Annotated in this window: 59 protein-coding genes and 1 pseudogene (2 of these 60 running past the window's edge); 17 read left to right on the top strand and 43 right to left on the bottom strand. The window is 59.4% G+C overall.

Going from position 1 to position 55,023, the window contains the following annotated elements; all coding sequences use genetic code 11:
- On the bottom strand, window positions 1-443 hold the 5' portion of the coding sequence (sulA, locus tag JFU58_RS26875; protein ID WP_017477202.1) for an SOS-induced cell division inhibitor SulA. It extends 31 nt beyond the left edge of the window; the window shows 443 of its 474 coding nt (coding positions 1-443); its start codon is at window positions 441-443; its stop codon lies off the left edge, out of view.
- Between the two features lie 10 nt (window positions 444-453).
- Entirely contained in the window at window positions 454-1,062 is a 609-nt protein-coding gene (gene lexA / locus JFU58_RS26870) for a transcriptional repressor LexA (protein ID WP_003172575.1), read from the bottom strand.
- Window positions 1,063-1,324: 262 nt separating this feature from the next.
- On the opposite strand from lexA, the gene psrA reads away from it, so the two are divergent.
- Together psrA and nagZ are read left to right on the top strand one after the other, a co-directional pair.
- Window positions 1,325-2,032, top strand: a complete 708-nt coding sequence (gene psrA, locus JFU58_RS26865) for a transcriptional regulator PsrA (RefSeq protein WP_017477203.1) — start codon at window positions 1,325-1,327, stop codon at window positions 2,030-2,032.
- A gap of 170 nt (window positions 2,033-2,202) precedes the next feature.
- Window positions 2,203-3,213, top strand: coding sequence for a beta-N-acetylhexosaminidase (gene nagZ, locus JFU58_RS26860; RefSeq protein ID WP_063032260.1), 1,011 nt, complete (start codon window positions 2,203-2,205; stop codon window positions 3,211-3,213).
- A 93-nt stretch (window positions 3,214-3,306) separates the two neighbouring features.
- Here the strand turns inward: nagZ and JFU58_RS26855 are convergent, their stop codons facing one another.
- From JFU58_RS26855 to mfd, 3 genes are read right to left on the bottom strand one after another with little or no spacing between them, the layout of a single operon-like run.
- The gene (locus JFU58_RS26855; protein WP_201142788.1) at window positions 3,307-5,997 is read right to left on the bottom strand and encodes a DEAD/DEAH box helicase; all 2,691 of its coding nucleotides are present in this window, start codon (window positions 5,995-5,997) and stop codon (window positions 3,307-3,309) included.
- Window positions 5,998-6,006: 9 nt separating this feature from the next.
- On the bottom strand, window positions 6,007-6,576 hold the full coding sequence (locus tag JFU58_RS26850; protein WP_063032256.1) for a CsiV family protein: 570 nt from the start codon (window positions 6,574-6,576) through the stop codon (window positions 6,007-6,009).
- Between the two features lie 11 nt (window positions 6,577-6,587).
- Complete coding sequence (gene mfd / locus JFU58_RS26845; RefSeq protein ID WP_017477206.1) at window positions 6,588-10,037, bottom strand: transcription-repair coupling factor; 3,450 nt, start codon at window positions 10,035-10,037, stop codon at window positions 6,588-6,590.
- 339 nt (window positions 10,038-10,376) lie between these two features.
- On the opposite strand from mfd, the gene JFU58_RS26840 reads away from it, so the two are divergent.
- On the top strand, window positions 10,377-11,840 hold the full coding sequence (locus JFU58_RS26840; RefSeq protein ID WP_023659083.1) for a glyceraldehyde-3-phosphate dehydrogenase: 1,464 nt from the start codon (window positions 10,377-10,379) through the stop codon (window positions 11,838-11,840).
- Between the two features lie 161 nt (window positions 11,841-12,001).
- On the opposite strand, the gene tcuC is transcribed toward JFU58_RS26840, so the two are convergent.
- Together tcuC and JFU58_RS26830 are read right to left on the bottom strand one after the other, a co-directional pair.
- Entirely contained in the window at window positions 12,002-13,300 is a 1,299-nt protein-coding gene (gene tcuC / locus JFU58_RS26835; RefSeq protein WP_063032252.1) for an MFS transporter, read from the bottom strand.
- A gap of 286 nt (window positions 13,301-13,586) precedes the next feature.
- A complete protein-coding gene (locus JFU58_RS26830; protein ID WP_201142787.1) occupies window positions 13,587-14,129 on the bottom strand; it encodes a chalcone isomerase family protein in 543 nt (180 codons plus the stop codon).
- 235 nt (window positions 14,130-14,364) lie between these two features.
- On the opposite strand from JFU58_RS26830, the gene sthA reads away from it, so the two are divergent.
- On the top strand, window positions 14,365-15,759 hold the full coding sequence (gene sthA / locus JFU58_RS26825) for a Si-specific NAD(P)(+) transhydrogenase (protein ID WP_063032248.1): 1,395 nt from the start codon (window positions 14,365-14,367) through the stop codon (window positions 15,757-15,759).
- Window positions 15,760-15,801: 42 nt separating this feature from the next.
- Here the strand turns inward: sthA and JFU58_RS26820 are convergent, their stop codons facing one another.
- Window positions 15,802-16,524, bottom strand: a complete 723-nt coding sequence (locus tag JFU58_RS26820; RefSeq protein ID WP_017477211.1) for a glycerophosphodiester phosphodiesterase — start codon at window positions 16,522-16,524, stop codon at window positions 15,802-15,804.
- A gap of 66 nt (window positions 16,525-16,590) precedes the next feature.
- Window positions 16,591-17,175, bottom strand: coding sequence for a PilZ domain-containing protein (locus JFU58_RS26815; protein WP_201142786.1), 585 nt, complete (start codon window positions 17,173-17,175; stop codon window positions 16,591-16,593).
- Between the two features lie 94 nt (window positions 17,176-17,269).
- Here JFU58_RS26815 and JFU58_RS26810 point away from each other — a divergent pair, with 94 nt between their 5' ends.
- From JFU58_RS26810 to JFU58_RS26800, 3 genes are read left to right on the top strand one after another with little or no spacing between them, the layout of a single operon-like run.
- On the top strand, window positions 17,270-18,520 hold the full coding sequence (locus tag JFU58_RS26810; RefSeq protein ID WP_063032243.1) for a lipoprotein-releasing ABC transporter permease subunit: 1,251 nt from the start codon (window positions 17,270-17,272) through the stop codon (window positions 18,518-18,520).
- Between the two features lie 7 nt (window positions 18,521-18,527).
- Window positions 18,528-19,211 carry a lipoprotein-releasing ABC transporter ATP-binding protein LolD gene (lolD, locus tag JFU58_RS26805; RefSeq protein ID WP_017477213.1) on the top strand — a complete coding sequence of 228 codons (684 nt, stop codon included), beginning with the start codon at window positions 18,528-18,530 and terminating at the stop codon, window positions 19,209-19,211.
- A 58-nt stretch (window positions 19,212-19,269) separates the two neighbouring features.
- Window positions 19,270-20,514, top strand: a complete 1,245-nt coding sequence (locus tag JFU58_RS26800) for a lipoprotein-releasing ABC transporter permease subunit (protein ID WP_201142785.1) — start codon at window positions 19,270-19,272, stop codon at window positions 20,512-20,514.
- Window positions 20,515-20,632: 118 nt separating this feature from the next.
- Here JFU58_RS26800 and JFU58_RS26795 read toward each other — a convergent pair whose 3' ends face one another.
- Both JFU58_RS26795 and JFU58_RS26790 read right to left on the bottom strand, forming a co-directional pair.
- Window positions 20,633-21,985, bottom strand: a complete 1,353-nt coding sequence (locus JFU58_RS26795; protein WP_274610138.1) for a heavy metal sensor histidine kinase — start codon at window positions 21,983-21,985, stop codon at window positions 20,633-20,635.
- A complete protein-coding gene (locus tag JFU58_RS26790) occupies window positions 21,985-22,665 on the bottom strand; it encodes a heavy metal response regulator transcription factor (protein ID WP_201142783.1) in 681 nt (226 codons plus the stop codon). The genes JFU58_RS26795 and JFU58_RS26790 overlap by 1 nt, the downstream gene beginning before the upstream one ends.
- 156 nt (window positions 22,666-22,821) lie before the next feature.
- Here JFU58_RS26790 and copI point away from each other — a divergent pair, with 156 nt between their 5' ends.
- Window positions 22,822-23,346 carry a copper-resistant cuproprotein CopI gene (copI, locus tag JFU58_RS26785; protein WP_201142782.1) on the top strand — a complete coding sequence of 175 codons (525 nt, stop codon included), beginning with the start codon at window positions 22,822-22,824 and terminating at the stop codon, window positions 23,344-23,346.
- A gap of 57 nt (window positions 23,347-23,403) precedes the next feature.
- Window positions 23,404-24,234, top strand: coding sequence for an NADPH-dependent 7-cyano-7-deazaguanine reductase QueF (gene queF / locus JFU58_RS26780; protein WP_093200316.1), 831 nt, complete (start codon window positions 23,404-23,406; stop codon window positions 24,232-24,234).
- A 126-nt stretch (window positions 24,235-24,360) separates the two neighbouring features.
- Here queF and JFU58_RS26775 read toward each other — a convergent pair whose 3' ends face one another.
- Window positions 24,361-24,627: a DUF4404 family protein gene (locus tag JFU58_RS26775; RefSeq protein ID WP_003218929.1), complete on the bottom strand. Its 267-nt coding sequence runs from the start codon at window positions 24,625-24,627 to the stop codon at window positions 24,361-24,363.
- Between the two features lie 110 nt (window positions 24,628-24,737).
- Complete coding sequence (locus tag JFU58_RS26770; RefSeq protein ID WP_201142781.1) at window positions 24,738-25,349, bottom strand: HAD family phosphatase; 612 nt, start codon at window positions 25,347-25,349, stop codon at window positions 24,738-24,740.
- A 195-nt stretch (window positions 25,350-25,544) separates the two neighbouring features.
- Here JFU58_RS26770 and JFU58_RS26765 point away from each other — a divergent pair, with 195 nt between their 5' ends.
- The 3 genes from JFU58_RS26765 (at window position 25,545) to rssC (ending at window position 28,244) form a co-directional block, all read left to right on the top strand.
- Entirely contained in the window at window positions 25,545-26,234 is a 690-nt protein-coding gene (locus JFU58_RS26765; RefSeq protein ID WP_026077922.1) for an MlaA family lipoprotein, read from the top strand.
- Window positions 26,235-26,580: 346 nt separating this feature from the next.
- Window positions 26,581-27,762 carry a two-component system response regulator RssB gene (rssB, locus tag JFU58_RS26760; RefSeq protein ID WP_017477221.1) on the top strand — a complete coding sequence of 394 codons (1,182 nt, stop codon included), beginning with the start codon at window positions 26,581-26,583 and terminating at the stop codon, window positions 27,760-27,762.
- Entirely contained in the window at window positions 27,762-28,244 is a 483-nt protein-coding gene (rssC, locus tag JFU58_RS26755) for an anti-sigma factor antagonist RssC (RefSeq protein WP_003218919.1), read from the top strand. Before rssB ends, rssC begins: the two co-directional genes overlap by 1 nt.
- A gap of 199 nt (window positions 28,245-28,443) precedes the next feature.
- On the opposite strand, the gene tal is transcribed toward rssC, so the two are convergent.
- Both tal and dusA read right to left on the bottom strand, forming a co-directional pair.
- Complete coding sequence (gene tal / locus JFU58_RS26750; protein WP_063032233.1) at window positions 28,444-29,370, bottom strand: transaldolase; 927 nt, start codon at window positions 29,368-29,370, stop codon at window positions 28,444-28,446.
- A gap of 314 nt (window positions 29,371-29,684) precedes the next feature.
- On the bottom strand, window positions 29,685-30,695 hold the full coding sequence (gene dusA, locus JFU58_RS26745; RefSeq protein WP_201142780.1) for a tRNA dihydrouridine(20/20a) synthase DusA: 1,011 nt from the start codon (window positions 30,693-30,695) through the stop codon (window positions 29,685-29,687).
- Between the two features lie 103 nt (window positions 30,696-30,798).
- Here dusA and JFU58_RS26740 point away from each other — a divergent pair, with 103 nt between their 5' ends.
- Window positions 30,799-31,941: a site-specific integrase gene (locus JFU58_RS26740; protein ID WP_201142779.1), complete on the top strand. Its 1,143-nt coding sequence runs from the start codon at window positions 30,799-30,801 to the stop codon at window positions 31,939-31,941.
- Here JFU58_RS26740 and JFU58_RS26735 read toward each other — a convergent pair.
- The 9 genes from JFU58_RS26735 to JFU58_RS26695 all read right to left on the bottom strand — a co-directional run bounded on the left by JFU58_RS26735 (window position 31,925) and on the right by JFU58_RS26695 (window position 37,572).
- The gene (locus tag JFU58_RS26735) at window positions 31,925-32,200 is read right to left on the bottom strand and encodes a pyocin activator PrtN family protein (RefSeq protein WP_201142778.1); all 276 of its coding nucleotides are present in this window, start codon (window positions 32,198-32,200) and stop codon (window positions 31,925-31,927) included. The genes JFU58_RS26740 and JFU58_RS26735 overlap by 17 nt on opposite strands.
- Window positions 32,201-32,487: 287 nt before the next feature.
- Window positions 32,488-32,751 (bottom strand): hypothetical protein, encoded by a 264-nt coding sequence (locus tag JFU58_RS26730; protein WP_177026866.1) that lies wholly within the window; start codon window positions 32,749-32,751, stop codon window positions 32,488-32,490.
- A gap of 58 nt (window positions 32,752-32,809) precedes the next feature.
- Window positions 32,810-33,121, bottom strand: a complete 312-nt coding sequence (locus JFU58_RS26725; RefSeq protein WP_201142777.1) for a hypothetical protein — start codon at window positions 33,119-33,121, stop codon at window positions 32,810-32,812.
- 44 nt (window positions 33,122-33,165) lie between these two features.
- Entirely contained in the window at window positions 33,166-35,883 is a 2,718-nt protein-coding gene (locus tag JFU58_RS26720) for a toprim domain-containing protein (protein WP_201142776.1), read from the bottom strand.
- A gap of 12 nt (window positions 35,884-35,895) precedes the next feature.
- On the bottom strand, window positions 35,896-36,129 hold the full coding sequence (locus JFU58_RS26715; protein ID WP_177026863.1) for a hypothetical protein: 234 nt from the start codon (window positions 36,127-36,129) through the stop codon (window positions 35,896-35,898).
- A gap of 72 nt (window positions 36,130-36,201) precedes the next feature.
- On the bottom strand, window positions 36,202-36,573 hold the full coding sequence (locus tag JFU58_RS26710) for a hypothetical protein (protein WP_201142775.1): 372 nt from the start codon (window positions 36,571-36,573) through the stop codon (window positions 36,202-36,204).
- Window positions 36,573-36,860, bottom strand: coding sequence for an ogr/Delta-like zinc finger family protein (locus JFU58_RS26705; RefSeq protein ID WP_010176319.1), 288 nt, complete (start codon window positions 36,858-36,860; stop codon window positions 36,573-36,575). The genes JFU58_RS26710 and JFU58_RS26705 overlap by 1 nt, the downstream gene beginning before the upstream one ends.
- A complete protein-coding gene (locus tag JFU58_RS26700) occupies window positions 36,857-37,330 on the bottom strand; it encodes a YmfL family putative regulatory protein (RefSeq protein WP_201142774.1) in 474 nt (157 codons plus the stop codon). Before JFU58_RS26700 ends, JFU58_RS26705 begins: the two co-directional genes overlap by 4 nt.
- Before the next feature lie 29 nt (window positions 37,331-37,359).
- Window positions 37,360-37,572, bottom strand: a complete 213-nt coding sequence (locus tag JFU58_RS26695; RefSeq protein WP_092231667.1) for a DNA-binding protein — start codon at window positions 37,570-37,572, stop codon at window positions 37,360-37,362.
- Window positions 37,573-37,656: 84 nt separating this feature from the next.
- Between JFU58_RS26695 and JFU58_RS26690 the strand changes: the two genes are divergently transcribed.
- Complete coding sequence (locus JFU58_RS26690) at window positions 37,657-38,010, top strand: helix-turn-helix domain-containing protein (protein ID WP_201142773.1); 354 nt, start codon at window positions 37,657-37,659, stop codon at window positions 38,008-38,010.
- 78 nt (window positions 38,011-38,088) lie between these two features.
- On the top strand, window positions 38,089-38,883 hold the full coding sequence (locus tag JFU58_RS26685; protein WP_201142772.1) for a zinc ribbon domain-containing protein: 795 nt from the start codon (window positions 38,089-38,091) through the stop codon (window positions 38,881-38,883).
- 332 nt (window positions 38,884-39,215) lie between these two features.
- Here JFU58_RS26685 and JFU58_RS26680 read toward each other — a convergent pair whose 3' ends face one another.
- From JFU58_RS26680 to JFU58_RS26650, 7 genes are read right to left on the bottom strand one after another with little or no spacing between them, the layout of a single operon-like run.
- Window positions 39,216-40,487 (bottom strand): contractile injection system protein, VgrG/Pvc8 family, encoded by a 1,272-nt coding sequence (locus JFU58_RS26680; RefSeq protein ID WP_201142771.1) that lies wholly within the window; start codon window positions 40,485-40,487, stop codon window positions 39,216-39,218.
- Window positions 40,484-40,924, bottom strand: a complete 441-nt coding sequence (locus JFU58_RS26675; protein WP_201142770.1) for a phage tail protein — start codon at window positions 40,922-40,924, stop codon at window positions 40,484-40,486. Before JFU58_RS26675 ends, JFU58_RS26680 begins: the two co-directional genes overlap by 4 nt.
- Window positions 40,925-40,929: 5 nt before the next feature.
- A complete protein-coding gene (locus tag JFU58_RS26670; RefSeq protein WP_201142769.1) occupies window positions 40,930-44,025 on the bottom strand; it encodes a phage tail tape measure protein in 3,096 nt (1,031 codons plus the stop codon).
- Complete coding sequence (locus JFU58_RS26665) at window positions 44,015-44,134, bottom strand: GpE family phage tail protein (protein ID WP_201142768.1); 120 nt, start codon at window positions 44,132-44,134, stop codon at window positions 44,015-44,017. The genes JFU58_RS26670 and JFU58_RS26665 overlap by 11 nt, the downstream gene beginning before the upstream one ends.
- A gap of 8 nt (window positions 44,135-44,142) precedes the next feature.
- Complete coding sequence (locus JFU58_RS26660; protein ID WP_201142767.1) at window positions 44,143-44,478, bottom strand: phage tail assembly protein; 336 nt, start codon at window positions 44,476-44,478, stop codon at window positions 44,143-44,145.
- Window positions 44,479-44,527: 49 nt separating this feature from the next.
- Window positions 44,528-45,043, bottom strand: coding sequence for a phage major tail tube protein (locus JFU58_RS26655; RefSeq protein WP_201142766.1), 516 nt, complete (start codon window positions 45,041-45,043; stop codon window positions 44,528-44,530).
- 57 nt (window positions 45,044-45,100) lie between these two features.
- Window positions 45,101-46,276, bottom strand: a complete 1,176-nt coding sequence (locus tag JFU58_RS26650; protein WP_201142765.1) for a phage tail sheath protein — start codon at window positions 46,274-46,276, stop codon at window positions 45,101-45,103.
- 147 nt (window positions 46,277-46,423) lie between these two features.
- Between JFU58_RS26650 and JFU58_RS26645 the strand changes: the two genes are divergently transcribed.
- Window positions 46,424-47,392 (top strand): acyltransferase family protein, encoded by a 969-nt coding sequence (locus JFU58_RS26645; RefSeq protein WP_201142764.1) that lies wholly within the window; start codon window positions 46,424-46,426, stop codon window positions 47,390-47,392.
- A 14-nt stretch (window positions 47,393-47,406) separates the two neighbouring features.
- On the opposite strand, the gene JFU58_RS26640 is transcribed toward JFU58_RS26645, so the two are convergent.
- Genes JFU58_RS26640 through JFU58_RS26615 form a run of 6 tightly spaced genes read right to left on the bottom strand, consistent with a single transcriptional unit; the run spans window position 47,407 to window position 51,584 of the window.
- A complete protein-coding gene (locus JFU58_RS26640; RefSeq protein ID WP_201142763.1) occupies window positions 47,407-47,799 on the bottom strand; it encodes a hypothetical protein in 393 nt (130 codons plus the stop codon).
- Window positions 47,800-47,808: 9 nt separating this feature from the next.
- Complete coding sequence (locus JFU58_RS32375) at window positions 47,809-49,143, bottom strand: phage tail protein (protein ID WP_242488334.1); 1,335 nt, start codon at window positions 49,141-49,143, stop codon at window positions 47,809-47,811.
- Window positions 49,140-49,757: a phage tail protein I gene (locus JFU58_RS26630; RefSeq protein WP_201142762.1), complete on the bottom strand. Its 618-nt coding sequence runs from the start codon at window positions 49,755-49,757 to the stop codon at window positions 49,140-49,142. The genes JFU58_RS32375 and JFU58_RS26630 overlap by 4 nt, the downstream gene beginning before the upstream one ends.
- On the bottom strand, window positions 49,757-50,668 hold the full coding sequence (locus JFU58_RS26625) for a baseplate assembly protein (RefSeq protein WP_201142761.1): 912 nt from the start codon (window positions 50,666-50,668) through the stop codon (window positions 49,757-49,759). Before JFU58_RS26625 ends, JFU58_RS26630 begins: the two co-directional genes overlap by 1 nt.
- Complete coding sequence (locus JFU58_RS26620) at window positions 50,665-51,009, bottom strand: GPW/gp25 family protein (protein WP_201142760.1); 345 nt, start codon at window positions 51,007-51,009, stop codon at window positions 50,665-50,667. The genes JFU58_RS26625 and JFU58_RS26620 overlap by 4 nt, the downstream gene beginning before the upstream one ends.
- Window positions 51,006-51,584 (bottom strand): phage baseplate assembly protein V, encoded by a 579-nt coding sequence (locus JFU58_RS26615; protein ID WP_201142881.1) that lies wholly within the window; start codon window positions 51,582-51,584, stop codon window positions 51,006-51,008. Before JFU58_RS26615 ends, JFU58_RS26620 begins: the two co-directional genes overlap by 4 nt.
- A gap of 143 nt (window positions 51,585-51,727) precedes the next feature.
- On the opposite strand from JFU58_RS26615, the gene JFU58_RS32370 reads away from it, so the two are divergent.
- Window positions 51,728-52,519, top strand: a complete 792-nt coding sequence (locus JFU58_RS32370; protein ID WP_242488333.1) for a DUF4145 domain-containing protein — start codon at window positions 51,728-51,730, stop codon at window positions 52,517-52,519.
- Window positions 52,520-52,524: 5 nt separating this feature from the next.
- On the opposite strand, the gene JFU58_RS26605 is transcribed toward JFU58_RS32370, so the two are convergent.
- The 6 genes and pseudogenes from JFU58_RS26605 to JFU58_RS26585 form a co-directional block, all read right to left on the bottom strand.
- The gene (locus tag JFU58_RS26605; RefSeq protein WP_201142759.1) at window positions 52,525-52,980 is read right to left on the bottom strand and encodes a phage virion morphogenesis protein; all 456 of its coding nucleotides are present in this window, start codon (window positions 52,978-52,980) and stop codon (window positions 52,525-52,527) included.
- The gene (locus JFU58_RS26600) at window positions 52,970-53,452 is read right to left on the bottom strand and encodes a phage tail protein (RefSeq protein ID WP_201142758.1); all 483 of its coding nucleotides are present in this window, start codon (window positions 53,450-53,452) and stop codon (window positions 52,970-52,972) included. Before JFU58_RS26600 ends, JFU58_RS26605 begins: the two co-directional genes overlap by 11 nt.
- Window positions 53,449-53,634 (bottom strand): annotated as a pseudogene (gene lysC, locus JFU58_RS32365) (Rz1-like lysis system protein LysC); the annotation flags it as partial. The pseudogene lysC and the gene JFU58_RS26600, both read right to left, overlap by 4 nt.
- Window positions 53,549-53,992, bottom strand: coding sequence for an Rz-like lysis system protein LysB (gene lysB, locus JFU58_RS26595; RefSeq protein ID WP_201142757.1), 444 nt, complete (start codon window positions 53,990-53,992; stop codon window positions 53,549-53,551). The pseudogene lysC and the gene lysB, both read right to left, overlap by 86 nt.
- Window positions 53,989-54,192 (bottom strand): hypothetical protein, encoded by a 204-nt coding sequence (locus JFU58_RS26590; protein WP_201142756.1) that lies wholly within the window; start codon window positions 54,190-54,192, stop codon window positions 53,989-53,991. The genes lysB and JFU58_RS26590 overlap by 4 nt, the downstream gene beginning before the upstream one ends.
- Window positions 54,189-55,023 carry the 3' portion of an N-acetylmuramidase domain-containing protein gene (locus JFU58_RS26585; RefSeq protein WP_201142755.1) on the bottom strand. The gene runs 11 nt beyond the window's last position, so the window shows 835 of its 846 coding nt (coding positions 12-846); its start codon lies off the right edge, out of view; the stop codon is at window positions 54,189-54,191. Before JFU58_RS26585 ends, JFU58_RS26590 begins: the two co-directional genes overlap by 4 nt.

The following is a 55,023-nucleotide window of genomic DNA, read 5'->3' as shown; positions in this document are numbered from 1 at the left end:
TCGCCCGTACGTGCGGCGCTGATCAGTTGCTGCCTGGCCGCTGTTGTCAGCGGGTTCAGCCAACTGACTACCGTGTGGCTACGGCCCAGGCGCAAGGCTTCGCAGGTCAGCTGCTGGGCACTTTGGGTGCCGCGGGGTTGCAGCAACAGGATGCGCTCGCGGTTAAGGCCGGCGTCCCGCAGCCAGGCCTGGGTCAGGCTGGACGGTGGGGCGATCAGCGTCAGCCAGCGTGCATCCTGTTCCTCGCTCAATTCGCGAAGGATCGGCGCCAGCAGGCTCAGGCAGCTCCCGGCAGCACCGCGCAACGACAGTTCACTGAACGCCTCGGGTTCGGCGCTCCAGGGCGCTTCGACCGTTTCCTTGAGGATGGGCGCAAGGGGCTGGGCCATAAAGGCCTCAAACAGCGACAGCTGAGTGTGTTGTGGGGTCTGTAGGAACTGCATGATGCCTCCGTTAGCGGCGAATAACGCCGACGCTTAAGCCTTCAATCACCAGGTCCTGATCCTTCAGGTTCACTTCAATCGGCGCAAACTCAGGGTTCTCGGCCAGTAGCCAGACCTTGCTGCCTTCGCGCTTGAAGCGTTTGACCGTCACTTCATCGCCAATACGGGCGACGACAATCTGGCCATTGCGGGCTTCACGTGTGGTATGGACGGCCAGCAGGTCGCCGTCGAAAATACCCACGTCCTTCATGCTCATGCCATGGACTCGCAGCAGGTAGTCGGCACGGGGATGGAAGAACGTTGGGTTGATGTTGCAGGATTCCTCGACGTGCTGTTGCGCCAGGATCGGCGCACCGGCTGCGACCCGCCCGATAATCGGCAGTGTCGACTCGTCGGCCTTGGCTTCGAAGCCAGGGATGCGAATGCCCCGTGAGGCACCTGGGGTCATCTCGATCGCACCTTTGCGGGCGAGGGCCTTGAGGTGTTCTTCAGCGGCGTTGGGCGACTTGAATCCCAGTTCCAGCGCAATTTCCGCTCGGGTCGGCGGGTAGCCGTTGTCATCGAGGCAGCGCTTGATAAAAGCCAGAATCTCAGCTTGGCGTGGCGTCAGTTTTAGCATGTTGATCGCTCTGTCTTTTTATACAGTGACTGGGATTATATACAGTGGACTGCGCTTGGCAATCACCGTTTTCAGTCACTCCGCTGGACGGTCGTTTGTCATACGTCCTACAGGCTGAAAACAGCGCTGCCTACAGACCTTGGCGAATGTGATTAAATGGCCATGAAATAGCTGACCGACCAGCCGCAAACCGACCTGCAGGCTTGACAAGACATAGCTTGAAACGTATGTTTCAAACAAGTGTTTGTCAGGCGGAGTAGCCATGGCCCAGTCGGAAACCGTTGAACGCATTCTCGATGCTGCCGAGCAGTTGTTCGCGGAAAAAGGATTTGCTGAAACCTCATTGCGGCTGATTACCAGCAAGGCCGGGGTCAACCTGGCAGCAGTGAACTACCATTTCGGCTCCAAGAAGGCGCTGATCCAGGCCGTGTTCTCACGTTTCCTGGGGCCTTTCTGTATCAGTCTCGACCGTGAGCTGGAACGTCGCCAGGCCAAGCCTGAAAACAAGCCAAGCCTGGAAGACCTGCTGGAAATCCTCGTCGAGCAAGCCCTGGTGGTCCAGCCTCGCAGCGGCAACGACCTGTCGATCTTCATGCGCCTGCTGGGCCTGGCGTTCAGCCAGAGCCAGGGTCACCTGCGTCGCTATCTTGAAGACATGTACGGCAAGGTGTTCCGCCGCTATATGTTGCTGGTCAACGAAGCGGCACCGCGTATTCCGCCGATCGAACTGTTCTGGCGCGTGCACTTCATGCTCGGTGCTGCTGCGTTCAGCATGTCCGGGATCAAGGCCCTGCGTGCGATTGCCGAGACCGACTTTGGCGTGAACACCTCCATCGAGCAGGTGATGCGCCTGATGGTGCCGTTTCTCGCCGCCGGCATGCGTGCCGAAACCGGCGTCACCGACCAGGCCATGGCCGCCGCCCAGTTGCGTCCCCGCAGCAAGTCGGTACCCATCCCGGCCAAGGTTTAACCCGGTCCGGGTGTGCGCGGCCGCTTGCATCCGCTAAGCTAGCCGCCCATGCCGATTTCAGCTATTTACCCACAGCCCGTTGCTCTCGCTGAGCGTCCGTCTCCAGATTCAACCCTGGCGATGCGATCTCGCGAGGGCTCCGGGCTGCGTGCGTTATTTAAGGAAGCTTTATGACCCAAGCCCTGCAAGGCTCTTTGATGGTGGACGTCGCCGGTACCTGGCTGACGGCTGAAGACCGCCACTTGTTGCGCCAGCCCGAGGTGGGCGGCCTGATCATTTTTGCGCGCAATATTGAGCATCCGCGCCAGGTGCGTGAGTTGAGCGCCTCGATTCGCGCCGTGCGCCCGGACCTGCTGCTGGCGGTCGATCAGGAAGGCGGCCGGGTGCAGCGCTTGCGCCAAGGGTTCGTCCGCCTGCCGGCGATGCGCGCCTTGGCCGACAACCCGAATGCCGAGCAACTGGCCGAGCAGTGCGGTTGGATCATGGCGACAGAAGTACTGGCGGTCGGCCTGGACCTGAGCTTCGCGCCGGTACTGGACCTCGATTACCAACGCAGCGCAGTCGTGGGCACGCGCGCATTCGAAGGCGACCCCGAGCGCGCCGCGGTGCTTGCCGGTGCCTTTATTCGCGGGATGAACAGCGCTGGCATGGCCGCTACCGGCAAACACTTCCCCGGCCACGGCTGGGCCGAAGCCGATTCCCACGTCGCGATTCCCAATGATGAGCGCAGCCTGGAACAGATTCGCGCCAATGACCTGGTGCCGTTCGCACGCCTGAGCAAGCAGTTGGCGGCCGTCATGCCGGCCCACGTGATTTATCCACAGGTCGACGCGCAACCGGCCGGCTTTTCCCGGCGCTGGCTGCAGGACATCCTGCGCGGTGAGTTGCAGTTCGATGGGGTGATCTTCAGTGATGACCTGTCGATGGCTGGCGCTCACGTGGTCGGTGATGCTGCGAGCCGTATCGAGGCGGCGCTGACTGCAGGCTGCGACATGGGCCTGGTGTGCAACGATCGCGCTGCCGCTGAATTGGCCCTGAGTGCTGCCCAGCGCATGAAGGTCACGCCATCGGCGCGTATTGCGCGGATGCGTGGACAAGCTGTGGCTTCGACCGAGTACAAGCAGGATCCGCGTTGGTTGGCAGCGTTGGGTGCGCTGCGAGATGCTCAATTGATTGATTAAGACCGCGTCGCGTCCATCGCAGGCAAGCCAGCTCCCACAGGGAAATGCATTCCAAATGTGGGAGCGGGCTTGCCCGCGATGGCGATCTTAATGTCAGCGCTTTTCCTGCTTGTGCGGCAATGGCGCAAACAGCGCCTCGATATCCTCATTCCCCAGCTTCCAATCCCCCGTCGTCCGCCCATCCAGAACGCCCGCCGCCAGATCAGACTTTTCCTTCTGCAAATGCTGGATTTTCTCTTCCACGGTGCCCCGGGCAATCATCTTGTAGACGAACACCGGTTTCTCCTGGCCAATCCGATACGCACGGTCGGTTGCCTGGTTTTCCGTGGCAGGGTTCCACCACGGGTCGTAGTGAATCACCGTGTCCGCTTCCGTCAAGTTAAGCCCGACGCCACCGGCCTTCAGGCTGATCAGAAAGATCTGCGGCTTGCCGCTCTGGAAATCCTTCACCGGCGTGCGTCGGTCCCGGGTTTGCCCGGTCAGCAGCGCATAGGCAACGCCACGCTTCTTCAGCTCAGACTCAATCAGACTCAGCATCGAGGTGAACTGGGAAAACAGCAGAATCCTGCGGCCTTCGGCAAACAGCTCGTCGAGCATTTCCATCAAGCTGTCGAGCTTGCCCGAGCTGCTGCCCTTCGCCGGCAACGTCGCATCATTGACCAGACGCAAATCACAGCACACCTGGCGCAACTTGAGCAGCGCTTCCAGGATGATGATCTGGCTACGGGCCACGCCTTTGCGGGTAATCTCGTCGCGGACTTTCTTGTCCATCGCCAGGCGCATGGTCTCGTACACGTCGCGCTGGGCTTCGTTGAGGTCGACCCAATGAATGATCTCGGTCTTGGGCGGTAATTCCGTCGCCACCTGCTCCTTGGTACGGCGCAGCAGGAACGGCTTGATCCGACCATTAAGGTGCTGCAATCGCACATCGCTGCCGCGCTTTTCGATTGGCACACGGTAATCGCGGTTGAAGCTTTTCACATCCCCCAGCCAACCCGGCAGCAGGAAGTGGAACAGCGACCACAGCTCGCCCAAGTGATTTTCCAGCGGTGTACCGCTGAGGCACAGGCGCTGGCGGGCGTTCAGCTCGCGGGCAGCCTGGGCGGCCTTGCTGTTGGGGTTCTTGATGTACTGCGCTTCGTCGAGGATCAGCACGTGCAAGGGCAGGGCAGCCAGTTGCTCGATGTCCTTGGGCAGCAGGGCGTAGGTGGTCAGCAGCAGGTCGTAGTCCTGCAACTGAGGGAAATGTTTCTTACGCCCGGCGCCGTACAACGCCAATACTTTGAGCTGCGGCGTGAAGTGCGCCGCTTCGTCGAGCCAGTTCGGGATCAGGCTGGTGGGCATCACCACCATGCACGGCCGGTCCAGGCGCCCGGCGATTTTCTCGCTGAGAATATGCGCCAAGGTCTGCAGGGTTTTACCCAGGCCCATGTCGTCCGCAAGAATCCCGCCGACGTCGAGCTGGCGCAGCGACTGCATCCAGCTCAGGCCTTCCAACTGATAAGGACGCAATGTGGCGTTCAAGCCCTCGGGCGCTTCGCAGCTGAAATCTTTGATGTCCCGCAGACGCTGGGCGAAGTTGCGGATCTTTTCGCCGCCTTCCCACTGCAGCGGCAAGTCTTCCAGCGGGTTCAGGCGAATGGCGTCGGCCTTGGCCAGGCGCAGCGCGGTGGTGCCGGGCTCTTGCAGGTAGAACTCGCCAAGCGTTGCCAGCACCGGCTTCAGCCGGCCATAAGGCAGCGCCACTTGCAGCGGGCCGTGGCCGTTGGGCAGGCCGGGAATGTTCACCAGGATCAGTTCGTCATCGCGGCGCCGCGCGAGTTTTTCCGGGTTGAGAATCTCGGTGTGGGAGCGCATCAGGTTCAACAGAATCGGCAGCAGGCTCAGGCGTTCGCCGTTGACGATGATCCCCAGTTCCAGATCAAACCAGTCGCGCTCCGGCATTTCGTCGACGCTGGCGTACCAATCGTCGACGGTGCTCAGGTCGAAGCCGAAATCTTCATCGATCTGTAGTTCCCAGCCCTGGGCGCGCAGAGTCGGCGATGCATTCAGGGTGAAGTTCAGCCAGGCGCTGTCATTGACCATCTCGAACAGCTCGCCGGCGCTTTCCGGCAGGGCCTTGCTCTGGCGCGTGGCGATCTTGAAGCCCAGCAGGCGCAGTTGTTCGCGAAACTGCTGCTCCACCTCGGGGTGGCGCTTGATCCGCAGGCTCTGTTGTTCCTGGCGCACGATGATGTCGGCGTTCTTCTGACCGCTGACGTAGTTGCCCAAATAGTTGAAGGACAATGCTGCGCGATGCTGGATATAACGCTGCATTTTGCCGTTGCGCGGCTCGAAGGCGCTGAACTCGATACTCGCCAGCCATAGGCGCGGCACCGGTTGGACGTCTTCCATTACCACTTGCGGCAATACCACGCGGTTATCCAGCACCGCCTGGAGCTTCTCCAGCAACTCGGCATCCTGGGCCGCCGCCGGGTAGGCCAGGGTTTCCTGGACCTTGAGCAGCACCGCCGCGATGTGTTTGCAGTTGGTGTGCACGGGGCAGGTGCAGCGGCTGTCCACCAGGATCAACGTGCCCTTGGCGGATTCGCGCAGCGAAATGGTCTGGCGGTAGACGTTGCCGCCCGAGCCTTCGCAGCTGGCAATGATGGTGCTGTCGCCGGACTCGACGATCCGCACGCGGTTTTCCAGGGCGTAGCGCCGGCCGCGCTCAAGGCTTTGCTCTTTAAAGCGATTGGCCCACGAAGGGGCCAGGGGTTTGGTCAACGACGACGTCAGGGGCATGGTGCTGGATCAGTCCTGGACATCGGGCGGTGGTGCGCTGGGCGGCTTGGCAGTCAGCGAAGTGATCTTGATCAGCAGGGCGAGGTGGCCGCCGTCCAAGTAGTTGAGCTGGTTGTTCTTGGTGCGCACGTCTTGCTGGCTGAGGTGTTCGCTGGCAATGACGCTGCCGTTGGCGTCGAACTGGTTGACCCAGAAGTCCGCGTCGATATCGGTGAAGCGCCCAAGCTGCAGGTTGAGGGTGCCTTCGATAGGGAACTGGCCGAACTGTTCCTGGCCGTCGCTGATGGCCAGCTTCACCGGTTGTTCACCAAGATTCTGTTCCCAGGACTTGTGCAGCAACACGGTGTAGTCGCTGCTGGCTTGGAGCTTCTCGACAATATTGCCCAGGCGCGGCGGGCTCATTTTGTCGGTCCCCAGGCGTGGCGCGCCCGCGTCCCAGTTTTCCGGCGCCGCACGGCTATTGATCGCCGGCTCGGCGTTCTGCCGCACCAGGATCATCTCCACCAGGTACGGGCTGTCGGCAAACGCCGAAGGCGCAACGACCACCAACAACAAGCTCAAAATGCGGAACAGGCGCATTGGGGCGTCCTTCAAGCAGATTTCGGGATGAGGCGCTCAAACAGCGCCTCCAGTGTATTAAAGCGTTCTTCGGCGCGTTCCATCGGCACCATGAATTTGAACAGCGTAGCCCCTTCGAACTTGTAGCGATTGGGCTGGCCCTGAATCAGCTTGATCAGCACCAGTGGGTCCACCGGCGTCTGGGCTTCGAACTCGATACGCCCGCCCTGCGGCCCGGCGTCGACCTTCTTGATACCCAGTTGCTCGGCCTGCAATTTGAGCAGGGTCAGGCGTACCAGGTTCTTGGTCGGTTCCGGCAACAGGCCGAAGCGGTCGATCATCTCCACTTGCAGGTCCTTGAGGCCGTCTTCGTCGGTGGCCGAGGCGATGCGCTTGTACAGGATCAGGCGTGCGTGCACATCCGGCAGGTAGTCTTCGGGAATCAACGCCGGCAAGCGCAGGTTAATTTCCGGGCCGCCACCCAGTGGTTGGTCGAGGTTCGGTTGTTCGCCCTTGCGGATGGCTTTTACTGCCCGTTCGAGCATTTCCATATAAAGGGTGAAACCCACGGCCTGGATTTGCCCGCTCTGGCCGTCCCCCAGCAGTTCGCCGGCACCACGGATTTCCAGGTCGTTGGTGGCCAGCACAAAGCCGGCGCCGAGGTCCTGGGTGTTGGCGATCGCTTCCAGGCGCTTCTCGGCGTCGGAGGTGATCTGTTGGCGCGGCGGCGTCAGCAGATAGGCATACGCCTGGTGGTGACTGCGCCCGACCCGGCCGCGCAGCTGGTGCAGCTGGGCCAGGCCGAACTTGTCGGCGCGCTCGATGATGATGGTGTTGGCGCTCGGCACGTCGATGCCGGTCTCGATGATCGTCGAGGCGATCAGCACGTTGAAGCGCTTGTGGTAGAAGTCGCTCATCACCTGTTCGAGTTCGCGTTCGCGCATCTGCCCGTGGCCGATGGCGATCCGTGCTTCCGGTACCAGCTCGGCGAGGTCGGCGGCGCATTTCTCGATGGTTTTCACATCGTTGTGCAGGTAGTACACCTGGCCGCCACGCAGCAGCTCACGCAGCAGGGCTTCCTTGACCGTGCTTTTGTTCTGCTCCATGACGAAGGTGCGCACCGACAACCGGCGCGCCGGCGGCGTGGCGATGATCGACAGGTCGCGCATGCCTGACACTGCCATGTTCAGCGTGCGCGGGATCGGCGTGGCGGTAAGGGTCAGGATGTCGACTTCACTGCGCAGGGCCTTGAGCTGTTCCTTCTGACGGACACCGAAGCGGTGCTCTTCGTCGATGATCACCAGGCCCAGGTTTTTGATCTTCACGTCATCCGACAGCAGCTTGTGAGTGCCGATGACAATGTCGATCTTGCCTTCCGCCAGGTCGGCGATGGCTGCGTTCACTTCCTTGGCCGACTTGAAGCGGCTCATCACTTCCACGGTCACCGGCCAGTCGGCAAAGCGGTCGCGGAAGCTGTTGTAGTGCTGCTGGGCGAGCAGGGTGGTCGGCACGAGGATCGCCACTTGCCGGCCGCCGTGCACCGCAATAAACGCCGCGCGCATCGCCACTTCGGTCTTGCCGAAGCCCACGTCGCCGCACACCAGGCGGTCCATTGGCTTGGGCGCCAGCATGTCGGCGCGCACGGCGTCGATGGTGGTTTGCTGGTCCGGGGTTTCTTCGAAGGCGAAGCCCGCGCTGAAGGTTGCGTAGTCGGCTTTCGGGTCGGCGAAGGCATAACCTTCGCGGGCGGCACGGCGGGCATAGATGTCGAGCAACTCGGCGGCCACATCGCGTACCTGTTCGGCGGCCTTGCGCTTGGCTTTCTGCCAGGTCTCGGAGCCGAGGCGGTGCAACGGCGCGAGGGCGTCGTCGCTGCCGGTGTAGCGGGCGATCAGGTGCAGGTTGGCCACGGGCACGTAGAGCTTGGCGCCCTCGGCGTATTCCATGGTGAGGAATTCAGCCACCTGGTTATCGATCTCCAGGGTTTGCAGGCCCAGGTAACGGCCCACACCGTGGTCGATATGCACCACTGGCGCGCCTTCGCGCAGTTCGGTGAGGTTCTTGATCACCGCGTCGTTGTTGGCGTCGGCGCGTTTTTCGCGGCGGCGACGCTGCATCACCCGTTGGCCGAACAGCGGGCTCTCGGCAATCAGTGCCAGGGCCGGGTCGTCCAGCAGCAGGCCTTCGTCCAGCGGTGCGATGGTGATCGCCAGGCGATCCTTGCTCGCGACAAAGTCCGGCCAGCTGTCGACGGTTTTCGGCCGTAGCTTCAGGCGTTCCAGCAACTCCAGCAGCACCTCGCGGCGCCCGGCGGACTCGGCGGTAAACAGCACGCGGCCGGGAAAGTCACCGAGGAAATTCGACAGCGCTTCCAGCGGCTGGTTGGCCTTGGCTTCAATCGCCAGGTTCGGCAGTGCTTGCGCCGGGAAGCGCTCGCGGCCGGCACCAGCGTCCACGTCCTGTTGGCTGGCGACTACGCGCGGCCAGTTTTTCAGGCGGGCGAAGCAGTCTTCCACCGGCAGGAACAGTTCGGCCGGTGGCAATAAAGGACGGGACGGGTCGACGCGGCGTTCTTCATAACGGTTGCGTACGTCATTCCAGAAGTTCTCCGCCGCCTGTTCGATGCCCGGCAGCGAGAACACTTGGGTGTCCTGGGGCAGGTAATCGAAGAGGGTGGAGGTTTCGTCGAAGAACAGCGGCAGGTAGTACTCGATACCGGCGGGCGTAATCCCGCTGCTCAAGTCCTGGAAGATCGGGCAGCGGCGGAAGTCCACGTCAAAGCGCTCGCGGAAACGCGCCTTGAAGCGCGTGACCGCGTCTTTTTGCAGCGGGAATTCCCGGGCCGGCAGCAGCTTGACCGAGTCGACCTTGTCGATGGAACGCTGGTTTTCCGGATCGAAGGTACGCAGGGTTTCGATTTCGTCGTCGAACAGGTCGATCCGGTAGGGCAGTTTGCTGCCCATCGGGAACAGGTCGATCAGCGCGCCACGCACAGCGAACTCACCGTGCTCATACACCGTGTCGACGCAGCGATAACCACTGGCCTCAAGCCGGGTGCGCATCTGTTCCACGTCGAGCTTCTGGCCGATATCCAGCACCAGGCTGCTGCCCAGCAGGAACTTGGTCGGCGCCAGGCGATGCAGGGCCGTGGTGATCGGCACCACCAGCACGCCGTGGGCCAGTTCCGGCAGGCGGTACAGGCTGGCGATGCGCTGGGAAATGATGTCCTGGTGCGGCGAGAACAGGTCGTAGGGCAGGGTTTCCCAGTCCGGGAAATGCAGTACCGGCAAATCGGGGGCGAAGAAACTCAGCTCCTGTTCCAGCCGCTCGGCACTTTGGCTGTCGGCGGTGAGCAGCAGGGTAAAGCGCTTGGCAGCGCTGGCAGCCTCGGCAATGGCCAGGCTCAGGGCGGCACCGGGCAGATTGCCCCAGTGCTGTTTACCTGCCGCGGCAGGGAGAAGCGGTAGACGCAGAACGGGCACGGAAGGTTGAGCTCCAAGCGTTGCGACAAAGTCGGTAATTGTAACGGCCCGGAGTGCCGCCTGTCAGTTGCTGACTGAGCCTATTACGGTTTGTAGGAAATGTAGTGGCTAAGACAAACAAAGGCGCCTTTTGACTCATTATGTAGTGCCGAAATCGGTGTATGTTTCGGAGGGTTACGGACACTTTGTCACAATGGCTCAGAAGGGGGTGCGCTGGAAGCCACGTATTTACTGGGCTCCAGCGGGGCGATATTTTTTTGCAAGGAGTTTTGTTGCGGGTCGCGCATTGCTCCGAGGGCAGTCGGGCGGCATAATGTAGCCCCTTTTTTCTGCCCCTACATGTGGAAGGTTCCCGTGACTCAGAAGCCCGACCAGTGTCTTGGTGAATGGATCGACCGTGAAGCACTCGCTGAAGCGATGATTCCGCTTATCGGTCAGCTCTACCGCAATAACAACGTGGTGAGCTCGATCTATGGCCGCAGCCTGATCAACCAATCAGTCATCGCGATTCTCAAGGCTCATCGCTTTGCTCGCCATCGTTCCGCCGACGACAGCGAACTCTCCGTCCACGAAACATTCCCCCTGCTTAAAGCCATGAGCGAGCTCAAGCTCGGCGCGGCCTCGGTAGACCTGGGCAAGCTGGCCTATAAATTCCGCAAGGAAGGCGCTGGCCGTACCGCCGAGCAGTTCGTGCGTGAAGAAATGGCCGACGTGGTTGGCCAGCAAAACGCTGCTGCCCGCAAAGGCACCGACGTTGTGCTTTACGGTTTCGGTCGTATCGGCCGTCTGCTGGCGCGCATCCTGATCGAAAAAACCGGTGGCGGCGACGGCCTGCGCCTGCGTGCCATCGTTGTTCGTAAAGGTGCAGAAAACGACCTGACCAAGCGTGCGAGCCTGCTGCGTCGTGACTCGGTACACGGTCCGTTCAACGGCACCATCGTCATCGACGAAGAAAACAACACCATCACCGCCAACGGTAACCTGATCCAGGTGATCTACGCGAAGAACCCGTCTGAGGTGGATTACACCCAGTACGGCATCAAGGACGCACTGCTGGTGGACAACACCGGTGTGTGGCGTGATGCCGAGGGCCTGGGCCAGCACCTGGCGTGCCCGGGTATCGACCGCGTTGTCCTGACGGCGCCTGGCAAGGGCAAGCTGAAGAACATCGTGCACGGCATCAACCACGGTGAAATCACCGCTGACGACAAGATCGTGTCCGCCGCTTCCTGCACCACCAACGCCATCGTGCCGGTGCTGAAAGCCGTGAACGACAAGTTCGGCATCGTTAACGGTCACGTTGAAACGGTTCACTCGTACACCAACGACCAGAACCTGATCGACAACTTCCACAAGGGCGATCGCCGTGGCCGTAGCGCCGCGCTGAACATGGTGATCACCGAGACCGGTGCTGCCACTGCTGCTGCCAAGGCCCTGCCTGAGCTGGCCGGCAAGCTGACCGGTAACGCGATCCGTGTTCCGACGCCGAACGTGTCGATGGCCATTCTCAACCTGAACCTTGAGAAAGCCGCCACCCGTGAAGAGATGAACGAGTACCTGCGCTACATGGCGCTGCACTCCGATCTGCATAAGCAAATCGACTTCGTCAACTCGCAGGAAGTGGTGTCCACCGACTTCGTTGGCTCGCGTCACGCCGGTGTGGTGGACGCTGAAGCGACCATTACCCAGGATAACCGCGTTGTTCTGTACGTTTGGTACGACAACGAGTTCGGTTACAGCTGCCAGGTGGTTCGTGTGATGGAAGACATGGCCGGGGTTAACCCGCCAGCATTCCCGCGCTAAGCATCAGCGGTAAATGAAAAAGCCCCGACGAGTCGGGGCTTTTTTATGTCTGTGGGTTTTGTATTGTTTGTACCGGCCTCATCGCAGGCAAGCCAGCTCCCACATGTTGATGTGTGAATACATTCAAATGTGGGAGCTGGCTTGCCTGCGATAGCGACCTATCAAGCGCCGCCGACTATCGAAGCCTGCGCGGTCCGCAGTTCATGCCGGTTGCCCTTGAACAGGATCAGTGTGGCGATCAGGCCCAGCACCGCTGCGCCGCTCAGCCAGATGCCCGGTGCCGCCTTGTTGTCCAGCACGTGGATCAGGTAGGTGCAGGCCGCTGGTGTGAAACCACCAAAGGTCGCCGTTGCCAGGCTATAGGCCAGGGAGAAGCCGGTGGTGCGCACTTCTACCGGCATGATCTCGGTCAGCGCTACAACCATCGCACCGTTGTACGAGCCATACAGGAACGACAGCCAGAGCAGCACGATCAACAGATGGCTGAAGCTCGGGTTGGCCACCAGCCAGGACAGCGCCGGATACGCGGTGAGGATCGCCAGAATCGTCGCCCCCAGCAGCAGGGGTTTACGCCCGATCTTGTCGGACACAGCCCCCATCACCGGCAGCCAGATGAAGTTGGAGATGCCGACGCACACGGTTACCAGCAACGCGTCGAAGTCCGACAGGTGCAATTCGGCCTTGCCGAAGGTCGGGGTGTAGGCGGTGATCAGGTAGAACGACACGGTGGTCATCACCACCAGCGCCATGCCAGCGATCACGATGCCGAAGTTCTGGCCGATCGAACGGACGATTTCCTGCAGGGTAGGGCGGTGTTTACGCGCCTGGAATTCCGGGGTTTCTTCCAGGGAGCGACGAATAACGAAGATCACCGGCACGATCAGGCAGCCGATCAGGAACGGCACGCGCCAGCCCCAGTCACCCATTTCTTCCGGGCTGAGCCAGTGGTTCAGGCCCACACCCAGCAGGCCGGCGAATACCACGGCGGCTTGCTGGCTGGCGGACTGCCAGCTGACGAAGAAGCCTTTGCGGCCTGGAGTGGCGATTTCCGCCAGGTACACCGACACGCCCCCCAGCTCGACACCGGCGGAGAAGCCTTGCAGCAGGCGACCGAACAGCACGATCAGTGGCGCCGCGACACCCAGGGTGGCGTACCCGGGAACGCAGGCAATCAGGACGGTACCGGCAGCCATCAGTGCCAGGGTGATCACCAGGCCCTTTTTACGGCCGTGACGGTCGATGTAGGCACCGAGGAAAATCGCGCCCAGCGGACGCATCAGGAACCCGGCGCCAAAGGTCGCCAGGGACAGCATCAGGGACGCGAACGCGCTGTCGGTGGGGAAAAATGTCTTGGCAATGGCCGTGGCGTAGAAGCCATAGACCATGAAGTCGAACATCTCGAGGAAGTTACCGCTGACAACGCGAAAGATCGCCTTGCCCTTGCCCGTTGTAGTGGACATGTCATGCACTCATTTTGGCTATCTTATTAGTAATCCCTGGTCGCAACCGTCCTTGCTGTTAAAGCTTTGGCACGAGGCTGGCGCTGAACAGTTTTGTAACGATATGTGTATAAGCCACCACAGGCAACAAAAAACCGATGGCAAGCTGGCAAATTGCCGCAGGCCCCCGGGTGATGAAAATCCAATGTGGGAGTGGGCTTGCTCGCGAAAACGGTGTGTCAGTCAGCTAATGAGTCACTGATACACCGCATTCGCGAGCAAGCCTGCTCCCATAGGGTTTTTGCGATCAGTTGAGGAGGGTATTACGCAGGCTGTCGGACAAGCCTTTTGGTGCCAGCCAGATTCCCAGGTAAGCCTTGGCCAATTCGTCATTGCGACTGCTGAACACCACCGTGCCGTTGATTTCCAGGTTCAGGCCGCGCTGAGGCTGGAAGTCCAGCGCATAGCGGTCGCCGCTGCGGATGTCGCGAAAGCTTTTGTGCAATTGCTCCAGTTCAGGTATCAGGCGGGCGAGGGCGGCGGGTGTTTGCTGGCGTTCAAGGGTGGCGGTGGCGGCCTTGATGACATCGTTGCGATCGATATCGCGAAAGTAATACAGCTCCAGGCGCAGATCTTTTTGCCGGTCCAGCGCCTGTTTGGCGCTCAAGTCAGCTTGGGCGAAAAGTGCGGCTGCATACACATCTGCCCACAGATAGGTCAGGACGGCCTGGTTTTTCAGCACCAGTTGATGAGATTGCGCCGGAAAATCGGCTTGTTTGAGGCGATCAGCCTCATTCGCCAGCACCGGGACCGACAACATCAGCAATAAACAAACAATCACATGTCGCATAATGGCCCGTCCTGAAAGGTGCTTGCCTAGAGGTTAATTCAATTACGAACACCCTGTAGTAAAGGCAAAACTGGCCTACGACGCGACCAAGGGTTAATGTGCGCGACGTTGAGCGTTCTATAGACTGTGCCCCGGCTCACACACTTGAGCCACATTGATCCTTCATGACCGCTGGCCGCGGCATGATTTAGCCAGGCGTCCAACCGTGCGCCCTGGCCTGTTCTGAGGAGTACGCATGGCTGTCTACAACTACGACGTAGTGGTACTGGGTTCCGGCCCAGCTGGAGAAGGTGCGGCGATGAACGCCGCCAAAGCAGGGCGCAAGGTGGCGATGGTCGATAGCCGTCGCCAGGTCGGCGGTAACTGCACCCACCTGGGAACCATCCCGTCCAAGGCCTTGCGTCACTCGGTGCGCCAGATCATGCAGTTCAACACCAACCCGATGTTCCGGGCCATTGGTGAGCCGCGCTGGTTCTCGTTCCCGGACGTGCTCAAGAGCGCTGAAAAAGTCATTTCCAAGCAGGTGGCCTCGCGTACCGGCTTCTATGCCCGTAACCGCGTCGACCTGTTCTTCGGCACCGGCAGCTTCGCCGACGAGCAAACCGTCGAAGTGGTCTGCGCCAACGGCGTGGTCGAGAAGCTGGTAGCCAAGCACATCATCATTGCCACCGGCTCGCGTCCGTATCGCCCGGCGGATATCGATTTCCACCACCCGCGTATCTACGATAGCGACACCATCCTCAGCCTGGGTCACACCCCGCGCAAACTGATCATCTATGGCGCCGGCGTGATCGGCTGTGAATACGCCTCGATCTTCAGTGGCCTGGGTGTATTGGTCGAGCTGGTGGATAACCGCGACCAGTTGCTGAGTTTCCTCGACTCGGAAATTTCCCAGGCGTTGAGTTACCACTTCAGCAACAACAACATCACCGTGCGCCACAACGAAGAGTACGAGCGGGTCGAAGGCCTGGACAACGGTGTGATTCTGCACCTCAAGTCCGGCAAGAAGATCAAGGCCGACGCCTTGCTGTGGTGCAACGGCCGTACAGGCAACACCGACAAGCTGGGCATGGAAAACATCGGGGTCAAGGTCAACAGCCGTGGCCAGATCGAGGTGGACGAGAACTACCGCACCTGCGTGCCGAACATCTACGGTGCCGGTGACGTGATCGGCTGGCCGAGCCTGGCCAGTGCCGCCCACGACCAGGGCCGCTCGGCCGCTGGCAGCATTGTCGACAACGGCAGCTGGCGCTACGTCAACGATGTGCCGACCGGGATCTACACGATTCCCGAGATCAGCTCGATCGGCAAGAACGAGCACGAACTGACCAAGGCCAAGGTGCCTTATGAAGTCGGCAAGGCCTTCTTCAAGAGCATGGCGCGTGCGCAGATCGCCGGTGAGCCCCAGGGCATGCTGAAGATTCTGTTCCACCGCGAGACGCTGGAAGTGCTCGGCGTGCATTGCTTCGGCTATCAGGCGTCGGAGATCGTGCACATCGGCCAGGCGATCATGAACCAGCCGGGTGAGCAAAATACCCTCAAGTATTTCGTCAACACCACGTTCAACTACCCGACCATGGCTGAAGCCTATCGGGTAGCGGCCTACGACGGCCTCAACCGGCTTTTTTGAGCGGCTCCGGCCGGTGGCCTGAGCCGGCCGGGGAGACCGATTTCAGTAATTCCCGAGGGTGGCAGTGGCCAAACCGGGAAAGTCTGTAATCAGGCTATCTACGCCGAAGTCGGCGAGCCTGCGCATCAGCGCGGGTTCGTTGACCGTCCACACGGACACGTGCAAACCCTGGCGCTGGGCTTTTTCCAGACGCTCAGGGGTGCACAGCGTCCAGTTCAACGCCAGAATCTCACAGCCATAGTTGGCCGCGACCTTCAACGGGTCGAGCCAGGCGTATTCGGCTACCAGTCCGCGGGACAGGTCCGGGGTGAGGTCCAGCGCTGCTTTCAACACTTCTCGCGAGCTTGAGGTCACGGTGACCTTGTCCATCAGCCCGAAACGCTGAGCCATTTCCCGGATCGCCAGCACGGTGGTTGCCGCGCGGGTGCGCGATGCGCTTTTGACTTCCAGTTGCCAGTGGTCGAAATCGCATTTTTCGAACAACTCTTCCAGGCGTGGGATCGGGCAGGGATTGACCCAGCCCGGGCCGCCTTTGCGCGCGTCCATCTTCACCAGGTCGGCGGCGGAATACTCGACGACCTTGCCGCGCCGGTCGGTGGTGCGCTTGAGCGTCGGGTCGTGAATGACCATCAGCTCGCCGTCCATGGACAGGTGCAAATCCAGTTCGCAGCGGCGTACGCCGTGCTTGAGGCATTCCTGGAAGCTGGTCAGGGTGTTTTCCGGTGCTTCGCCTTTGGCACCGCGGTGGCCATAAATCAGGGTCACAGTTGCTCCTTTACGCCAGGATTGCTGGCTGGATGGATGACGCGACGCGCCATTCAGTGTTCGTATTCAGGTGTCGGATTCGTCGCTTTTTTCCCGCGCCAGACGCCGTTCCTGGGCCTGTTTCTGCAGGATATAGCGCGCCAGCAACTGGCGTTGGGCATCGGTCATGGCTTCGAATTCGGTGCCGATTTCATAGCCGCCGGTCTTGGCGTCGCAATGGGTCACCTTGGCCCTCAGCAACAGGCCTAAGGCTTGTGGCATCAGCACCAGCTTGACCGCCAGGTGGCTGTCGGGCTGGATTGCCGTGGGGTTCAGGAGCTCGATGCCGCCTTCGGAGATGACCACGGGTTGCGGCGTACCGATCTCGCCCAGTAGGCTTTGCGCCATGATCTGGCTGAGCAAATCCATGCGTTTGTTCTGCACTTTGAGGAAGGCGGCCAGGGTTCGGTCCCGCTCGCCGATCTGGCGCAGCAGGTGCTGGGATTCGAATTCACTCAGGTGTAACTCGCTGAGCAGATTGAACAGCGGCGAATCATCCAGCAACACTTCCTTGCTCAGCGCTTCCGGGCCCGACAGCGGGGTAATTTCCAGTGCGATCATGTCCTCGATACGGTAGTATTCGCGGCGATCTTCTTCATCTAATGTCGACATGGCGAACCCAAGGCAGCGGTGATGGTCTGAGTGTAAAGCTGCTTACCTGACCCCGCCACAAGGACGTCTTCTTTTCCTCCGAACAAGCCCCGACATGTTCAGACCTCTCTTCGTATTTATTGGCACGCGTTATACCCGTGCAAAACGTCGCAATCATTTTGTGTCGTTCATTTCCTTGACCTCGATGATCGGGCTCGCCCTTGGCGTTGTCGTGATGATTGTGGTGCTGTCGGTGATGAACGGCTTCGATCATGAGATGCGCACCCGCGTGCTGGGCATGGTGCCCCACGCGACCATCGAGTCGGGTGAGCCCATCAGCGACTGGCAAAGCCTGGCCGCCAAGGTCAAGCAGAACCCCAAAGTGCTGGCGGTTGCGCCCTTCACCCAGATGCAGGGTCTGTTGACCAACGACGGCAAGGTGCAGAAAGTCCTGCTCAATGCCATCGACCCGGCGCAGGAACGCAACGTCTCGATCATCGATAACTTCATGCAACAGGGCAAACTGGACGATTTGTCGCCCGGCAGCTTTGGCATCGCTATCGGCGACAAGGCCGCGGCCAAGCTCGGCGTGGGCATCGGCGACAAGCTGACCTTCGTTGCGCCGGAAGTCACCGTGACCCCGGCCGGCATGTTCCCGCGCATGAAGCGCTTCACTGTGGTCGGCATCTTCCATGTTGGCGCCGGTGAGATCGACGGCTACCTGGGCCTCACCAACCTGACCGACCTGGCCCGCCTGCATCGCTGGAAGCCGGATCAAGTGCAGGGCCTGCGCCTCAAGTTCAACGACCTGTTCGACGCGCCGCGCACCTCGTGGGAAATCGCCCAGCACCTGGGTGAAAACCAGTACTACGCCCGCGACTGGACACGCACCCACGGCAACCTGTACCAGGCCATCCGCATGGAAAAAGCCATGATCGGCCTGCTGTTGCTGCTGATCGTCGCCGTCGCCGCCTTCAACATCATTTCCACGTTGGTGATGGTGGTAAATGACAAGAAGGGCGATATCGCCATCCTGCGCACCCTTGGCGCCACGCCGGGGCAGATCATGGCGATCTTCATGGTCCAGGGCACGGTGATCGGCGTGGTCGGCACCTTGATCGGCACCGCGGTGGGGATTCTCGCCGCGCTGAACGTGAGTGCCGCCATCGCCGGGCTGGAAGTGTTGATCGGCCACAAATTCTTGAACTCCGACGTCTACTTCATCGACTACTTGCCGTCCCAGGTGCAGAGCCAGGACGTGTTGATGGTCGGCGCCGCCGCGTTGGTCCTGAGTTTCCTTGCCACCCTGTATCCAGCCTGGCGCGCGGCACGTACCCAGCCGGCGCAGGCTTTACGTTATGAGTGAATCGGGCATGAGTGAAAAAGCAATCCTGAGCTGCCGCAACCTGGGCAAATCCTACGAGGAAGGCCCGGAATCCGTGGTGGTGCTGTCCAACCTGCAACTGGAACTGCACCCGGGCGAGCGCGTGGCGATCGTCGGCAGTTCCGGTTCCGGTAAAAGTACCTTGCTGAACCTGTTGGGCGGCCTTGATACGCCATCCCAGGGCAGCGTCTGGCTGGCCGGCGAAGAACTGTCGGCCCTGGGCGAGAAGGCCCGTGGCCAGTTGCGTAACCGTTCGCTGGGCTTCGTGTACCAGTTCCACCACTTGCTGCCTGAGTTCACCGCCCTGGAAAACGTCTGCATGCCGCTGTTGATCGGCAAGACCGCGATTCCCGAGGCGCGTCAGCGTGCCAAGGCGCTGCTGGAGCGGGTCGGCCTGGGCCATCGCCTGGAGCACAAACCGGCCGAATTGTCCGGCGGCGAGCGCCAGCGTGTGGCAATTGCCCGTGCCCTGGTCAACAACCCGGGCCTGGTGATGCTCGACGAGCCCACCGGCAACCTCGACTCCCACACCGCCCAGGGCATCAAGGACTTGATGCTGGAACTGAGCACCCAGATGCGCACCGCGTTCCTGGTGGTGACCCATGACATGAGCATGGCCCGCCAGATGGACCGTGTGCTGCACCTGCAGGAAGGTCATCTGGTCGCCATCTGACCTGTTTCAAGCCCGGCGCCCGGCGCCGGGTTTTCTATTTTTTCAACGGTGCCCGCGAATGTTCAGACCGTTATCGATTTTCATCGGCACGCGCTATACCCGCGCCAAGCGCCGCAACCGTTTTGTTTCGTTTATCTCGATGACCTCGATGATTGGCCTCGCCCTGGGCGTGCTGGCGATGATTGTGGTGTTGTCGGTAATGAACGGTTTCCAGCGAGAAATGAGCTCACGCATTCTTGGCATGGTGCCCCACGCGACCATCGTTGGCGTGAAGCCCATCAGCGACTGGCAGCCGGTGGCGGCTGCGGCGATGAAGAATCCGGAAGTCACCGCTGCCGTACCGTTCACACAGATGGACGGCATGCTCTCCTACAAGGGCGCGATGCAGCCGATCGAGATCAGTGGTGTTGATCCGGCCCAGGAAGGCAAGGTGTCGATCGTGGCCCAGCACATTGTCCAGGGCCACCTTGAAGACCTGAAACCGGGCGAGTTCGGTGTGGTGATCGGTGAGATTACGGCCCGGCGTTTCCGCCTGAACGTTGGCGACAAGCTGACCCTGATCGTGCCGGAAATCAGCAGCGCACCGGGTGGCATCACCCCGCGCATGCAGCGCTTGAACGTGGTCGGTGTGTTCAAGGTAGGCGCTGAGCTGGATGGCTCCATGGCCTTGATCCACATGGCCGACGCCGCCGAGATTCAGCATTGGGAACCGAACCAGGTACAAAGCGTGCGCCTGGCGGTGAAAGACTTGTATGCCGCACCCAAGGTCTCGGCGGATATCGCCGCCAGCCTCGGCGCCGACTACAAGGCTGACGACTGGACTCACACCCAGGGCAGCCTGTTCAGCGCAATGAAGATGGAAAAGACCATGATCGGCCTGCTGTTGCTGATGATCGTCGCGGTGGCCGCGTTCAACATCATCGCGACCTTGATCATGGTGGTGAACGACAAGGGCGCCGACATTGCGATCCTGCGCACTATCGGCGCCACGCCACGGCAGATCATGGCGATCTTTATGGTGCAGGGTACGGTGATCGGGATCGTCGGTACCTTGATCGGCGGCATCCTGGGCGTGATTGCGGCGCTGAACGTCAGTGAACTGGTGGGTTGGCTGGAGCGGGTGACCGGGCAGCATATCTTCAGTTCGGACGTGTATTTCGTCAGCAACCTGCCTTCGGAACTGCAGGGCGGGGATGTGTTGCTGATTTGCTCGGCGGGGTTTGTGTTGAGCTTTTTGGCGACGATCTATCCGGCGTATCGGGCGGCGAAGATTGAGCCGGCGCATGCCCTCAGGTATTCGTAATTCTTAAGACCGCCTTCGCGAGCAAGCCCGCTCCCACATTTAGATCGCGTTCCTCCTGAATGCACTCGGTCAAAATGTGGGAGCGGGCTTGCTCGCGAAAGGGCCGGTACAGCTTGCATCAATACCCCCGCGGCAACTCCATCACAAACCGCGTCCACCCCGCCCCCGACTCACAGAAAATCCGCCCTCCATGGGCCCGCACAATCGACTGGGTAATCGCCAACCCCAGCCCCGCATGCTCGCTGCTCCCTTCATGACGCGCCGGATCTGCCCGGTAAAACCGGTCAAACAACCTTGGCAACAACGCCTCCGGAATACCTTCCCCGGTGTTTTCCACACTCAACGTCACGCCTTGTATACCTTCGATAATCCTCACGCTGACGTCACCACCGGGTGGCGTGAACCGCAGCGCGTTATCCAGCAGATTGGAAATCGCCCGGCGCAACATGCTGCGGTCACCTGAAGTGTTGGCGCCACCTTCCCGAACCAACCGCACCTGGACGTCCTCCGCCAGCGGCGCGAAAAATTCCAGCAATGCATCCACTTCGTTCGCCAGCAACAGGGTTTCGCGCTTGGGCGCCAGCAGTCCGTGGTCGGCCTTGGCCAGGTACAACATGTCGTTGACCAACTGTGCCATCCATTGCAGTTCTTCCAGGTTGCTGTGCAGGGCTTCGCGGTAGTCCTCCAGCGCCCGTGGTTGCGTGAGGATGACTTGGGTCTGTGTCAGCAAATTCGACAGTGGCGTGCGCAGTTCATGGGCGATGTCGGCAGAAAATGCCGAGAGCCGCTGGAAGGCATCGTCCAGGCGACCAAGCATCGCGTTGAAGGACTGGGCCAGTTCCGCCAGTTCGACGGGCATTTGTTCCTGGGGCAGGCGCTGGGTCAGGGAGTGGGCAGACACGCCACTGGCGACTTCGCTCATGCGCCGCAGTGGCCGCAACCCGCTACGGGCGGCCCAGGCGCCGAGCAGGGCAGTGGCTAGGGCGGAAAGGCCGACGGTCAACCAGATCAGATGCTGCATGCGTTGCAGGAAATGTTGGTGGTGGGTGATGTCGAGCATCAGCGTCAGTCGTGGCGAGTCAGCGTTACCAGGAATCAGTGGCGCGTTGTACACGCGGTAATCGGTGCCGGCGTTCTGCACGCTGTGCAGGCCAGGTCCCTGGGGCAAGGCGACGCCGGGGGCGCCGTCGAACCAACGCTGATCGCCGGCGGTGATGCGCAGGGCCAGGTCGGGCTGGCGATTGAGTTCCTCTCGCAGCGTTGTTTCTCGTAAGGCAAATCGTTCGGGCGTGTCGGCACCTTGCAATGTGCTGCGCAGCGCTATCAGCTTGCCGTCGAGCAGTTGCTGGTCCAACTCGATAAAGTGCGCCTCGCTGGCATGATTGAACAGCACGCCAGCCAGCAATGAAACCACGGCGGTACAGCCAGCAAACAGCAGCGCCAGGCGGCTGGTCAGGGAAATCCGTTTCATCAAGCGAACCGCTCCTCAAGCACGTAGCCCATGCCGCGTACGGTATGGATCAACTTGTTGGGGAAGTTATCGTCGACCTTCAGGCGCAGGCGGCGGATCGCGACTTCGATGATGTTGGTGTCGCTGTCGAAGTTCATGTCCCACACCTGAGAGGCAATCAGCGACTTGGGCAGTACTTCGCCCTGACGGCGCAGCAGCAGTTCCAGCAGGGAAAACTCTTTGGCCGTGAGGTCGATGCGCTGGCCGTCGCGCTCTACCCGGCGGCGGATCAGGTCCATGCGCAGGTCGGCCAGTTGCAGGCTGGTTTCCTGGGGCGGGCTGCTGCCACGGCGCAACAGGCTGCGCACCCGGGCCAGCAGTTCGGAGAAGGCGAAGGGCTTGACCAGGTAATCGTCGGCGCCCAGTTCCAGGCCATGCACCCGGTCTTCCACGGCGTCCCGCGCGGTGAGGAACAGCACCGGCATGTCGAGCCCGGCATTGCGTACGGCCTGGAGGATCTGCCAGCCATCGCGACCCGGCAGCATCACATCGAGGATCAACAGGTCGTAGTCACCGGTCAGCGCCAGGTGCTGGCCGGTGGTGCCGTCGGCCACCAGTTCGGTGCTGAACCCGGCCTCGGCCAGGCCCTGGCGCAGGTAGTGGCCGGTTTTCGGTTGGTCTTCGACGATCAGCAGTTTCATGGGCGGCTCATGGTTTTACGTAAACACAGACTTTATACAGCGCAGGTCCTACGGCAGGCTCAAGCTGACAAAGTTGTAATCTGGCCGTCAGCTGGCTGGCAGCGGCGCGTTCGTAAAGTGTCCCACAGACTGATTCCGAACCTTTGGAGTGTGACCATGTTTTTGCGTAAATCCTGGCTGTTGACGGGCTGCCTTATGGCGCTGAGTTTTCCGGTACTGGCATCTCCGGCTGAAACCTTCGCTTTCGGTGAGGCTGCACCCGCTGCCAAGGCCACGCGCACCGTGGAAGTGGTACTGCAGGACATTTCCTTTTCGCCCAAGGCCATCGATGTAAAAGCCGGTGAGACTGTGCGCTTCGTATTGATCAATAAAGGCCAGTTGCTCCACGAGTTCAATCTTGGTGACGCTGCGATGCACGCCGCGCATCAGCAAGAAATGCTCAAGATGCAGGCCAGCGGCATGCTCACGGCTACCGGCATGGGCAAAATGGACCACGGTGCGATGGGCCACGGCGACATGGGCGGCATGAAGCACGACGACCCCAACAGTGTGCTGGTAGAGCCGGGCAAGACTGCCGAACTGACCTGGACCTTCAGCAAGGCGACCGGCCTGGAGTTTGCCTGCAACATTCCCGGCCACTACCAGGCGGGCATGGTGGGCAAGCTGACGGTCAGCCAGTAAGCAACTGGGATGCAAAGGCGGGTAGAATAGCCGCGTTTATTTAGCCAGGTTTCCGCCATGCATCCCGCAGCCGAACATTCGCCGCTGGGCAAGTCCAGTGAATACATCTCCACCTACACCCCGTCGTTGCTGTTCCCCATTCCCCGCGCCGCCAAGTGGGCCGAGTTGGGCCTGAGTGCCGAGACCCTGCCGTATAAAGGCGTGGACTTCTGGAACTGCTTCGAACTGTCCTGGCTGCTGCCCTCCGGCAAGCCCGTGGTGGCCATCGGTGAATTCAGCATCCCGGCCGACTCGCCGAACATCATCGAGTCGAAGTCGTTCAAGCTGTACCTCAATTCGCTGAACCAGACCGCGTTTGTCGATGTGCAAAGCCTTGAGGCCACCTTGCGTACCGATCTGAGTGCTGCTGCCGGCAAGCCGGTTGGCGTGCGTATCCGCAGCCTGGGCGAGGTTGAAGCCGAAGGCGTGGTCGCGTTGCCGGGTGTGTGCATTGATGACCTGGACATTACCGTCAGCAACTATGAGCACCCGCGTCCGGAGCTGCTGCGTTGCGACGATTCGCGCGTGGTGGAGGAGAGCGTCCACAGCCATCTGCTCAAGTCCAACTGCCCGGTGACCAGCCAGCCTGACTGGGGCAGTGTGGCGGTGGAGTACCGCGGTGCGGCGCTGGATCATGCCAGCTTGCTGGAATACCTGGTGAGCTTCCGCCAGCACTCGGACTTCCATGAACAGTGCGTGGAGCGGATCTTTCTCGATCTGCAACGCTTGCTCAAGCCGGAAAAGCTGACGGTGTATGCGCGGTATGTGCGTCGCGGCGGGCTGGATATCAACCCGTATCGCAGTACTGAAGAGCAGCAGTTCCAGAACCTGCGTCTGGCTCGTCAGTAGCCTTCACACAAAACAAATGTGGGAGCGGGCTTGCTCGCGAAAGCGGTGTATCAGCCAGCTTATGTATCAGCTGACGGACCGCATTCGCGAGCAAGCCCGCTCCCACATTTGATAGGTGTCCGGCTATTAAATCCCGATGTTACCCAGGGTCACCACAATATTGCGCAAGGTCCCGGCAATGCCCGGGTGGTCCAGTTCGAAGCGTTCTACCGCCAGGTTCACACCGTCGGCGATACTTGGGTCCTGAATAGCACCTTCCAGCGGCTCCTGAACTTCCAGTTCAGCGATCAATGTTTGCAGCTCTTCGCGCTTTTCGAGGGGCATTTCTGGATTCTGATCCAATTGCTCGCGCAAAATTTTGACCTGTTCTTGCAGTTGTTCGCGGGCAGGCATGGCGTTCTTCCTTTTATCGATAGGCACTGGCATAGACCGCGGCACGCCGGGAAAGGTCTATGGGCTGACCTGTAGATTAATCCACTGGCGCCGACTGTGCATGATCTCGATCAGGGCTTCTCGCCCTTGAGCTGGCGCAGACTGATGTCGGCCAGGCAGGTGTGCAGTTCGCCAAGGTGGTCAATCACCGAATGCACGCCCAGGCCATAGAGCGCGACGGTGGCTTTAGCACGTTTATGCTCGCGCTCCTTCTCGGTAAGTGCTTGCCATTGCTCCGGGGACAGCCCGCACAGTGAGCCGCAAGACGCCAGGCCGATGGTCCACAACCCGGCGTTGAGCCCCGATTGCAGCAGGCGGGGTTCGCCGCTGACCAGGACGCAGCCTTCCAAGCGTTCGATATTCAGTTCCATCAAGGCCTGCCAGCAGGCGTGGGGTGCCGGCCAGCGGTTGGAGGAGGGCTTGGTGGCCTTGATCCAGCGGGGTAGCCCGGCGGCCAGGGGCTTGGAAACGGACGCCGGCAGCTCATCCAGCCATGCACAAGGCACGCCCTGCTCTTCGAGGCTGCGCAGGATTTTCAGGGCGCCGACAGTGGCATGGGTATCGCTTGAAGGCGCGGAATCGGCGCGGGCCTTGGAACCAAAGTCCACCAGGCAGCCACTAAGCCCGAACAGTACGGCCGTCAGGGACGGGGCGCTGGCAGTAACAATTTCGGCGTGTGGCATTTCGACGTCCCTGAAATAGCAGTGACGCTATCGAACGCGGATGACAAGCAAGTTACATCTGCGGCATTTGTAGGAATTTTGTGCATTTGCTGAATGACATTTCTGCAAGGCTGCCTAATCTGGCACTTCCGGCATATACTGACGGCCTCATTCAGGGCATAGCGCCCATGACAGACCATTCAAGGAGTTCAAGCTATGCGCTGGAGCCAATGTCTAGCTCAGCTATCGGTATGTGCGAGTATTTTGCTGGTGCCTTTCGTGGCCCAGGCGGCCTCGGAAGACGATCCATGGGAAAGCGTCAACCGTCCTATCTTCACCTTCAACGATACCGTTGACACCTACGCCCTCAAGCCATTGGCCCAAGGCTATCAGTTCGTGACCCCGCAGTTCGTGCAGGACGGGATCCACAACTTCTTCCGCAACATCGGTGACGTCGGCAACTTCGCCAACGACGTGTTGCAGCTCAAGCCTCATGCCGCCGGCGTCGACACTGCCCGCTTGCTGATGAACACCACGTTTGGCGTGCTGGGCTTCGTTGATGTGGGCACCAAAATGGGGCTGCAACGCAACGACGAAGACTTCGGCCAGACTCTCGGCCACTGGGGCGTCGGCAGCGGCCCTTACGTGATGCTGCCACTGCTGGGCCCAAGCACCCTGCGTGACGCACCGTCCAAGTATGTGGACAGCTACACCCAGCCGTACCGCTACATGAACGATATCGGCTGGCGCAACAGCACGTTCGGCCTGAATATCGTCGACACACGTGCCAGCTTGCTGTCCTCCGAGAAGCTGATCAGCGGCGACAAATACACCTTCATCCGTAACGCTTACCTGCAGAACCGCGAGTTCAAGGTCAAGGATGGCAAGGTTGTAGACGATTTTTAAGCGTCAGGCTTGAATCAAGAAGGCGGCTCTCGGGTCGCCTTTTTCGTGGGCGGAATTTGAGGTTTCCCCGCAGGTTACGTCCTTACTTTAAGTTGCAGTTTTATGCGTTCTTATAACCGCCGGTGATTTGCGATGTAAAGACGCCCGGCGACCATCGCCATGAGCTTGAAACCCCTGGCGGATGGGAGTACCGTCTGCGCCTTAGAAGGGCACCTCTGCTTTACCTTTGTGCATGGGCAAAATCCCGGCGCTTTGTAGGACAGAGAGGCTAGAAAGCGAATCCAGTAGTACGCCCGGCCATTGTCGAGCTGCCTACGCCAACCTAATTCTGGCGCCGTTTGCCCACATGCAGAAAACCAGTGCCACGCTGCTGATAATCGATGACGACGAAGTAGTACGCGCGAGTCTCGCGGCCTATTTGGAAGACAGTGGCTTCAGCGTCCTGCAGGCCAGCAACGGCCTCCAGGGTCTCCAGGTATTCGAGCGCGACAAGCCCGACCTTGTGATCTGCGACCTGCGCATGCCCCAGGTGGGCGGCCTCGAGCTGATCCGCCAGGTGACTGACCTTTCCCCGCAGACGCCGGTGATTGTCGTGTCCGGTGCCGGTGTGATGAATGATGCGGTCGAGGCCTTGCGCCTGGGCGCCGCCGACTACCTGATCAAGCCCCTGGAAGATTTGGCCGTACTGGAGCACTCGGTGCGCCGTGCCCTGGATCGTGCACGGTTGCTGCTGGAAAACCAGCGTTACCGTGAAAAGCTCGAAACCGCCAACCGCGAACTCGAAGCCAGCCTGAACCTGCTCCAGGAAGACCAGAACGCCGGTCGCCAGGTACAGATGAACATGCTGCCGGTGAGCCCGTGGAGCATCGACGAGTTCAAGTTTGCCCACCAGATCATCCCGTCGCTGTACCTGTCGGGTGATTTCGTCGACTACTTCCGCGTTGATGAGCGGCGTGTCGCGTTCTACCTGGCCGACGTTTCCGGCCACGGCGCCTCCTCGGCATTCGTAACCGTGTTGTTGAAGTTCATGACCACACGGCTGTTGTTCGAATCCAAGCGCAATGGCACCTTGCCGGAGTTCACCCCTTCGCAAGTGCTGGGCCACATCAACCGGGGCCTGATCAGCTGCAAGCTGGGCAAGCACGTGACGATGGTCGGCGGCGTGATTGATGAAGAAACAGGTCTGTTGACCTACAGCATTGGCGGTCACCTGCCATTGCCGGTTTTATACACTCCAGACAGTGTGCGCTACCTGGAAGGGCGTGGTTTGCCAGTGGGCTTGTTCAATGAAGCCACCTACGAAGACCACATCCTGGAGCTGCCGCCGACCTTCAGCCTGACGCTGATGTCCGACGGTATCCTGGACCTTTTGCCAGAGCCTACACTCAAAGAGAAAGAAGCCGCCTTACCCCAACGGGTCAGGTCGGCGGGCGGCAGCCTGGATGGCCTGCGGCAGGTTTTTGGATTGGCCACGCTAGGGGAGATGCCGGATGATATCGCCCTATTGGTGTTGAGCAGGAATCTTTGATGAGTACCGGAAGAATCCAATTCGCCGAGCAAGACGGGACGTTTGTCCTGAAGTTTGTCGGTGAAGTGCGCCTGACCTTGTGTTCGGCGCTGGATGCGACGATTGAGCGGATCTTCACAGCCTTGAATTTCTCGGCGATCGTGATTGATCTGACCGAAACCCGCAGCATCGATAGCACCACCCTTGGGCTGTTGGCCAAGTTGTCCATTCTGTCTCGGCAGAAGGTCGGACTGCTGCCGACCGTCGTCACCACCCACGAAGACATCACCCGTCTGTTGCAGTCCATGGGCTTCGATCAAGTGTTCAACATCGTTGACCGCCCGATCCCGTGCCCGGAATGCCTGACCGACCTGCCATCCCAGGACCAGTCCGAGGAAGTGGTACGGGTCAAGGTGCTGGAAGCCCACAAGATCCTGATGGGCTTGAACGACTCCAACCGCGAGGCGTTCCACGACCTGGTGAATGCGCTGGAGCGGCACTAATTTCCAGATGAAACACTGTCAAAGTGTGGGAGGGGGCTTGCTCCCGAAAGCGGCGGGTCAGTAGTGAATGTAGCGACTGACGGCCTGTATTCGGGAGCAAGCCCCCTCCCACATTTTTAACTGAGTTCGGCTCGAAATCGGCTAATACAAAAAAAGGGCGGCACCCTCACAGGTGCCGCCCTTTTTGTCGCCGCCGTTTTTAGAGCTTGGCGGCCAACAGCGCTTCGAGTTTTTCCTGGTCGCGGGCGAACTGACGAATGCCCTCGGCCAGTTTCTCGGTAGCCATCGCATCTTCGTTGGATTCCCAACGGAACTGCGCTTCGGTCAGGTGCACACGCGCCTCACCGGCATGGCCTGGCGCCAACTTGCGCTCGAGCTTGCCATTGTCGGCAGCCAGTTTTTCCAGCAAGTCCGGGCTGATGGTCAGGCGGTCGCAACCGGCCAGCTCTTCGATCTGGCTCAGGTTACGGAAGCTCGCACCCATTACCACAGTCTTGTAGCCATTGGCCTTGTAGTAGTTGTAGATGCGCGTCACCGACTGCACGCCCGGATCGTCGGAACCGGTGTAGTCGTTGCCGTTGGCCTTCTTGTACCAGTCGTAGATCCGGCCCACGAATGGCGAAATCAGGAACACACCGGCTTCAGCGCAAGCCACGGCCTGGGCGAAGGAGAACAGCAGCGTCAGGTTGGTCTGGATGCCTTCCTTTTCCAGCTGCTCGGCAGCGCGGATGCCTTCCCAGGTGGAAGCGATCTTGATCAGCACGCGGTCGCGGCCAACGCCGGCCTTGTCGTACAGGTCGATCAGACGATGCGCGCGCTTGAGTACGGCGTCAGTGTCGAACGACAGGCGGGCATCCACCTCGGTGGAAATGCGGCCGGGTACCACTTTCAGGATTTCCTGGCCGACGGCTACCGCAAAACGGTCGCTCGCCAGGCCTACGTCGCCGTTGCAGTCGGCAACAGCCTCGTCCAGCAGCTTGGCATAGCCTGGGATCGACGCGGCCTTGAGCAGCAGGGAAGGGTTAGTAGTGGCATCTTGCGGCTTGAGCTTGGCGAGGGTAGAAAAATCGCCGGTATCGGCTACTACAGTGGTGAATTGCTTGAGTTGTTCCAGCTTGGAAGTCATGGGCGTGCTCTGTCCTGTGGGTCTGATGACATTACCCGAGCGCTGACAGCCGCTCAAGGGCGCAAATGCATTCGATCGTTTGCGAGGGCAACAACCTGAAAACAGCCGTTTGAATCACCGGCCAATGCTGAATAGGAGGCCAAAACAGCCGGCAGGTTCAACCCAACTGCCCGATGACCACCCGATCAAACGGTGAGAGCAGCCTTCCCTCGGCAGCCACCCCCATCTTCCTGACATCCCCCCTCCAAATGTGGGAGCGGGCTTGCTCGCGAAGGCGTCGTGTCAGCCGCCAAATAAACCCACTGACACCCAAATCACCGCCCCTCCAACAACTCCCCAGCCTTATCCAGCAACGCCAGCGGATCACTGGCCTTATGAATATCCACCGACAACAGCTGCCGAAACTTCCGCGCCCCCGGGAAACCCGTCCCCAGCCCCAGCACGTGGCGCGTGATGTGATGCATCGAGCCGCCTGTTGCCAGGTGTTCGGCTATATAAGGACGCAACTGCGCCAACGCCTCGGCGCGGGTGATCACAGGTGCCGTGCTGCCAAACAGCTGCTGATCCACCTCGGCCAACAGATACGGATTGTGATAAGCCTCGCGGCCCAGCATCACACCGTCGAACGTCTGTAGATGTTCCTGGCACTGTTCGAGGGTCTTGATGCCGCCGTTGAGAATGATCTCCAGTTCAGGGAAATCCTGCTTCAACTGGGCGGCAACGTCGTAGCGCAAGGGCGGGATATCCCGATTTTCCTTGGGTGACAGCCCTTCCAGAATGGCGATTCGCGCATGCACGGTAAAACTGGTGCAGCCCGCGTCCTTCACCTGGCCAACGAAATCGCACAGCTCGGCGTAACTGTCCCGGCCGTTGATGCCGATGCGGTGCTTAACCGTTACCGGGATCGAGACGGCGTCCTGCATCGCCTTTACACAATCCGCCACCAACGCAGGGTGGGCCATCAGGATCGCGCCGATCATGTTGTTTTGCACCCGGTCGCTTGGGCAGCCGACATTGAGGTTCACTTCGTCGTAACCGGCGTCCTGGGCCATGCGCGCGCAGGCGGCCAGGTCGGCGGGGACGCTACCGCCCAACTGCAGGGCGAGTGGGTGCTCGGCCTCGTTATGTCGCAGGAAGCGTTCGTGGTCGCCGTGGAGGATTGCGCCGGTGGTGACCATCTCGGTGTAGAGGAGGGCGTTTTTGGAGAGAAGGCGCAGGAAGTACCTGCAGTGCCTGTCAGTCCAATCCATCATAGGTGCAACGCTAAAGCGCCGAGACAGTGCGGGGCTTGATTCTGCTGGGCTAAAGCTTTGTTTATCTAGCATTTTACTCAACGTGTTCTTGGCGTGTTTTAGGGCGTTTTCAGGCGTTTTTGAGGGCTCGGTGGTACGATGTACCACTTCAAAACTGACGCGTACCACTTTCGATATGGCGACTATCAGGGCAAGAAAACTGGCGGACGGGACTGTGAGCTACACGGCTCAAATCCGCATCAAACGCGACGGAGTGCAAGTCTACCAAGAGAGTCAGACCTTCGCCCGAAAACAGGCTGCCCAGGCATGGACGCGCAAGCGTGAATCGGAGCTGGACCAGCCTGGAGCGATCGAGCGTGCGAGCCGGCAGGGCGTCACCGTCAAAGAAATGATCGGCCAGTACCTGCTGGAAGTGGAAAAGGCCCGGCCGTTGGGTAAAACCAAGAAGGCCACGCTTGAGGCCATTGGCAAGATGGATATCGGCAAGCTCAACGATACCGATGTCACAACCCAATGCCTCGTCGACTTCGCCCTCTGGCGAATGAGCGGAGAGGGTGGCGGGGTTCAGCCACAAACCGCTGGCAACGACCTAGCGCACCTCGGCGCTGTCTTGGCGATCGCCAAAGATGCCTGGGGCTACCAGGTCGACCCTCTAGCCATGGGTGGCGCCCGTCGGGTGCTGCGCAAGTTGGGCTATAACCTCAAAAGCCGTGAGCGTGACCGCCGGCCGACTTTGGACGAGTTGGGAAAGGTGCTGGCGCACTTCCAGGCCATGCAGGGGCGGCGCCCAACCGTCATCAATATGCTCAAAGTCGCGGGCTTTGCCCTGTTCTCCACACGCCGATTGGATGAAATAACCCGTATCCAGTGGGCGGACGTCGACGAACCAGGTCAGCGAGTGTTGGTGCGTGACATGAAAAACCCCGGGCAGAAGATCGGCAATGATGTTTGGTGTTATCTGCCGGACGAAGCGTGGCAGATCCTCCAGTCAATGCCGAAGGCTGGCGACTACATATTCCCCTACAGCCCAGAGTCAATCTCCACATCCTGGGCGAGAGCCTGCAAGTTCCTAGAAATCGCGGATCTGCACTTTCATGACCTTCGCCATGAAGGCGTCAGCCGACTGTTTGAAATGGATTGGGATATCCCGCGTGTGGCGAGTGTCTCCGGCCACCGAGATTGGAATTCAATGAGGCGCTACACACACCTACGTGGCAAGGGTGATCGCTATGTGGGCTGGGAATGGCACGAAAGGATACTGAGGGCGCCCGTCCAACTGGGCGCCGCATCAGAGAAGCGGCTCAAACGGAGTGTTTAATCCCGTTGAGCTGGTTGTGCTCTTTAACAGCGGCCGCGCGTTGTAGATCGAGGTAGGCTGCCAGGTCGGTGAGGTGGATGCCCTTGGCCGACTTCTGGCTAGGTTCCAGGCGAGTGATCGGCAACTTGATCTGACCACTCATCACCTTGCGCTGGAACGTGTCTGGCGTCAGGTGCGTGAAGTAATCCCGGCAAACCAGCTCCAGCGAGATAATCGCTTGGCCCTCGTATTGGGCCATCAGGATAAACGCTGTGTTCATGATGTTCCCCTTACATCCGAAACGATTGATGAGTGAACCTCGGCTGGACCGTGAGTTCTGCAGGTTGTGCTCCGTCATCCTGGACCTCGCAAACAAACCGGTGTCGTTCCCGATTGGGCGCACTCAGGGCTGCGGTGAGGCCCGGTACAACATTGGTGCATCGTTCGTAGGCGTGAGGCCCGCTCCAGCTTTCAGCCCTCACCACCTGGCAATTCGTTCGTGTCGCATCCGCGCACATGTAAAGCAGAAGAAATACGGTCATACGCCAACCTCTTGCTGAGCCATGATCACTGCCCTCCCATGAGCATGCGTGTGAGCGCATTGGGCTGGCCTTCGGGCGTCAGCTTGTCGAGAGGTTGGGTGATGCTGCGACCGTTTGCAGCGCGCAAGGTGGCGACGTTGCCATCGATCCCTACCAGTACGCCTTTGCGAGCGGTGAGACGGTATTCCCGGCCACCGCCGCTCATTTCGACATAGGTGACCGTGTCGCCGATTGCCAGCGGGGTTGTGGTAGCCTCATCGGTGCCGCCTTTAGGTTGATTCACTTGCATGGTGCTTCTCCTTTTGGTGGTCGGTGTCGAGGGGTTGCAGCCCCTCGACACCACCTTCTTACTGGCTTTCGCCGGTTGGGTTTTGCTTCCGCACCAGGTGCAGCAGCAGGTTTTCAAACTCGACAACTTCATCTGTTGCTGACTGCCATTCCAGGACTGCCTGGATTTGCTCTCGGCTGCACTCCAGCACGAGAAGCTCCTGTTCCGTGGCACTACGGACTTCCAGAATCTCGACCAGGCCAGCGGCGCTGTATGCCTCGGCATGTACCAATTGGGTTGCTTCGCCGATCCACTCATGCAGTTCCTTCAAATGCTTAATCTGTTTCGTGGCACCGTTCGGTCCCTCGCCGGTGATGACTTGTATATGCATGGTGCTTCTCCTTTTGGGTGATTGGTATCGAGGGGTTGCAGCCCCTACGCGTCCTGGAATACCCAGCAGCGAATGGTTTTAGGTTTGTCGAAGGCGTCGAGCGACCGCGCCGAGTTGACGGGCCTGTTCGACTCCAGAAACTTGGGTGACTTGCTGGTTTTGAGCAGGCGCTTCAGATCGCTCAGCGGGGGAACCTGCTGCCGCTTGTTGGCAGCCATCTCCACGAACTCGTTGAGATTCACGGCGATAAGGCCATCGCGCCGCGCATGGTTGAGCGCGCCTTTCTCGTCCATGCCATTGAGGAAGTCGTACAGGTCCCAAAACTCACGCACGGTCGGGTGGTCGGCGTTGATTGCCTGCTGCCGCTCCAAGGCCATACGGCTGATTTCGGCGTGTGCGAGGGCTTTGCGACGCTCGCCGAGGGGAACGACCCCGGCGAGTGCATCCACCAGGCTGCGCAGTTGGGCGTGGTTTTTGGCTATACGCACGGTGCGCACGCCAGGCTGGGCCAGCAGCTCCTGCTCGTAGCCGGAGGTGTTTTCCTCCATCAGCCGCATGGTTTCGGCTTCACGTTGCAGCGCCTTGACCAGGAAGCCGCTGATGCTGTCCATCGGCATGCGCTCCAGTTGCTCGGCGTACTGCTTGGTTTCCGGGGTGTGGTGCTCGCGTGTCAGATGCACATGGCAGATACGCTGCAGGATCGGTTCCGAAGCGTTCACCGGGTTGTTCTGAGCGATCAGCAAGGCGGCGCGGAAGGGCGGTTCGTGGGTGTCGTTGCCGTTGTTTTTCACGCCGGTGGAGCGAACGCTGCGGCCGTTGTAGGCGGTTTTCAGTTCGTCCCAGTCGAAGTGCTTAACCGGCTGGCCTTCCTTCTGCTCGCGCTCGGACTCGATCAGCACCACCGGCAAGTTGCTGACCTGCGAGAAGTTACGCGCACGGCTTGCGGCAGTCGCTTTGGACGGGTCGAAGCCTTCGTAATCAGTACGCCCGACCGACTTCCACAGCAGTTCCACCAAGGTGGTCTTGCCTGAGCCGGCTTCACCCACCAGCTCCAAAAACATCAGTGACTTGTGAATCTGTCGGATTTGCTCCGCGTGCAATGCGCCCAGCCACCAGGCCAGCACCACCAGGCCCTGTACGCCAAAGCAGCGCCAGTAGATGTCGAACCAACCCTCGTTGTAGGCATTGAGGTCAGTATTGATGTGCAACACAGGCGACTGGCTCTGCGACTTGATGCTCAGCTTGCCGAGGTCAAAAAAGTCTTCCTTGTTGCGCACCTGAACCTTGCCGCCGTGAAAGGCCAGGTCGTTGAAGACATAGGCACCATGGTCGCGGCTGTAGCCGATCCATTCGATGGTGTTGACGGTTTTCAGGCAGTCCAGCTGGGGCGCCAGAATTCGTTTCAGTTGTTGCGCACTGCCCTCAAACATCGCGCCGTTGGAGACGTTCAGCAGACGATTCGCGAACTCAGGTGCTGACGTGAGTTGCTTGGCCGTGAACGTGCTTTTGATGGCCGGCCCCTGCGGGCGCTCGATACGGAAGTAATACCAGGCTTCATCTGTCAGGTCGTTGCGCATGTAATACAGCGCCTGGAAATTGCAGTTGGCGATGCTGGTCACTGATCCGGATTGGCGCAGGGCCTTGTAGCGCTTTTGTTCGTCGTTGAGCAGCTGGTCCTCATGCCGTTCTGAACTCTCCAGATCGGTCATCGCGCGGTCGTACCGCTCAAGGTCCAATCGAAACCAGTACAGACGCTTGCGGAAGGTGAAGTCGAATTCCTTGCGCTCGTCACGCAGGTACATGAGAAAACCCTTTTCCTCTGCCGAGTCAGCCAGCAGCAAATCTCCGTGGTGACGGGCTTCGTCCAGATCCTGCTCAATCCGCTCGGCGCGCTGGTCATCGCCCTCGATCGGCTTCCACCGTAGGTGCAGGTCGTTCCAATCAACCTTTTTGCCATTTGGCTGCGGAATAACCGCCGCCTTGCAGGTGAAGCCCAGGTCGCGTGCTTCCTTCGCCCAGCGGCGCATGTTGGCCTTGGCGACGGGTTCGTTATCCAATGCCCACACCAGTACCGGCAGGCGCCTGTCGGCGTCGTGGCGCAGCTTGGCCAGAGCCTTGAGTGAGTCGATGGGGCAGGGCGCGCTGGACATCATCGACACGGCTGGCACGTCGTTGTGCACCAGTGCAATGGAGTCGAAAATTCCCTCGACTATGAACAGCTCGTCGACTTCCAGCAGGTCGACGCTCGGCGGGCACCACCAGACGCCTTTGTAACCGGGCGATCCTTCGCCAGTAGGGCGGAAGCGCGCTTTCATCTTGCCGAAGCGATCTGGCCGATCGATCAGCCGTTCCCAGTACCCACCTTTTTCCAGGGCGAAACGTACCGTGGCGCTGCCGAAGTTCTGCCGGCCATCCCAATAGTTGTCCTGGGTGAACCAACCGGCGATCAATTCAAATTTGAAGCCCCGCGCAAACTCCAAATAGGCGCGCGCCGTGGCAAGCGGGTTGTCAGGTGTCGACGGGGCGGTCTTGCTCCAGTCGTTGAATAAGTCGTCGTAAATGTCCTTCACGTGGACGCGGTGGTCGCACTTTTCCGGCCGTCCGCAGATCAGTGTCCAGGGCGAGTCGTAGAAGGTGTATAGGGTCTTCTGGCCGCAGGCAGGGCAAACGCCCTTACGCATATAGTCGGTGCCGCGCATGTGCTTGAGCTGGTAATCCCGCTCAATGCGTTGGATGACGTCGGCGCGCAGCCTTTCTTTCATTTCCATCGTGGCTTACTTCGCTTCGTCGAGACTGTGTTTAAGGGCGCCCATCAGGCTTTTTCTTGCTGCCAACCCGGGGAAGGCCACCAGCAATGAGCCGTGCCGCAAACCCTCGGGGATCATGCGAAACCGATCGTCATACCAGTGCTCGTTGAGCAGTGCCGAGTACTGCACGCGCAGGTCCTGGAGCAGGGCCTCTGCCTGGTCACGGGGCAGTTTTGCGGTGATGGCGATGTCGATTTCCATGGTCCACCTCGGATTGCGGGCAAAGCTCACCCAAACCCATTGGAAACGGGGGCGGGCGGGGTTAGTCGGGGGTTACGGTGTTACGAGGCGCAGTCGGCGGTTTTCCGGTGCGTTGATGATGCGTTGGTAGATCAGGCTGACCGGCACGGCCCAGGTCATACCGCTGGCCGGGTCCGTGATGACAGCCACGGCACCGGAGCTTGCATCGACGTCCAACTGGTGGCGGTCGTTGTTGGATTTGAGTTCACCGTAGGCGCGGCTGATCAGTTTTTCAGCCATGTGTAAAGGCACTTCCAGGCTGCCCACCAAGTGCTGCACCGCGCGGCAGAAAAGCAATTGGTCGTTGCCGAGGTACTCGGCCTGGTGACGTTGCAAGAAGGACAGGCCAGCGGTTTGCATGGTCGCCTGGTATTCCTGGTAATCGGTATCGGTAGCAGTATTCATCACGCACCCTCCATTTCCATTTGGTCCAGCAGATCGGGTTGATCATTAGCGGTCTTCATTGCCTGGCGACGAATGACCACATCTGCAACCGGGAGGCGCACAGCCGGGTTAGGCATGCCGCTGGGGCTAAGCTCGTGGGTCATTTGAAATTCAGCACGCACCGCCCAGCCGCACGCTTCGTTGGTGCATTGCATATAGGTGATGCGCAGGAAAATGTGTTGGCCTTCGCTGGTGCGGATGCGCATGCGGCTATGGCAATGGGGGCAAACCAGCTTGTAAGTGCTCACTGTACGGTTCCTTTCGTGTGCAACAGGATCGTGGCAAGTACTTCCGAGTGGCGGGCCGACATGTACCGGTTATGAGCAGCAAGGATCGCCTCGGCTTCATCCGGTTCAATGACACCATCGTCAAGCGCCTTGGCTATGATCTGGTCGACCACGCCGCGCTTGGCAGCAGCGTTTACCGAGCGGTTGTAGAGATCGATGTTGTCCAGAGTCTCTGGCTTGGCCAGGGGGACAAACATACCGCCGTACAGTGCGGCGATGTATTCCGGGAGGTGTGTGGTGCCCGCGTCCTGCTCCAGGCAGTGAATCTGCTCGTCGGTCAAAGGCCGGCTGCCGGCATTTTCGTAGATGTGGTTGTCGAACTTCTTGAGTTCGTACCCCAGGCGCGCAGCTGCGCACTCGCGGCCACCTTTGTAATCGTTGATCACCGCGCTCATTACCTGGCGCTTTGTTGCTAGAACTGGGCGTTTCATCTTCTGGTTTCCCCTTGGAGCCAGAGGCCCTAGTTTGTAATCACGCCGTCTTTGATTCCGAGCAGAACGGCCGCGCGGTGAGCCTCACCACGCAAACACTTCTTCTGTCCGTTCAAAACCGCGTAGACCGTCGAAGGGTTGAATTCATTTTTTTCAGCCCAGTCTTTGGCGGAGATCCCGAGACGTGCGAGACGATCACGGGCCTCTTGGCATGCTTGCTCGATGGGGGATGCGTTCGGCATAGTCTCGTTTCGTGTGGTTTCGTGTGATGACAGGCGAAGTATTTCCCATGTTTGTGGGATCGTCAAGCCTTGATGGAGACAAATGTGGGTATTGGTGACCGTCTCAAAGAGGAACGGGAGCGCCTGGGGTTCAGTCAGACTGAATTTGCGGCAGTTGCTGGGGCTTCGAAAAACAGTCAGTACAACTACGAAAAAGGTGATCGAAGCCCTGACGCGGACTACCTTGCGGCTGTTGCAGAAAGAGGCGTCGATATTCTTTACGTGGTAACTGGCGAGCGTAAGCGTCAAGCAGCCGAGAGCATTAGCGACGGTGCATCGGAATTTCTCCAGGTCTACGAGCAAGTGGATCCTGGTGACCGGCAGGTACTCCTGCGCATGGCTTCGGCATTCGCCAATGCAGCGGACTCAACCGGAAAAAAACCAGCATCTGAGAAGTAGCAGTAGATACCCGGTAATCGGGTGCAGTACGCCGACCAAGAAGGTCGGCTTTTTCATGGAAGTTCAAAGGAGAAAGGAATGGCTTTGAAGCCTTGTAAATCCTGTAGGCACACAGTGGACGCCACAGCAAAAGTCTGCCCCAGCTGTGGCGTTAAAAAACCCGGCGTAACGTTAGGGCGCGAGGTATTTGGGGTTGTAATCATGCTCGCTGTCATTGCTGGCGCGTTTTTATTGTTTTCGGGCGGAAGCGATACCAAGCCCGCGGAAAAGGCCACACAGCAGGCTGCACCAATTGCCGCTGTGTCGCAGTCCTACTCAATCACAGAGGACGATTTCCGAGAAGGTAGGCCTCGCAAAGTAGAAGTCATTTTGCCTAAGCGGTTAAACGACGCAGATTTGGCGGAAGTGGCAAAAACCATTCGTGCCGATTCCAAATTCACGGCCGACAAAACCTTCATAGGATTTCGTGTCGAAGGGCAAACCGACAGCGCTTTCTGGGCCATCGCCAACTTTGACCCCGACTACAGGGCCTCGCTGATCGGCCTGAGCGTAAAGGATTATCAAGCTCTGAAAGCGCTGGACCTCAAGGCATACCCGAACAGGATCGGTAGCTGGTTGCAGGACGGCGTGTTGGGTCATGTGATGGTGTTGTACAAGCAAAACGACAAGTATTTGCTCGACTCTGTTTTTGCCAGCGGTGGGAAAAATACCGAGCATTACGAAGTAAAAAAACTACCTGATGGCGGGCTGCGTCTGGACGATCCCGAGGCCGGTTTTAATGAGCATTACGTTGTTGATGTCAAGGGCAATTTGCAAGGCTGGGGGGAGAACGGCGTGTACATGACGCTGCCCCCGTTTGAGCCAGCACAGTGACGTAATAACACACATAATTTTTTGCTTGCCGTCCGATGACACAGCAGAACGTGATGGAAATTGGCTGTTCCCCGGGAGACTTTAACGGCGCCATGTAGGTGCCGAGTTCCCGTTGCGTGTGAAAGGAGTATTCGCATGATGGAGAACAGTGGTGTGTCGGAAAGCCAAGTGTCAGTCGTAGATGCGAACTGCCTTAGCGATCAGGAAGTGAAGTTGCTAGCAATGTTTCGGGCCATCAGTGCCCAGCGGCAACAAGATGTGCTGCGACTGTTGGAGGTTTTTACGGTCGCACCTGAGTAGTAATCGTGCTGACCCCGGACATGTTCCGGGGTTTATGCTGTCTTCTCGGCCTGAGCTTTTTTCCACTCGCGATCTACCGCTCGTTTAGCCGTCGCCTCAGTGGCGTACAGCCACCGTAACCGCCTTGGCTTCGATTGCTCACCCGCAGTAATCGTTTTTTCTTCCCCTGTTTTCTGGTCGCGGTAGTACGCGATGATCCCCGTGAAATCACCCTTGTCCTCTTCCGCCAGATCCTCAACGTTATCTTCCGGCAGCTTGCTTTCCAGCTCCAGGCTCACCGTGTATCCACCGTCTGCGCTCAGGCTGTGCTGCACGTTGCCGCCATGCCAGATGATCTCGTCTATTTCCTCCTTTACGCCCTGGAGCGTGTACGTCAACTCGGGGATCAGGTCGGGCCGGCCCACGGCCAAGTTGTAGCTGAGCGTGGCGCTGCCTCGTTGCAGTCGCCGGAATTCCGCCCGGGCAGCACGCAGGGCCGACTGCTGGTCGCTGTACGTGTGTCGCAGATCCTTGAGATTTTCACCGCCGCCGGCAATAGCCTCCTGTTTTTTGGCACTGTTCACGTCGTAGTAATAGGCGCGCACGCCGTCGTAGCTGTCGCGGTCGGCTTGTAGGTAGCGGTGTTGGTCACCGTCGGCGCGGGTGAGGGTGATGTGCGGCAGGTCCAGGCCGCTGGCCGTCTTGCCGCCACCCGCCGGCAGGCACAGTAGGCAACCTGCTTTCACGCTGGCCACCGCGTCGAACTCCTCGCCCAGGCGGCTGATCAGGTTGGCGTCGGACTCGTTGGCCTGGTCGAGCTGCAGGATGGGCAACCCGTCGAGGGCGCCTGCGATGGTCGCGGTCAGACCGTTGCCGATGGCGATATCGCCCAAGACGTCGCCGAGGGTGGTGTTGCTCCAGCTGCGTTCGCGTTTGGTTTTCAGGCCTTTGCGCAGATCTGCCGATCGAGCTCGGATGCTGAGTACGTCGGGCGCTCCGCTGTGTTCGGTTTCGTCGACGGTGTAGGTGCCTTTGTCCACCAGGCCTGTGTCGCTCCAGCCCAGCCACAAGCGCAACACTGCGCCCTTGGGTGGGATCGCCAGCAGGCCGTCGTGGTCGCTGAGGGTGATGCTGAGTTGGTCGGCCTCGACGCCGCGATTGTCAGTCAGCTCCAGGCCCATCAGGCGAGGGCTGATCAGTTGGGCGATATCCAGACCGTCGACGGTGAGCCGGAATGCGGGCACGGGATACGCCGCGTCACGGACGTAACGCTCGGCGGTACTGCGCACGTAGCCGGTGACCTTGGAGATTACCGACTCGATCACAGCAGACCTCGCAGGATGTTGACGCCAATGCTGGTACCGGCGCCGAGAAGATCAATGCGGTCATCGTCGGTGCGCTTGAGGCTCAAGGTAAATTCAATACGCCGAGGCTCGCCATTGCTGAAAAAGATGGTCTTGGTCTCGCTCATATTTTCGATCACCCATAGGCCGTATATCCGGCCGCTGCCTTCGACCATGGGCCATGCCTTGCCAGTGTTCGCCATCAAGCGCAGGGCGTCGAGGCTGAGGGCGCTGCCGGCCAACTCCGGGAGGATTATGCCGGGGAGAGTGATTGCATCATCGCCACGGCCAACAAATTGCCGTGCGGGAGCTGCACCGACCCGGTTGTTGCTGGCATGGCGCCAATCGGTTTGGCGTTGCAGCTCTTGGTAGGCGGCGGTTCTAAGGCTGAACACGAACATGCCGAGGGCGAGCATCATGGTGGTTATTCCAGGTCAGAAAGTTTGCTGCGCTGACGCGCCTTCTTTTCGTTTTCGATGCGGGCCAACATAGCGCGCACGCTCTTTTCCAGGCTTTGCAGGTCTGTACCAGGCCCAGCGGTGATGGAGAATTCGTATGTGTCGTGGCTATCGTAAACGGCTGCTGCTGGCGCACTGCTGATGGGCGCAGCGTTGTCCACCGCAAACGCTGGAATGGCTGTGGCGCCCAAGGCCAGTGTTCCGACGGTGGTCAGCTGTTTGCTCATGCTGGTCACTGCATCAAGCGGGCCTTTCTGTCCACTCTCCATGCCCTTCGTGAGGCGGGGAATGGTGAAACCGCTAAGGTCGAAGGGCCCGGCGGCGATCAGTTGTTTGCTCATGCTGGTCAGGGCGTCCATCGGGCCCTTCTGTCCGCCTTCTAGGCCCTGGGTCAGCCCCGCCATGGTGAACCCGCCCAGCTCCGCAAACACCCGGGAAGGGCTGTGGATGCCGAGCTTTTCCTTGAACCAACCGATGCTGGCATCGCCGATCGATCCGATGGCGTCTTTGACGGCGCCGATTCCAGAGGTCAGGCCATTGATCAATCCGTTGATGATCATGCCGCCGAACTCAGTGAATTTCCCCGGCAGCTCCACGCCGAAGTAACTCATAACCCCGGAGAAGGCCTGGTAGAACAAGCCGAGCGGGCTGAAGTTAGCAATCATTTGAAGGATGCCAGACAGGCCTTGATCAAAGCTGGTCTTAATACTTGCCCACAGATTGGTGGCGCCCGTAGCGAGTGAAACGATGCTCTGCACAAGCGTGGCGATCATGTTGCCGATGGCCGCCCCGAACCGTTGCCCCATTGACTGAGCGGCGCCGCCTACGTCCTCGACTGGCTTCAGCAGGTCACTGAACCACCCAATCAACCCGCTGATGCCGTTGGATATCATGTTGAACAGAGGCTGTGCGATGCTGCCGAGCAGCCTTAACGCAGTGCCTACACCCGGTATTGCATAGGCGGCTTTCGCCAAATTGCCCAGTAGTTCGCCGAACTTACTGAAACCGGTGAGCACTGGTTGCAGTGCAGCGGAAAGCCCCTGCCAAAAGCCCATGAAGAAACCCTTTATCGGTTTCCAGTATTTGTAAACAAGGAACCCGGCAGCGACTAGTCCTGCAATTGCTGCCATCAACCAGCCTATGGGTGTGGCCAGGATCGCTGTGCCGACTGAGCTGATAGCACTGATCAGTGTGGTGGCGAATAACCTGGCTGCTTGCACCAGCATTGGGAACGCGTTACGAGCCAAGCCCGTCAGCGTTGGTAGCAGTTTGCCGAGCATCTTGGTGACGACGCCACCCTGTAGACCGAACATTGTCATACCGTAGCGGAGCACGGCGAACGGTCCCAGCATGCTTGCCATGGTCAATGCTAGAGCACCGAACACGAACGCAAGTGCGGTAATCGCGCCGACCACCTTGACCAAACCACCGGCCAATTTTGGATTCTCTCTGGCCCATGTGCCTACGCTGTTTGCGACTTCTCCCAGGGTGTTGATCAGGCTCTTGAGTTCTGGCGCTACGGCCGCGCCAAACTCTGCCATGGCGTTGGTAAAGCTGCCCTCGGCAGCCTCCATGACGTTGGTTAGCGTGCTGAGTTGCTCGTTGACGCGGGTTCGCAGGTCGGCCTGGGTTTGCAGCTTCTGCTGGACTTCCTGATAGCCGGCCAACCCCTTGTTCATCATTGTGTTCAGGGTTGTCATAGTTTCCGCGTCATCACCAAAAAGCTTGCTGATGACGGCGGTGCGGTCGGTATCGTTCAGCACTTTCAGCTTTTCGACCTGTGCGTACAGATTTTCAAGCCCCGCAAAGTTTCCTTGGTCATCAGTGAACTTAAGCGACACGCCTTTGTTTGAAGCGGCTGCGAGCTTATTAGCGCTGTCGACTTTGCTTTGATTTAGCCCTGCCTGGAAAATTTTCCGGAAGGCGTTGCCTGCTGAACCACCTTCCATCCCTGCCTGGTCCATCATGATTAACAGCGGCGCCAGTTCCTTGGCTGCGTCGATCCCAGATTTCTTGATGGTATCCATGACCGGAGCGATCTTGCTGAACCCCTGGAGCATGTTGTCTGGATCAACGCCGGCATAAAACCCACGCTGAATGGTGTCCATCAGCCCCATCATGTCCTTTTCTGAGGTGCGGGTAGCATCCTGCATTTTGGCAGCGAATTCGGCCGCAGCGGTGACTGGCATCTTCAGTTGAACGCCCAAGTACGCTGCCGCTTCGCCGGTACCTCCGAGTATGCTTTGCGCGCTCAGACCTTGGCGTCTGAGCATGGTCATCATGTTCTGGAAGTCGGCTGTCGTACCTGGCAAACGGTCGCCCAATTTAGTGGCCAGGTCGGTGATTTTCTGGAAGTCCTCCGAGACCTTCCCAGTGTCATCCATCATCGACACCTTGAGCTGCGTAGCGGAATCCTCGTTGGGTGCGAATGAATTAACTACTGCAGCAAGGGGCCGGCTCGCTGCATAGCCCACGCCCAGGCCAGCGGCCCCACCCATGGCGAGTCGTCCTGCAGTTTGCTGACTACGGCGAAGACGTTCGCTCGCCTGCGCGCTAGCGCGTTGACGTCGTGTCAGTTCTTGAAGCCGTCGCTGTTGCTCTGCAATCTCAGCATTCGCCCGAGCCATATCAGCGCGTAACTGTGCGCTGTGCTGCCCAAGATTACGCGTGCTGATCCCGGCGGCCTGAAGGCTCTGACGCATTGTTTGAAGTTGACGGGTCTGGGCGGTCTCCTGGTCTTTCAGTCGTTGAAGAGCAGCGCGTGCACGGTCAAAGTCCCTCTGCATGGCGCGGGTTGGATTTTGCGTTTGGGACAGTGCGCGCCCCAGTTCCTGGGTGCGCTGTTGAGCCGCTTGCAGTTCGGTTCGGGTCGAACTCAGCCCCTGCTTCAGTTCGCGGAAACCGTTGATTTGTTTCTGCGACTCGTTGAGACCTTTCAGCCGGTCCCTGGCTGCCTTGAGCGCCTGCGCAGCTACGGTGGATTGCCGTTGAATGCTGCGCAGTGGGGCTGTGACGCGATCAATGGCGTTCAGAATCAGCTGTAGCCGCAGATCATTTGCCATCGGTGGAACTCCGCACCCTGGCGCGCTCGCGCCAGTCCATCAGTTCTTGCAGACCCAACTGATCCATGTCAACTGGTGCCCAGTGAAAAACCACGGCCAGGTCGGCCATGGCGTCCTCTACGCAACGAGGGATGCGTCCGTCTTCATCGATTTCTGTAGCAAAAAACCGGACACCTTGGTGCCGAGCGCGAAAAGGTCGGCGGGGTCCATCGAGTTGACTTCAATGGGGGTTAGGGTTGGGCTGCTGATGCGCGGCACTACCTTGACCAAGCTGTTGACGTCCATTTGCAGCAGCTCTGCCAGGCTCACACCGCGCAGCTCGCCCGAGTTGGGCTTGCGCAGGGTGATGCTGTCGATGACGGTGGCGCCACGGCGAATTGGGGTATCGAGCACGACGGTGTTGTCGTCGGCCAAAGGTTGAACGTCAGGTTGTTCGGTAGCTGCGGTTTTCATGGGTAAAGCTCCTTGTGATGGGCAAGCGTTTTATGTCGTGGGTGGGCTATCAGAAGCCCAGGGCTTTGCGCTGTTTCTCTAGCATGTCGACCCCATCGACCTTCTCGATGAAGTTGAGCAGATCAATTTCGATGATCTCTTCGTTGTCGACGGTCAACTTGTAATAGGTGCAGGTGGTGGTCATCGAATGCTCGGTGTCTTCGCCAGGCTGGGCGTCACCCATTTCGATGGTCTCGTGGCGGCCGCGGACAACGACTTCGACGGCGCTCACTTCGCCCGTGTCGTCCTGCTCAAAGGCGCCGGTAAAACGCAGGGCCACGCCCGATGCGTTGACCATGGCGAACTGTTTCAGGCTGATCAAATCCAGGCCGCCAGTCTTCCATTCGAACTGGATACCGTCGTCGGAGAAACCCAGGTCAGCCTTGACCGGGCCGTTCATGCCGCCGCCGCGATAGGCTTCCATCTTGCGGCCGAGGGCGGGCAGGGTGACGGACTTGACCACACCCCTATAGATGTTGGCGTCGTTGAACAACATGAGGTTCTTGAGTTTGCGTGGCATAGCCATGGCAGTGTTCTCCGGGTGTTTGGCTGGGGGTTAACTCCCCTTGCGGGGAGACCCGGTTTAGCTGTTGATCTGGCTGGCAAACTGCATCAGGTAGCTGTCGGTGATGCGCTGGCGAAGGGTGAGGTCTTCCAGGGGAGGCACTGGCGTGTAGTCGTAATCGATCGTCAACTTGCCGGCCTTGAGGGTGTCTTTGTCGTTGATGTCTTCCGGGTACCAGCAGCTGCCGCCGATCAGGTAGCCCTGGGCAACCATCTCGCGGAACTTGGCGTTGATGCCTTCGATGATGTCCCGCACCAGGGACGCGTGCATGGGCTTGTCCACGGCCCACATGTGCGCCTCGGCCATGGTGTCGGCGAGGATCTGCGCGGTACGGGTGTAGTTTTCGAAGGCGAACAGCGGATCGTCGCTGCACGTACGGCTACCCCAGAAGCGGAAGCCTCCCTCGTTTATGAGGGTGGTGACCTCGTTGCTGTTGAGGTAGTTGGCGTCAGTGGCCGGGTTTTGCAGATCCCAGAACACGTCGGCGCTGATGCCGGTCACGCCGTTGACGGCAACGTTGGAGAGGGTCTTGTGCCAGCCGGTTTCCTGATCGATCTTCGCGCGCAGCCCCAGGGCGCGCGCCGTGGCGGCGGCGGTGACAGTCTTGCTGGTGACGGTGTTCCAACTGAGGAAGTCCGGCCAAATCACCATGACTTCACGGGCGCCGAAGTTCTCGCGGTAGGCGACCACCTCTTCCTTGGTTTTGCAGTTCCAGGCGCTGACATATGCGAAGGCGCGTAGGTCTTGGGCAACCGATACCAGGGTGGTGGCCACCGGCAAACTGTCGAGGCCCGGTACACCGAGGATACGCGGCGTCATGCCCACGCGCGCCTTGGCGGCGAGCAGGGCTTTCATGCCGGTGTACTGGCCGTTGGCGTTGGTGGTGCCGATCAACGCGCTGGTGGTTGTGGCTTCGTCTGCGCCTTCCTTGACCCGCACTACGATGACATAGGGCTTGGTCTGGTCGCTGATGGCTTGCAGGCTGGTCGCCAGGGTGCCTTTGACGCCAGCTTTGCCGATGGCGGCTTGAACACTGGTCAGCAGTACTGGGGTGTCCAGCGGAAAAGCGAGCGGGTCTGCATCTTCAGCCGTGCAAACCAGGCCGATGACCGCAGTGGGGATAGTACGAATGGGGCGGGTGCCGTCGTTGAGTTCGATGACCCGCACGCCGTGGAGATAGTCTGAACCGGCCATGGGTGGTTGCCTGCGCTGTGATGGAATGACAGTGCACAGGCTGCCGCGCGCGCGCCGGTTGGGCGAGCATGTGAGCTTGTAACGGTGAGGGCTACAGGACGTGAAGGCTATCGGATAGGATGGCGGTCTACTTAAGAAGGCCGTGACATGTCCAACCCCGTCTTGAACACATCTATCCGCTACCCAAGCTTTGATTTGATCCGGTTATTACTGGCAGTTGAGGTAGTGGTGGTTCACACCTGGGCCTCATTAGACCCTAACTTCAACTGGCCGGGTTTTATCCGTGCAGTTCCAGCATTTCTCGCGGTCAGCGGCTTTTTGGTGCTCAAGAGCTTTGCCAACACTGGGTCGTGGACAGTATTTGCTCGCAAACGGGCACTGCGGATATTTCCAGCGCTGATCATTTCGCTGCTTCTGGGGTACGTGTTGCTCGACTACACGTTCCTGATCAACTCGCTTACCGTCTGGGTCACTGGCGGCTTGATGATGCCACCCCATACCAACGCGGCGTTGTGGTCCTTGGCCTGGGAGGAGCTTGCCTATGCCGTTTTGGCAATACTCTGGGCATTGGGGGCATACAAGCGGCCGGTGTATATCTGGTTGCTGCTGGCGGCGGCAAGTGTGATTTCCTGGAAAATCACCACGATGCCGATCAGTCCCTACTATCACGTCCTCTCGTACCTGGCGCCTGCGTTCTTCACCGGAAACCTGATGTTCCTGCATCAAGAGCGACTGATGCGGCTTGGCCCAGTGCTGCCGTGGGTGTGCTTCGTGGTCGTGTGCCTGTGGACATACATCCCGATTCCAGGCATCGGCGGCGACATGGCCCCCTCTGTGGTGCAGGCATTCGCGGTCGTATGGGCGGGTATGGCCGGTGCGAAGCTGATCCCGTCTAAAATCCCCGACTTGAGTTACGGGATGTACGTCTACCACATTCCGATGATTCTGTTCCTCAACGCGACGTACAAGCCGGAGAATCCATTTTTGACTGGCTTGATACTGACGGCCGCGTTGGTGACGTTTTCCACGGCAAGCTGGTATCTCGTCGAGAAGCCAGCGCTGAGGCTCAAGAACCGGGCAAGTGCTGCCCTCGTTGACGGTATTCGCGCCTCGTAAGGAAGGGCGCGTTGTCAGGGCTGTTGTGCAGTTTCTTCTGGCCATGGGAAAAGCGCCTGTATCTCGTTGAAACGCACAATCCCCGCATCCCGAACCTTTTCCCAGCCGGGTTCATTCATCACTTGCATACGGTTCGCCTCAGAGAAATAGCGATCTGAACCTAGGACCGGCTCTGCGTAGGCTGCAAGGCGCAGGCGTTCGATGTCTTCCCGCGTGGGTGGTAGGTTCGGCAAAGGTTGCTTGACGATTTCGCCGGATACATTACGCACCCAGACCCCGTCCGATTCCTTGATTAGTCGGCTCCATAAAGCGTCATCCACCTCTATGGCGCCTGAAGGGATTGGATGAACGCCCTTGATCAGTCGTTGAGCGAGCGTTCCATCAGAGTTAAACGTTGCATATTTCATAAAGTCTCCTCAGGTACCGACCGCGATGTAGCTCAGGCCCGCCTGGCCGGTTACCCCAGTGTTGTAGGTCTTGAACCAAGATTTATTTACCGCACCATTCACACCTCCCGCGCCGTCACTTAGACGAACCGAGTATTCGCCACCGCCCGTGTTATTGAAGGCGCCGACGACGACAGTGCCGATGTCGTTGGGAAAGGGGATATGAAAGTTGGTCTGATTGACTGCCGAACCTGTCAGTGAAACTGCAAGACTCCATTGAACGATCCAGCCGCCGAGGTAGGTGGGGAAAACTATATAGCCCGTTTGGCCGATCAGAATCTGAAAGCCCCAGCGCAACTTCTTGGGCGTGACGATGGTGCTGTCATCCGCTCCGGCATTGACCACTGTTTGACTCGCAATTCGTGCTGTACCCAATGCACTTTCAGTGGCCTGTATGACCTTTGCCGCGATTGCTTGGAACACTCGCAAGGCGCTCATGGGCTTGTTGGTATCGGCGCCGGTCTCGGCTTCGGTCTGGGTGGCAATCGGTATGCCGTATCCCGCCAGGGAATTGGGCAGCCCAGTCAGCGCGGAGAATTTAAGCCCTGTAAGGCCGGCGCCATTGCCTGTAATGGGACCGGCAATTTCGACACCATTGACGGTGACGCGGACGCCGTTACCGCTGACCCATGGAGTAGCGCCTAGCCCCAGAAACGCTACGTTCAGCGTGTTATAGCTGCCGAGGAAGCCTACCCCGGCCTTTTCTCCACCGAAGGTGCCGGCAATCAAACCCGCCGCCCAGGTCGGGGCATTGTCGGGTTGAATGTAGACGCTCTTGGATTCGATCAGATTGAGCGAGCCGGTCAACGTCCCACCTTTCAATGGAAGAAAGCCGGTATCGACATACTCTCGTGTTGCCAGGACAACGGAGGGATCGATCTTCAACTCGATGTTCGACGTGTTGCTGACGATAAGGTTGATCCGAATAACCTGTGTGCGACCAGAACCCTGGGTAAGCAGGGGTTTAAACGTCGGTGCACAGTTGGCAATGGCGACCAGGTCGCCGGCGGCATCGTAAAGGCCGATTTCACGAATCCACCAGCCACCGATGCTTTCGGGGATGATCTGCTCGGCGATGATGACGCTCGCGTTCTTCGGATCGACCTTCACCTGGTTGAGTGGTGCACGTCGGCGCTCATTGATCAGCTTCGTTTGCGTGCGGCTTGGAATCGGGTCTGTACCGTTGGCGTCACCGACACCCATCTGGGCAAAAGTCCACGGCACACCCAACGCATCGGCGTTGGCTTGCTTGGCCTCTCCGACTGCGGTCAGGATCGCGAAGAATTGGCTGTTTTGGTCGGTCATGGGTAGATGTCCATTGTGTCGATGTGATGTTCGCGGCCACCGACGGCAAGGTAGCCGCTGACATCGATGTCGCGCTGAGTCGGTGGGTAAACACTGAGTTCGTCGCCTTCGTAAACGCTGACCCCGATAAACACTGTGCCGGTACTTTCCAGGCTGATGGCCAGGCCGGTCAGGTGGCGGGTGAGGGGCTTGGCGTCGTCGATCAACCAGGTGAGTTCCTGGTACATCTCTTCGGTGATACCGGTTTCCAGCACCCCAACTTTCAAGGCGAATGTTCCGGGTACGCCTTCCGGTACCGTCTGCCACCACTCCAGCACCTCGATCAGGTAGCCCAGCGGCTCGACCACTCGCCGCAGTGCGCCGATGGTGCCTTTACGAGAGTGGATGTAATGGGATGAGCGAATGGCTGCTCGCTTCGTAGCTTCGGTCCAGTTGCTGTCCCAGCGGTCGACCGAGAAGGCCCAGGCCAGGTATGGCAATACATTCAGGGGGCATGTGGTGGGGTTACACAGCTGCCGGAGCGGGATCGGCACACGTTGGATTTGCTCAAGCGCCTGGGTAGCCTGACGCTCCAGCGGCGTGGCGTTCCCTGGCAGCAACTGCTGGGCACCCATTACTCGACACCTCGGGTCACCGTGACATTGGTGCAGTACGGGGCCTGGGCCTTTGTGGCGACAATATCCACCCACCCTTCCAGCTCGACCTTGCGCACACCCTCAACGTGCAGCGCGGCATGCAGGGCTGACTCTGAAACCTCCATGCCCAGGCGGCGCCGTTGGTTGACGTAGGCTCGCAAGCGACTCTCAGCTGCAGCGAGAATGGGTTCGGACTCAGGTCCACTGGACAGCAGGTAGAGTTTGGCTTTGACCTGGTACTGGACAATTTCGGCACCTTGGACAGTTAAGCGATCGGCCACTGGCCGGCGATCATCATCACTGAGGTAGGTTTTGACCGTGGCGAGCAAGTCGGCCGGGGCGGTGCCATCGCCGAGAAATGATTGCACGGTGACGACTGCCACTGCGGGGGATGGGCTTTCAGCTGTCGCATCAGCCACCCGGCCATCAGCAGCCCGTGCGTGAAAGATGTAGCTGTTTCTTGGGCCCGCGGTGCTCAGGCCCTCCCAGGCCATCTGTGCCCGCTCGCGCAGACTGTCGTCGCTCTCCATCAACTTTGGAACAGGTGGCACCGCCGTTGGCCTGCCTTCCTGAATGACCAAGCGCTTCACGTTGAAGTTAGCGGCCAACTGCTCCAAGTCTGTGCCACGCGCGGTGGCGAGCAGGTTGGCCAGAGAGGCTTCGTTGACCCGCTGCCGCCATACCGTTTCGCGGTAGGCGTTCTCTTGCAGCAGCTTGGTCAGCGGCTCAGATTCCATGTCGAGGCGGGTAGCTATTTCCGCTTGTTCATCGACTGGCCAGAGGCTGATCATGTAGGTCCGGCGTTCTGCCAATATCACTTCGAAGTCGATCTGCTCGACGATCTGCGGCGCCGGGAGCTGGCTGAGGTCGATGGGGGCGAAGCTGTTCATACGCTACCTCCCAGTTGCAGCGGTACGCTGAGACTCAGCGGCTGGTTGGTGTCGACCACGCTGCCTTCCAGATCCAGCGACGCTTGGCCCAGCAGGTTCGCGCCAGTGAATTGCACGCGGCTAAGGCTGATCCGTGTTTCCCAACGCATCAGCGCCATGACGGTGGCCGCGTATACGCGAAGCCGGGTGACGTCGTTGAAGGGATGGTCCACCAACTCGGGTAACAGGCTGCCGTATTCGCGGCGCATCACGCGTGTACCGATGCGAGTGCTGAGGATGTCGGTTACGCATTGGCTGATATGGGCGAGGTTGTCGATCGCGCCGCCAGTTTCTCGGTTCATGACGGAACAGGCCCCTCGGATTGATCGCCGCCGGATTTGACGCCGTTGTGCGGGTGTTTGACCAAACTGACCCCGGCCGCAACCACGTCAATCGAGACGGTGACTTTGCCGGTTATGTTTTGATTGCCGGTCTGGGTGTAATCGCCCTCGTGCGTGATGTCGCCGACAAGGTTGATGCCGCCCTTGCTGATCAGGTTGGTGGTGCCGCCGTCGGCCAGGGTGGCATTGAGGTGATGAGCGACACTGTCGTACTCGATCACTGTGCCGTCGGCGTAGGTTCGGCGGTGTAGGCCAGCGCGGTTGCCGTTGGCGGGAATGTGATCGCTGGGCAGGCCGGTGATGACGACGCCATTGGCGAGTTGGCCGGAGGGGCTGAACAGGATCACCTGTTCGTCGACGGTCGGCGGGTCCCACTCGCGGTCAGATCCGGCGCGCAGGGCGAGCCACGGCAGCCAGGCGGTAGTTAGTGTTCCGGTTTTAACCTGCACGCGCGGGGGCTCCATCTGCACGGCGGCGATGACGCCGAAGCGGATGAGGTTTTCGAGCATGCGGGAGAGGGCGGCGAAGTCGTTCATGGCGACGATGGTGGCGTTGCATGCGCGCGAGTGCAGCATTGTTACGTTGTAGCTGGGCTGCATACAGTCCAGTAGAGTAGGTTCTCGAAGATTGCAGGAGGTCACTGCTTCTGACACCCGTCCATATCATCAAGGGAATGTCTATGAAATACGTATCGCCATCAGTTAAGGAAACCGCATTCAATTGTCCCCACTGTGCGGCACTAGCAAAGCAGTTCTGGAGTGCGGTTTTTATTAGTCGACACGATGGAGAGCAAGTTCTGCCAACGATTCTTGGTCAAAAGGATTATGACGAATTAAATTTTCCCGATACTGACAATTCAGAGGAACGGAAAAAGATTGAAAGCTGGGTATTGAGGATGGTGTCGGGTATCCCATTTATAGACAAAAGAGATAAGACTTTTTATGTTAGTGAGCAACTAAGAAATTGCACCGTAAGTCAATGTTTTAATTGTGATCGCGCATCTGTTTGGATACATAATAGGTTAATTTATCCAGTTGTTGGAAATGTGGTTTCTGCCAATCAAGACATGTCTGAAGATGTTAGACGTGATTACGAAGAGGCCAGCTCAATACTGAACCAATCACCAAGAGGTGCTGCTGCTCTTTTGCGTTTGGCGATTCAAAAGCTCTGCAAGGAACTTGGTCAATCCGGGGAAAATATAAATACCGACATCAAAGCATTGGTCGCGGCAGGTTTGGATCCACGTGTTCAGCAGGCGCTAGATGCGGTTCGTGTGATTGGTAACTCAGCTGTTCATCCTGGAATAATCGATATTCGAGATGATCGGGCTACTGCCGAGGCGTTGTTTAAATTACTAAATCTGATAGTTGATAAAACCATTTCTGAGCCAAAGCATGTTCAGGAAATATATGACTCTTTGCCTGAAAATTTACTAGAGGCAATTGCAAAGCGTGACGCTCCAAAAAGTTAGTGGAGTCATGTTAGGTGATTTAAAAGGCTGTCGCGGATCAAGTCCAGGTTCGCTTCATTAAGGCCTAATAGTTCTCGTTGCTCGTAACGCACATCGGGCGCCCCACGTTCCGCCCGATCGTTTAAACCGTACTGGTGAACCCTGGCAATCCGGGCGATACGCCCGGTGAACCCCACCGTCACGGCATTGCTATCACCACGGACTTTTAGGTATGACGCTGTCCGTAGCTTCTTGAACATCGCCAGCTTGCGACGAATACGACCTTGCTTACCGCGCAGGTTCCGCTGCTTACGCGGTGCAAACTTGCTCCCGTCCGGATTTTGTTGAGCCACCACGCGCTTCTGCTGACTACGACGCAACTCCTGCCCGATGGTCCGGGCCAGTTTGCTTCGCTCTCCTGGCTCCAACCGAGCCAGCAGCACTCCCGCCCAGTCCTCCAGTGCTTCCAAGTTACTTGCCATCAGGCACTATCCATTCGCTGGTGTTGCCTTGGGCACCGGGGTTCCAGTTCGGATCGAGGTAGCCGGTCACATATTGCGGTTCGTTTGGGTGTTTTATGGTGGTGTTGCCCTGCTCGTCATTGCCCACGACGACGCGCTCTGTCAGCTGTAGGGTAATGCTGAGGTCCACTTTGTCCTTGTCGAGGATGTCGGCCTCGAACTGGATGCCGTCTTTGACCTTGTCGAGGTTTTCCAGCAACTCGGACTGGTTGACGCTGAGCCAGCCAAGGATCGGTAGGATCACGCTGTCGGGGTGGCCGGCGAACTCGGTAAGGATTATCTGCAGGTCAAAGCTGTATTCAAACGACAGGGTATGAGCAGCGGTGCAACGAACCCTGCCGTTGTCGATGAAGATCAGCAGGCGGTCGGGGTTGTGCTTGAACTCGGCAACGGTGGCCAGCAGGTGGGCGCGCAGGCTTTCGGGCTTGTTCATTGTTGGGCCTGCTGGTGTTTGTAAACCATGTCTACCTGGGCGGCGCAATCGGCCCAGGCGGCTTCGGCGCGGTCTTGGTCGGTGAGTTGGTCGCCGTTACTGAGTGGGCTGGTCGCCGGCAGGACGCACGGTACTACGGCCGGACAGCCAGTCACGATAAGCGGCGGCGCCGGTGATGGCGGGGCGCTCGCGCAGCCGGCGAGCAGCGTCAGGCAAAGGCTGATCAGCCCAGTTGCGTAGTTCGTCGTTTTCACGTTTCAGCTCCTCTATGGTTCGCTCGCGTCTCGCCAGGCTCAAGCGCAGTTGGTCCTGCTGAATGCGCAGGTTGCTCTGTGCATCGCGCTCCTGCTTCAGGGTGGTGCTGAGCGTGTTGGCGGTGGAGAGGTTGCGGTCGGCGTCATCGCGGGCCGTCTTGGCCGCATCTTTCGCCAATTGGGTTTGGCCCTCGGCGACGTCGATCCGTTTTTCCTGACCCCAGATCAGCAGCGCCAGGGCGCCGAGCAGGGCGATGCCGTACAGCGCCTGGCGCAGGGTGCTCACGCGCGGTACCAGCCGAGTTTGTTCATGGCGGCGGTGTCGAACTGCTTGATAGGGCCGCGCACGATCACGGCCCGGGCGCCGTTCATTATCTGGATGGACTCGGCCAGGAGCTGCATGTCGTCATGTTCGGACGACGCCGGCACCACCAGCACGTCACCGTCCTGCACCCGTAGCTTTTCTATCGCGTCGAAGTCGATCATGCCGCCACCCCTTGCCCACATTCGCAACCGGCGTGCCGTTCGTAGGCGCGTTGGAGCTTGGTGTCGTAGAGATTTCGCAGGTAATCCGGCCCGTTGTAGAGCTTGGCGAACTCGGCCCATTTGCGGGCTTTGAGGGCCTTGTGTAGCACCGGGTCGGTCTCGATGAAACGGGTGAAGGCGTCGAACTGTTGTGATTCGCTGGCACTCATTGCCGCCACAAAGTCCTGCGCGCTCGCGTAGCCGAGGCGTTTCCAGTGAAAGCCCATGATCTGAAAGGCGCCCCAGGAAGCCGACTCCAAGGCGGAGGTGTCATCGATCAAGCGGGCCATGGCCAGGCGTTGGTGCTCGGCGGTACCGCCGATGTATCCGCCTGGCTTCGGGTTGACCAGGGCGGGGTTGGCGGTGGCGAGCTGGTTGGCGTGACGTTTGAGTTCGGCTGGGTCATCGCCCGCGTTTCGAGCCGTGGCGAGCTGGCGGTACATGATGTGGCGTTCGAACAGGATCACCGGCTTGCCGTTGTCGAGAAAGCCCTTGCCCTTGGATTCCACTTCGTTGACCGCGTAGATGCTCGCCAGCGGTACGCCGAGACGTTCGGCAGCGACCACCAGGTCGTTGTTGCGTAGCAGTTGGGTACAGTCGCCACCGGCAAGACTGGCTTGAGTCTTGGTGCCGGCGACGCCATCGGCGACCAGGCCCATTTTGACCTGATACGCGCGGACGGCGGCTTCTGTGGCGTCGCCGTAGTCACCGTCCGGCACGACGTTGGCACCGTTCTTGTTGAGACTCTTTTGCAGCATCAGCACCGCTTGTGAACGGTCGCCGTGGCGGAGG

This window comes from Pseudomonas sp. TH34, from assembly GCF_016650865.1.
GTDB lineage: Bacteria > Pseudomonadota > Gammaproteobacteria > Pseudomonadales > Pseudomonadaceae > Aquipseudomonas > Aquipseudomonas yamanorum.
This window is presented reverse-complemented; position numbering and strand designations above follow the sequence as displayed.

Coding starts and splice junctions, on each gene's coding strand:
- lexA (WP_003172575.1), bottom strand. CDS start 1,062: ATGCTAAAACTGACGCCACGCCAAGCTGAGATTCTGGCTTTTATCAAG.
- psrA (WP_017477203.1), top strand. CDS start 1,325: ATGGCCCAGTCGGAAACCGTTGAACGCATTCTCGATGCTGCCGAGCAG.
- nagZ (WP_063032260.1), top strand. CDS start 2,203: ATGACCCAAGCCCTGCAAGGCTCTTTGATGGTGGACGTCGCCGGTACC.
- JFU58_RS26855 (WP_201142788.1), bottom strand. CDS start 5,997: ATGCCCCTGACGTCGTCGTTGACCAAACCCCTGGCCCCTTCGTGGGCC.
- JFU58_RS26850 (WP_063032256.1), bottom strand. CDS start 6,576: ATGCGCCTGTTCCGCATTTTGAGCTTGTTGTTGGTGGTCGTTGCGCCT.
- JFU58_RS26840 (WP_023659083.1), top strand. CDS start 10,377: ATGTGGAAGGTTCCCGTGACTCAGAAGCCCGACCAGTGTCTTGGTGAA.
- tcuC (WP_063032252.1), bottom strand. CDS start 13,300: ATGTCCACTACAACGGGCAAGGGCAAGGCGATCTTTCGCGTTGTCAGC.
- JFU58_RS26830 (WP_201142787.1), bottom strand. CDS start 14,129: ATGCGACATGTGATTGTTTGTTTATTGCTGATGTTGTCGGTCCCGGTG.
- sthA (WP_063032248.1), top strand. CDS start 14,365: ATGGCTGTCTACAACTACGACGTAGTGGTACTGGGTTCCGGCCCAGCT.
- JFU58_RS26815 (WP_201142786.1), bottom strand. CDS start 17,175: ATGTCGACATTAGATGAAGAAGATCGCCGCGAATACTACCGTATCGAG.
- JFU58_RS26810 (WP_063032243.1), top strand. CDS start 17,270: ATGTTCAGACCTCTCTTCGTATTTATTGGCACGCGTTATACCCGTGCA.
- lolD (WP_017477213.1), top strand. CDS start 18,528: ATGAGTGAAAAAGCAATCCTGAGCTGCCGCAACCTGGGCAAATCCTAC.
- JFU58_RS26800 (WP_201142785.1), top strand. CDS start 19,270: ATGTTCAGACCGTTATCGATTTTCATCGGCACGCGCTATACCCGCGCC.
- JFU58_RS26795 (WP_274610138.1), bottom strand. CDS start 21,985: ATGAAACGGATTTCCCTGACCAGCCGCCTGGCGCTGCTGTTTGCTGGC.
- JFU58_RS26790 (WP_201142783.1), bottom strand. CDS start 22,665: ATGAAACTGCTGATCGTCGAAGACCAACCGAAAACCGGCCACTACCTG.
- copI (WP_201142782.1), top strand. CDS start 22,822: ATGTTTTTGCGTAAATCCTGGCTGTTGACGGGCTGCCTTATGGCGCTG.
- queF (WP_093200316.1), top strand. CDS start 23,404: ATGCATCCCGCAGCCGAACATTCGCCGCTGGGCAAGTCCAGTGAATAC.
- JFU58_RS26775 (WP_003218929.1), bottom strand. CDS start 24,627: ATGCCTGCCCGCGAACAACTGCAAGAACAGGTCAAAATTTTGCGCGAG.
- JFU58_RS26770 (WP_201142781.1), bottom strand. CDS start 25,349: ATGCCACACGCCGAAATTGTTACTGCCAGCGCCCCGTCCCTGACGGCC.
- JFU58_RS26765 (WP_026077922.1), top strand. CDS start 25,545: ATGCGCTGGAGCCAATGTCTAGCTCAGCTATCGGTATGTGCGAGTATT.
- rssB (WP_017477221.1), top strand. CDS start 26,581: ATGCAGAAAACCAGTGCCACGCTGCTGATAATCGATGACGACGAAGTA.
- rssC (WP_003218919.1), top strand. CDS start 27,762: ATGAGTACCGGAAGAATCCAATTCGCCGAGCAAGACGGGACGTTTGTC.
- tal (WP_063032233.1), bottom strand. CDS start 29,370: ATGACTTCCAAGCTGGAACAACTCAAGCAATTCACCACTGTAGTAGCC.
- dusA (WP_201142780.1), bottom strand. CDS start 30,695: ATGCTAGATAAACAAAGCTTTAGCCCAGCAGAATCAAGCCCCGCACTG.
- JFU58_RS26740 (WP_201142779.1), top strand. CDS start 30,799: ATGGCGACTATCAGGGCAAGAAAACTGGCGGACGGGACTGTGAGCTAC.
- JFU58_RS26735 (WP_201142778.1), bottom strand. CDS start 32,200: ATGAACACAGCGTTTATCCTGATGGCCCAATACGAGGGCCAAGCGATT.
- JFU58_RS26730 (WP_177026866.1), bottom strand. CDS start 32,751: ATGCAAGTGAATCAACCTAAAGGCGGCACCGATGAGGCTACCACAACC.
- JFU58_RS26725 (WP_201142777.1), bottom strand. CDS start 33,121: ATGCATATACAAGTCATCACCGGCGAGGGACCGAACGGTGCCACGAAA.
- JFU58_RS26720 (WP_201142776.1), bottom strand. CDS start 35,883: ATGAAAGAAAGGCTGCGCGCCGACGTCATCCAACGCATTGAGCGGGAT.
- JFU58_RS26715 (WP_177026863.1), bottom strand. CDS start 36,129: ATGGAAATCGACATCGCCATCACCGCAAAACTGCCCCGTGACCAGGCA.
- JFU58_RS26710 (WP_201142775.1), bottom strand. CDS start 36,573: ATGAATACTGCTACCGATACCGATTACCAGGAATACCAGGCGACCATG.
- JFU58_RS26700 (WP_201142774.1), bottom strand. CDS start 37,330: ATGAAACGCCCAGTTCTAGCAACAAAGCGCCAGGTAATGAGCGCGGTG.
- JFU58_RS26695 (WP_092231667.1), bottom strand. CDS start 37,572: ATGCCGAACGCATCCCCCATCGAGCAAGCATGCCAAGAGGCCCGTGAT.
- JFU58_RS26685 (WP_201142772.1), top strand. CDS start 38,089: ATGGCTTTGAAGCCTTGTAAATCCTGTAGGCACACAGTGGACGCCACA.
- JFU58_RS26675 (WP_201142770.1), bottom strand. CDS start 40,924: ATGATGCTCGCCCTCGGCATGTTCGTGTTCAGCCTTAGAACCGCCGCC.
- JFU58_RS26670 (WP_201142769.1), bottom strand. CDS start 44,025: ATGGCAAATGATCTGCGGCTACAGCTGATTCTGAACGCCATTGATCGC.
- JFU58_RS26665 (WP_201142768.1), bottom strand. CDS start 44,134: ATGGCCGACCTGGCCGTGGTTTTTCACTGGGCACCAGTTGACATGGAT.
- JFU58_RS26660 (WP_201142767.1), bottom strand. CDS start 44,478: ATGAAAACCGCAGCTACCGAACAACCTGACGTTCAACCTTTGGCCGAC.
- JFU58_RS26655 (WP_201142766.1), bottom strand. CDS start 45,043: ATGGCTATGCCACGCAAACTCAAGAACCTCATGTTGTTCAACGACGCC.
- JFU58_RS26650 (WP_201142765.1), bottom strand. CDS start 46,276: ATGGCCGGTTCAGACTATCTCCACGGCGTGCGGGTCATCGAACTCAAC.
- JFU58_RS26645 (WP_201142764.1), top strand. CDS start 46,424: ATGTCCAACCCCGTCTTGAACACATCTATCCGCTACCCAAGCTTTGAT.
- JFU58_RS26640 (WP_201142763.1), bottom strand. CDS start 47,799: ATGAAATATGCAACGTTTAACTCTGATGGAACGCTCGCTCAACGACTG.
- JFU58_RS32375 (WP_242488334.1), bottom strand. CDS start 49,143: ATGACCGACCAAAACAGCCAATTCTTCGCGATCCTGACCGCAGTCGGA.
- JFU58_RS26630 (WP_201142762.1), bottom strand. CDS start 49,757: ATGGGTGCCCAGCAGTTGCTGCCAGGGAACGCCACGCCGCTGGAGCGT.
- JFU58_RS26625 (WP_201142761.1), bottom strand. CDS start 50,668: ATGAACAGCTTCGCCCCCATCGACCTCAGCCAGCTCCCGGCGCCGCAG.
- JFU58_RS26620 (WP_201142760.1), bottom strand. CDS start 51,009: ATGAACCGAGAAACTGGCGGCGCGATCGACAACCTCGCCCATATCAGC.
- JFU58_RS26615 (WP_201142881.1), bottom strand. CDS start 51,584: ATGAACGACTTCGCCGCCCTCTCCCGCATGCTCGAAAACCTCATCCGC.
- JFU58_RS32370 (WP_242488333.1), top strand. CDS start 51,728: ATGAAATACGTATCGCCATCAGTTAAGGAAACCGCATTCAATTGTCCC.
- JFU58_RS26605 (WP_201142759.1), bottom strand. CDS start 52,980: ATGGCAAGTAACTTGGAAGCACTGGAGGACTGGGCGGGAGTGCTGCTG.
- JFU58_RS26600 (WP_201142758.1), bottom strand. CDS start 53,452: ATGAACAAGCCCGAAAGCCTGCGCGCCCACCTGCTGGCCACCGTTGCC.
- JFU58_RS26590 (WP_201142756.1), bottom strand. CDS start 54,192: ATGATCGACTTCGACGCGATAGAAAAGCTACGGGTGCAGGACGGTGAC.